Raw genomic sequence first — 56580 nt, forward strand, 5'->3', positions numbered from 1 at the left:
GCATAAGCCAGCTCGAAGGCTGGCTTATGGTGTGTGCTTCTAACGCAAAAACAATCAGTCGGCTTTTGGAGCTTCTACCGGCTTGACCGCTTCTTCGTAAGAGACCGCTTTGTCGGTCACGCTAGCTTTCTGCAGAACAGTATCCACAACTTGTTCTTCCAGCACAACCGAACGGACTTCGTTCAGTTGCTGCTCGTTCTTGTAGTACCAGGACACGACCTGCTCAGGCTCCTGGTAAGCCGAAGCCATTTCCTGAATCATTTCGCGAACGCGGGCTTCGTCTGGCTTCAGCTCGAACTGCTTGACCACTTCAGCCACGATCAGACCCAGTACAACGCGACGCTTGGCTTGTTCTTCGAACAGCTCGGCAGGCAGTTGGTCAGGCTTGATGTTGCCACCGAACTGCTGAACAGCCTGCACGCGCAGACGGTCAACTTCGTTGGACAACAGAGCCTTGGGCACCTCGATCGGGTTGGTGGCCAGCAGACCGTCCATTACCTGATTCTTGACCTTGGATTTGATCGCCTGACGCAGTTCACGCTCCATGTTCTTGCGAACTTCGGAGCGGAAACCGTCGATGCCGCTTTCCTTGATACCGAATTGAGCGAAGAACTCTTCGTTCAGCTCTGGCAGTTTTGGCTCGGAAACGGTGTTGACAGTCACGGTGAACTCGGCGGTTTTGCCAGCCAGGTCCAGGTTCTGATAGTCCTCTGGGAAGGTCAGGTTCAGAACGCGCTCTTCACCGGCCTTGGCGCCAACGAGGCCTTCCTCGAAGCCAGGGATCATGCGACCGGAACCCAGCACCAGCTGAGTGCCCTTGGCGGAACCGCCAGCGAACACTTCGCCGTCGACCTTGCCAACGAAATCGATGTTCAGTTGGTCTTCGTTCTGGGCAGCACGCTCAGCCACTTCGAAACGGGTGTTCTGCTTGCGCAGGATGTCCAGCATCTTGTCCAGATCGGCGTCAGCCACTTCAGCGCTCAGACGCTCAACGTTGATGCTTTCGAAACCGGCAACGGTGAACTCAGGGAAAACTTCGAATACGGCTACGTATTCCAGGTCCTTGCCAGCTTCGAGCGACTTTGGCTCGATCGACGGCGAACCGGCCGGATTCAGCTTCTGCTCGACCACAGCTTCGTAGAAGGAGGACTGGATCACGTCACCGATCGCTTCCTGGCGCGCATCAGCACCGAAGCGGCGCTTGATTTCGCTCATTGGCACTTTGCCTGGACGGAAGCCAGCAATCTTGGCCTTCTGGGCAGTCTGCTGCAGACGCTTGTTGACCTGAGTCTCGATGCGCTCAGCCGGCACGGTGATGCTCATGCGGCGCTCAAGAGCAGTAGTATTTTCAACAGAAACTTGCATGGATATTCCTCGTTGCACAGACGTTAGCCGGCCGTTTCCGACCCAAGAATCAAGGGCAAGCATTCTAGTAGGTCAAACTCAAGAAGTCACCCTACTGAAAACGGGTAAAAAACAGCAGGCCATTTGAAGGCGGGGACAAACGGTTGCACCTCGCCCTGTTAGCAAATACAGCCAATTCAAGCCAGGGCTCTGCACCAACCTCTTCTATATATAGAGGCGGTTGAATCATCTCCCTGACAGCCGACCGCGCAAGCATGGTCGGCAGGCAGCGCGCATCATCGAGCAACATTAATACGACGAAGCACCCTGCCCTGCGACCCGAAACCTGCAGCCGCGAAAATCCGAAACCGTAAAACAAAAAAGGCGCCAGACTGTTAAATCTGGCGCCTTTCGGAATATGGGGTGGACGATGGGGATCGAACCCACGACAACGGGAGTCACAATCCCGTGCTCTACCAACTGAGCTACGCCCACCATATTGCGTGCCAAAGAAGCCAAACAACTTCTTTGTAAAACTTCATCCGGCCAACGGCATGAATGAAGCTTTGATTGGTGCGGATGAAGAGACTCGAACTCTTACGCCTCGCGGCGCTGGAACCTAAATCCAGTGTGTCTACCAATTCCACCACATCCGCGGATGAAGCTTTTTAAAGCAAAGGCGCCAGACTGTTACATCTGGCGCCTTTCGAAATATGGGGTGGACGATGGGGATCGAACCCACGACAACGGGAGTCACAATCCCGTGCTCTACCAACTGAGCTACGCCCACCATATCGCGCTACTTGTGCCAATGCTGCCTAATGGCGCACCCGGCAGGACTCGAACCTGCGACCATCCGCTTAGAAGGCGGATGCTCTATCCAGCTGAGCTACGGGCGCCTTGTTAGCTGTACCCTTGGAGGACTACAAACTAAGTGCTTTCCAGTCATTCGAAACCGTAATTTCGTTCGACCTTCTTAACCAGTGCTAGGCTGTGCCCGACAAGTGCGACGAATAGTATAGAGCGACCCGAAGGTCGTCAAATCCTTTTTAAAAAAATTCATTTAATTAAAGGGCTTAGGGGAATTTGCTGACCAAGCGCCTTTGCCCTCACCGTTTGACATGCGAGAATGCGTTCTCTTTTTTCCCCTCTCGATGGTTAATCACGCGCAATGACTGCACAACTAATCGACGGCAAATCGATCGCCGCCAGCCTGCGCCAGCAGATCGCCCAACGGGTTGCCGAACGTCGCCAGCAAGGTCTGCGCACGCCAGGCCTCGCGGTGATCCTGGTTGGCAGCGATCCTGCCTCTCAGGTTTATGTCTCGCACAAGCGTAAAGACTGTGAAGAGGTCGGCTTCCTCTCTCAAGCCTACGACCTGCCTTCCGAAACCACTCAAGAAGCGCTGACCGATCTGATCGATCGACTGAACGATGACCCGGCAATCGACGGCGTTCTGCTTCAACTCCCTCTGCCAGAGCACCTGGACGCTTCCAAACTGCTGGAGCGCATCCGCCCGGACAAGGATGTCGACGGTTTCCATCCTTATAACGTCGGCCGCCTGGCCCAGCGCATTCCGCTCCTGCGCCCGTGCACCCCGAAGGGCATCATGACCCTGCTGGAAAGCACCGGCGCCGATCTGTACGGGATGGACGCCGTTGTTGTTGGCGCGTCCAACATCGTCGGTCGCCCGATGGCGATGGAACTGTTGCTGGCCGGTTGCACCGTGACCGTCACCCACCGCTTCACCAAGGATCTGGCCGGCCACGTCGGCCGCGCCGATCTGGTGGTCGTGGCCGCCGGCAAGCCGGGTCTGGTCAAGGGCGAGTGGATCAAGGAAGGCGCGATCGTCATCGACGTCGGCATCAACCGTCAGGAAGACGGCAAACTGGTCGGTGATGTCGTGTACGAAACCGCCCTGCCGCGCGCAGGCTGGATCACCCCGGTACCGGGCGGCGTCGGTCCGATGACCCGCGCCTGCCTGCTGGAAAATACCCTCTACGCAGCAGAAACCCTGCACGCCTGAGTCGTGTTTTCAGCTTGCCTGTAACCCCGCCTCGTGCGGGGTTTTTCATGCCCTCGAAAAAACCTTTACCGTTCGCCGGAAACCCCTATTTTTACAGGGCTTTTCACGACTTTTTCATGCGCCTCAAACAACCATCGACAGTTCTTCAGCCATACTCCTAAAATGCGTCGTTTTTACGACACAGGCCGTTACAAATTACGGCATTTCCAACCTTCATGAGTTCGCCCGCGTGAATATTCGCCTGTCCATCCTGAGCCTGGTTTTTGCATTTTCAGGCACGCTCCTCACGCCAACGGTCAACGCCGCCGAAACCACCGCTGCCCCTCGAGACGCTTCGCAGTTGAAAATTGCCTCCGGCAGCGCCCTGCTGATGGATCTGCAGACCAACAAAGTCATTTATTCCAGCAACCCGGACGTGGTGGTGCCCATCGCTTCCGTGAGCAAGTTGATGACTGGCCTGGTAGTGGTCGAAGCGCACCAGAACATGGACGAATGGATTGACGTTGACATCAGCCATACACCTGAAATGAAAGGTGTGTTTTCTCGCGTCAAACTGCGAAGCGAACTGCCCCGCCGAGAGATGTTACTGATTGCCCTGATGTCCTCGGAAAACCGCGCCGCCGCTAGCCTGGCTCACCACTATCCGGGCGGTTACGCGGCATTCATCGCAGCGATGAACGCCAAGGCCAAGGCGCTGGGCATGACCAGCACGCACTTTGTGGAACCCACCGGTCTCTCGGAGCGCAACGTCTCCACCGCCCGCGACCTGAGCAAGTTGCTGGTAGCCGCGCACAAACAGCCGCTTCTGATCGAGCTGACCACCACCAAGGAAAAGACCGTCTCGTTCCGCAAACCCAATTACACCCTGGGTTTCCGTAACACCGATCACTTGGTCAACAAGGCCGACTGGGATATCCGCATCACCAAGACCGGTTTCACCAACCCCGCCGGTCATTGCCTGGTGCTGGTGACCCGCATGGCCAACCGTCCCGTCGCGCTGGTGATTCTCGACGCGTTCGGCAAATACACTCACTTCGCCGATGCCAGCCGCATCCGCAGCTGGGTGGAAACCGGCAAGAGCGCCAACGTCCCGGCCGTGGCCCAGCAATACAAGGCTGACAAGAACCTCAAGAGTCGCCAGAGCGGCGTGATCGAAGCCTCAAAGTAATCCGCCCCCATGAAAAAGCCCCGAATCGTCGGGGCTTTTTCATTCATGCACTCAGTCGTTGGGCAACGGCATCTTGTCGTCATCGGGAATGCCGTCACCGGCGCTCGGGTCGCGCGAATGCTCTGGCGTGACCACTGCCGGACGCGCCAACGGATCGCGTAGAGGGCTGTCCGGATCCAGCACCGGATCAACCTCCGGCTCAGGTGTGGCAGGCACACTGTCAGGTTTGTGGTCGTCGAAACTCGAATCGGTACTCATACGCACCTCGCTTCAAGGCTTGAGATCAGCCAAGGGATCGTAAGGCTTGGCCGGACGCTTGGGATCATCGCCCGGCTGCACATCCTTCGGCGCCTTTGCAGGGCCGATGGGATCGACTTGCGGATCGTCCAGATCCGGCGAGTCCGGATCGAAGCCCAGATCGTCGCCATTGCCATGCTCGGAAGAATGCGGACCGCTGGGTGAATTTGGAATTGCCATGCTCGCCTCCTGATACTGGCCCGTAAAACACGGGACGCTACAGTTCAGAAGCACATGCTCCGCCAGGGTGCCCGACAGGCGACGAACGGAGCCTCAATGCGCTGCCAGTGCCTTCCTTGCCTGCGCCGCTTCCCGTTCCTGCCCGGCCTGAGCCAGCGCGTCGGCGGCCTTGAGCCAGCGCTGCTGATCGACCGCTGCCGGAATCTGCGTCGGTTTCTGGATCAACACTGCCCAGCCGCCGGATTTTTCGAGAGCCGACTCGAACGAACTGAAGCTCATCAATTCACGGCGATTCATCCCCGCGCGCAGCAGCACCTTCTGCTTCAGACGGTCGTAGCCCGACAGGATCGCGTAACGCGGCTCGGCCCAAAACGCCGAACCCTCGCTGAAACGCACCATCACCGGATACCCGGCCGCCACCTGAGTCAGCAGCGCCGGCAGATTGCTGTCCAGCGGATACACGACCATGCCGTATTCACGCGCCAGGCTCTGCAGATTCTGTTGCAACTTGTCCTCAGCGCCCGGTAAGTGCAGCGGCTTTTCCAGCAGACCCGGCGTGATCACGATGCCCTGCTGCGACAGCAGACTGGCCAGCACCTGCGGCCCGCTTTGATAGGCCTCGCCACGATAGAAGGTGCCGCTGAGTTCGACCCGCTCCGGCAGGCGCTTGACCTCCGGCGCCACACTGCCCGCACACCCCACCAAAGCTGTCACGCAACCGGCCACCAGCAGCGCCGCGCGAATCCGGGAAAATAGCTGCACCATCGTCACTCTCTTGATCAGTTACCGGTCATCGTGTTCCGGCTTGGTCGAGGATCATAGGACGGCGCCACGCTGCGGTATAGCCCAAAGCGACAGATCCATCGGCTGTATAGAGCGAACTGATTGGTCACCACCGACCTTTGGTCAATAGCTTGAAACACACCAGCGACTAGACTGTCACTCAGATAAGAGCCAAAGAGCGAGCGCCCGACGCAGGGCAAGAGGAGGCACAGATGAGCCTGACCATGACCATCGTAATGCTGATTGCCGGCTGGCTGGCCGTTGCGGCCGCCATGCTGTGGGGCGTGTTGCGGATTTCCCGCCGCCATCACCACCCGGTACAACCTGCACCGACCAGGAAGATCGAGAAACACAACGCCCGTCACGCCACCGCGCACTGATTTTCTGTAGCCGACACAAACAAAAAGGCCGCCTGGACTCTCGCGAGTTCAGGCGGCCTTTGGTTTTCCAGCAATTACGCTTCGGCAGTCAATTTCTTCTGCTTGGCGCGGCGCGACATCATGTTCAGCACTTCAATCGCAGCCGAGAACGCCATGGCGGCATACACATAACCTTTCGGTACGTGGGCGCCGAAGCCTTCGGCGATCAGCGTCATGCCGATCATGATCAGGAAGCCCAGAGCCAGCATCACCACCGTCGGGTTGTCGTTGATGAACTTGGCCAGCGGATCAGCTGCAAACAGCATCACCAGCACTGAAACCACCACCGCAATCACCATGATCGGCAAGTGTTCGGTCATGCCGACAGCGGTAATGATGCTGTCGATCGAGAACACCATGTCCAGCATCAGGATCTGCCCGATCGCGGCGGCGAAGCCCAGAGTCACCGTCGAGGTGGCGCTCTTCGGATCTTCCGGCGCAGGATCCATGCTGTGATGGATCTCGGTCGTCGCTTTCCACACCAGGAACAGACCACCGGCGATCAGGATCATGTCCTTCCAGGAGAACGCCTGGCCCAGGATCTCGATGACCGGCTCGGTCAACTGGACGATGAAGGCGATGGTGCTCAACAGCGCCAGTCGCATGATCAGCGCCATGCCGATGCCCAGGCGACGAGCCTTCTGCCGGTACTGCTCGGGCAGCTTGTTGGTCAGGATCGAGATAAAGATCAGGTTATCGATGCCGAGCACGATTTCCATCACCACCAGTGTGGCCAAGGCAATCCAGGCCGTCGGGCTGGAAGCGAGTTCTAACAGGTATTCCATGGGTCAGTCCTGACTCTGTGTAAGACGGTTTAGATTTCCTGGGAGGACGATTCGGATTTTTCTTCGTCGTCTTTCGGTTCTTTCTTGCTGATCAGATTGCCGGTGGCATCGCTGAGTGCCTCTTCGGCGGCTTTATGCGTGTCGTCGATGGCTTGTTTCGCCGCCTCGGCCGCCTGCCCCATCAGTTGCTGGGCGCTCTTTTCGGCCTGGTCGCAACCGGCCAGTACCAGTAAAGACGCGAACAGTAACGCTGTAGTTTTTAGTTTCATGATGCCTCCCTCGATAGAACAGACAGCGCCATACAGACCGGCCGTCGATGGCTGGGCATTCTAGGGAGACAAACACTTCAGGAAAATTCGTATTTTTAGCGGCTATACTTCGATTTATACGAACTGTATTTGACGGACCGAATCCCATGCTCAATTACCGACAACTGCATTACTTCTGGGTGGTGGCCAAGACCGGCAGCATCGTGCGCGCCTGCGAGCAACTGAACCTGACGCCGCAAACCATCAGCGGGCAGATATCCCTGCTTGAACAGACCTACGGCATCGAGTTGTTTCAACGGGTCGGCCGGCAGCTCGAGCTGACCGAAGCCGGGCGTCAGGCCCTGCCTTACGCCGAACAGATGTTCCAGCTCGGTGGCGAACTGGAACTGATGCTGCGCGCCCAGCCCAACGAACAGCAGATTCTGTTCCGGGTCGGCGTGGCGGACGTGGTGCCCAAATCCATCGTCTATCGCCTGATCGCGCCGACCATGGAATTGAGCGAACCGCTGCGCATCACCTGCCGCGAAGACAAACTCGAGCGCCTGCTGGCGGATCTGGCGATCCAGCGCCTGGACCTGGTGATCTCCGACAGCCCCATGCCCTCGCACCTGGACATCAAGGGCTACAGTCAGAAACTCGGGAATGCGGGATCAGTTTTTTCGCCACCGCCGAACTGGCAGCGCAATACGGTCAGGATTTCCCGCGCAGTCTGCACGGCGCGCCGCTGTTGATCCCCGGCGCGGAAACAGTAGTGCGCAGCCGTTTGCAGCGCTGGTTCGCCGAGCAGCAGATTCAGCCAAGGATTGTCGGGGAATTCGATGACAGCGCCTTGATGCAGGCGTTTGGTCAGTCCGGCAGCGGGATTTTCATCGGCCCGAGCGTGATTGCCGATGAGGTGAAGCGCCAGTACGGCGTCGAGTTGATCGGCCAGACCGATGCGGTGAGCGAGTCGTTCTACGCGATCTCGGTGGAGCGCAAGGTCAAGCACCCCGGCATCAAAGCGATTACCGAAGGTGCCCGACGCGAACTGTTTACAGCGTTTTAAGCCGGCGCGCAGACGTCGCGCGGCTTGAGCACCATCAGCACCATGGCGAGGAAAATCGACAGCAGAATGAATCCGGCAGCGGCAAAGCCCACAAAACCCAGACCAGCGCTGTCGATCACTCGACCGCCAATGATCGCGCCCAGACCGATCCCGAGGTTGGCCCCGGCAATGTTCAGCGACGCGGCGAAGGCCGGCGCTTCCGGTGCCGCTTTCATCAAACGCACGTGGCTGACCAGAAACAGGGCCGCCTGGGTCACGCCCCAGATGCCCATCGCCGCCGCCAGACCCAGCGACGAATTGATGTTCGGCACCAGCGCCACCATCCCCGGGATCATGAACGCACAGAACATCACCGAAGCCATCAGCGGATGGCGATCCACCGCACGACCGCCCAGCGAGTTACCGATCAAGCCAACCGCACCAAAGCCCATCAGGCACCAGCCGACCACGGTGCCATTGAAGCCGGCCAGACGCTCAAGGATATCCGCCAGATAGGTGTAGGCGGTGAACATGCCGCTGAACACCAGAATCGACAACAGCACATGGCCCAGCATCAGTGGGCTGCGCAGTATCTTGAACTGGGAAGCGAAGCTGACCTGATGCTGGTGCAGGCTGGTTTTCGGCAGATAGACAAACAGCAGCAACGCCTTGGCGAACGCGATCACCGCCAGAATGGCGAACGCACTGCGCCAGCCGAACGCATCGGAAATCAGCGTGCCGACCGGAATCCCGAACACGGTGGCGCAGACGATGCCGAAGCCGATCTTGGCGATCGCGCGACCGGCGAAGTCCGGGCCGACGATATCCACCGCCGTTTCACTGGCCAACGCCCAGAACACCGGCAGCCCCAGCGCCGGGATCAGCCGGGCAATGGCCATGACCCAGATGTTCGGCGCCAGCGCCGCAACGGTATTGGCCAGCCCAAACATGATCAGAATGGTGATGAACAGTTTGCGGCGCTCGAAGCGGGCGAAATATGCCGTCAAGAAAGGACCGAACATGGCCACGGTGAAAGCGAATAGAGTCACCAGCAACCCGGCCTGCGGGATGGTGACGGCCAGGTCGCGGGCAATCGCCGGCAGCAGGCCGACAATGACGAACTCCGTCGTCAGCACCGTGAATCCGGCGGCGGACAACAGAAGGATGGGCAACAGCATGAGGAACTCCAGCAAAACGACGACACCAGCGCTGACCCGAAGGCCCGCTGGCAGAATTTGAAAATAAGGATGCGCAATCTTAACAGAGTGTTTCCCGAGTGACTTGCACAAACCTGTCTAAGTTGCAGAGGGTTCCGGTGGCAGATCGTCACATGCCTGAAGGAATCGGACGACGCTGTGATAAAGTCCGCGCCCTGCGAAACGTACACCCTGTTCAACCACCCGTTTAACGGCGTGGCTGGCGCGTCAGTCCTTTTGGTTCGTGTCTGTGGCCTGCCCCGATTCAACGCCCGGATTGCGCAACCTTGCACCCTATAAAAAACAGAGATGCCGTTCATGACCGCTTCATCCCCTTCTCTATTGCAACGTCTTAAAAGCCTCAGCCTGGTGACCCAGATCCTGATCGGCCTGATTGCCGGCATCGCGCTCGCGCTGTTCGCGCCGGAAGCGGCCAAAGCCACGGCCTTCATCGGCAAGGTGTTCGTCTCGGCGTTGAAGGCCGTGGCACCGATCCTGGTGTTCGTGCTGGTCATGGCCTCGATCGCCAACCACAAGCACGGCCAGGAAACCCACATCCGGCCGATTCTGTTCCTGTATCTACTGGGCACCTTTGCGGCCGCCGTGGTCGCGGTGATTGCCAGCATGATGTTCCCGTCGCATCTGGTGCTGTCCACCGACAACATCGCGGTGAGCGCGCCGGGCGGCATCAGTGAAGTGCTGCAAAGCCTTTTGCTGAGCGTGGTCGATAACCCGGTGAGCGCACTGATGAACGCCAACTTCATCGGCATTCTGGCCTGGGCCATCGGCATGGGCGTGGCGATTCGGCACGCCGGTGACACCACCCGCGAAGTGCTGGGGGATCTGTCCAACGGCGTGACGGTGATTGTTCGGGTGGTCATCCGTTTCGCACCGCTGGGTATTTTTGGCCTGGTGGCATCGACCCTGGCCACCTCCGGGTTTGGAGCATTGATCGGTTATGCGCATCTGCTGGCAGTGCTGCTCGGCTGCATGCTGTTCGTGGCGCTGGTGATGAATCCGATGATCGTGTTCTGGAAGCTGCGTCGCAACCCTTACCCACTGACACTCCAGTGCCTGCGCGAAAGCGGCATCACCGCATTCTTCACCCGCAGCTCGGCGGCGAACATTCCGGTCAACCTGGAACTGAGCAAGCGCCTGGGTCTGCATGAAGACACCTACTCGGTATCGATCCCGCTCGGCGCCACCATCAACATGGCCGGCGCGGCGATCACCATCACCGTGCTGTCCCTCGCTGCCGTGCACACCCTGGGCATCGCCGTGGACATCCCGACCGCGATCCTGCTCAGCGTCGTCGCCGCAATCTGCGCCTGTGGCGCCTCGGGCGTGGCCGGGGGCTCGCTGCTGCTGATTCCGCTGGCGTGCAGCCTGTTTGGCATCCCGAGCGAAATCGCCATGCAGGTGGTGGCAGTCGGCTTCATCATCGGCGTGCTGCAGGATTCCGCCGAGACAGCACTGAACTCCTCCACCGACGTACTGTTCACCGCTGCCGCTTGCTTGGGCGAAGAACAGAAAGCCCAGCGCCCGGCGTAAAAACCCGGCGCAACAAAAAGCCCGCCAAGGCGTAAACCTTGGCGGGCTTTTTGTTGCAGAGCGTTTTAGAACGCGCCCATGTAATCGCGCTTGCCCACTTCCACACCGTTGTGACGCAGCAGCGCGTAGGTGGTGGTGACGTGGAAGAAGAACTGCGGCAGACCGTAGCTCAGCAGGTAAGCCTGGCCACTGAAGCGCTTCTCTTTCGGGGTGCCCGGACGGGTCACGATCTCGATGCCTTCCTTGCCATTGATCTGCTCTGGCTTGATCTCGCCGATGAAGGCCAGAACCTTGGCGATCAGCGCTTGCAGCTCGGCGAAGGTGGTTTCGGTGTCGTCATATTTCGGGATTTCGATTTCGGCCAGACGCGAGGACACGCCTTTGGCGAAGTCCACGGCGATCTGCACCTGACGTACCAGCGGAAACATGTCCGGGTACAGACGCGCTTGCAGGAAGGCGTTCGGATCGATGTTTTTCTCGGTGGCGTGGGCTTCAGCCTTTTTCAGCACATCGCTCACGGCGTTGAGCATTTGTTGGAAAACCGGAACGGATGCGGCGTACAGGGAAATGGTCATGGCAGTCTCACGTGGTGGCTGGGTGAATCGTGGGGGCGATTATAGCCATGCTCGCATGGCGGCGCGGCTTGTCTTTTATCCAGCAAGGATTAGGCTAGGCGCCTTCGACTGCAGAGGGAACGCGCGATGACCACAGAATTTGAAACCCGCTCCGACGAACCACGGCTCAACGCCACGGAAATCCGCATTCTGGGCTCGTTGATCGAGAAACAGGCCACCAGCCCGGAAACCTACCCGTTGACCCTCAACGCGCTGGTACTGGCCTGCAACCAGAAAACCAGCCGGGAACCGGTGATGAACCTGACCCAGGGCCAGGTCGGCCAAAGCCTGCGCGCCCTCGAAAGCCGCGGTTTCGCCAAACTGGTGATGGGCAGCCGCGCCGACCGCTGGGAGCACAAGGTCGACAAGGCGCTGGAACTGGTGCCGGCGCAATTGATCCTGACCGGCTTGATGTTCCTGCGCGGCCCGCAGACGGTCAACGAACTGCTGACCCGCAGCGGTCGCATGCATGAATTCGAAGACACCGAACAAGTGGTGCATCAGCTGGAACGCCTGATCGCCCGGGAGCTGGCGGTGCTGATTCCGCGCCAGGCCGGCCAACGAGAAGATCGCTACACCCACGCACTGGGCGATCCGGCGGACATCGAGGCGATTATCGCGGCCCGGCAGAATCCGAGCGAACGTGGGGCTGCCAGCGGTGTGTCAGTGGAGCGAATCGAAGAACTGGAAGCGCGGATTGCGGCGCTGGAAGAACGTCTGGCCCGCCTCGAAGAATAAGCACACCGGGGCGGCGTTATTCGCCGTCCCAGTAATCCACCCCGTCCGCTTGCCGCGCCACCGCGACAAATCCCGAGGCATTGCCTTCGGCATCGACGTTGAAGTTATCCATTACCGCGTATTTGTTCGAATCCGGGTACTCGCAGATTTCCGGTTGCTGCTGGGTACTGACCGCGAGATAGCGCAGTTCCGCAGCACTGGTATTAATGATCTGATGCGCGGCTTCCGGGCCGCCCGGCGGGCAGGCGATCACGTCCCCGGCGCGAATCGGGAAACGTTCGGCGCCCAGGCGCACTTCCCCCTCCCCGGCCACCACGTAAAACATTTCCTCATTCACACGATGACTGTGAAACGGGCTGCCGCGCATGCCCGGCGGCAGCGCATACAGTCGATAACCGAGTTTCTGCGCGCCCAGTTGCTGGCCGATCCGGGCCAGACGCTGCTGATAACGCCCGGCGGTTTCGCCTTCGGGAGACAGGGCTTCGGGCAGCGGTTCGAGTTCGACATCATTCAGGTTGAGAATCGGCGGATGCATGCAAACCTCGGCTTTTTGTGATGGGCAAGTCTGCGCCTGCTGATCCGGCAGTATAGGCAACGGCAAATCCGGGCGGATTTACCGTTGAACAGGCTTCATCAACTGCGCGCGAACGCCACCGCTGCATCGAACTGCTCGACCGTCGGCCGCACGCCGGTGTACAGCACGAACTGCTCCAGCGCCTGGATCGCGATCACTTCCAGCCCGGTGATCACCTTTTTACCTTCGGCACGGCCACGCACGATCAGCGGGGTTTCCGAGGGAATCGCCACTACATCGAACACAGTGTCTGCAGACTTGATCACATCCACGTCAAAAGAAAGCTGACCCGCCTCCGGGCCGCCGTCCATGCCCAACGGGGTGACGTTGACCAGCATCTGCGGATGCTCGTCGCCCAGTTCTGCCTGCCAGCGATAGCCCAGGGAATCCGCCAGCGCCCGACCGGCGCGCTCGTTGCGGGCCACGATCAAACCGTTTTTGTAACCGCCATCGCGCAAGGCACTGGCCACAGCCTTGGCCATGCCGCCGCTACCGCGAAGGGCGAACGTCGTGTCCATCGGCACCGCGTGGGTTTCCAGCAATTGAGCAATGGCGATGTAATCGGTGTTGTAGGCCTTCAGATGGCCGTTGGTGTTGACGATGGTATTGATCGACTGGATCGCTGCCGCCGAGGCATCCAGTTCATCGACCAACGCAATGCTCGCTTCCTTGAACGGCATCGACACGCCGCAACCGCGAATCCCCAGCGCTCGAATTCCGCCGACCGCACCCGGCAGGTCCTGACTGCTGAACGCCTTGTAGTAGAAATTCAGCCCCAGTTGTTCATACAAATGGTTATGAAACCGCAGACCGAAATTCCCGGGACGCCCAGACAGGGACATGCACAGTTGGGTGTCTTTGTTGGGGTTCATCTGCATGGGAGGCTCCTTCGAATGCACTTTCGGATGGACGGGATTAGCCAGACCATCGGGTTCTGAACGATCATAAGGCGGTCTGTTCCGGGCATCACAGCCGATGCCGGAAATCCGGTAAACAAACCGGTACAGACCTTACACAAAATTTACCTAGCGGCCGTGCTGTTTTTCAAAATGTTGCTGTCTTAGAAGTATCCCCGCGCCATCCCGAGCCTGTTGCAGACTCGGACGCCGGGTCGAAGAACCGAGGAATTATCATGATTCGTAAACTCCCCATCGTGGCCTTGTTGATTGGTGCATTCGCGATCACGGGTCAGGCAGAAGCCCACGGCGGTGGCTGGCAGGGCCCGGCGGTATTTGGTGCGATCGTCGGCTCGGCCATCATCGGCTCGGCGCTCATCAACCAGGATCGGCCGGTGTACGTCCAACAGCCTGTTTACGCTCAACCGGCACCGGTCTACGTGCAGCAACCGCCGCCACCGGTCTACTATCAGCCGGCCCCGGTTTATGTGCAGCAACCGGTCTACGTCCAACCGGCCCCGGTGTATTACGGTCCGCCGCGTGGTTACTACGGTCGGCCACACTACTACGGTGGTCCGCGTTGGTAACCGGTACACAAGGCCCCGCTTGATAGCGGGGCTTTTTATTGCCTCCGGGAAAGCTGACCGTCCGTCGGCCAAGGTCTGAAAAAATTTCGCCAAGGTCGTTGTGGGGACAGTTTGAACCGCTAAAGTCGGCATGATGGACTCGACCGTAAGGGGCAAAACACAACGGTCATCTATTTGTCATGACGGAACTGCACTCTGAATCCGTCCGCATACAACAGGTTGATAACAACAAGGACGACTTGAATGCCTACACAGAATCCTCACCGTATCGTCGGCTTATGCACTTCGAGCAAGGTCTACAACACCCTGACCGAACTCAAGCACCTGGAAGGCCACCGCACGGCGAAATTTCTCTCGCTGCTGGCGGAAAACCTGGTCCGCAAGGGCTTTATCAACGAACACGAGATCATGCACATGCTCGATCAAGTGGTGGATTGAGCAAGCCCTCACTGGCATCAATGACCACTATCGAAAGCGTTGATTGTCCCTGAAACGGCCAATTCCCTAAGGTAGCTCCACAGATTGATGGAGGTACTTTTCATGGCTCAGGTTCAAATCATGTCCGTTATCGGTAGCGCCGTTCCCGCATCGCTCAGAGAGTTGGGCCTGCTCGCCTGCTGGTATCTGGTGCGCGACGGCGAGCCCGTCAGCGGCCCGCTCACGTCCTTGCCAGCGGCGCAGGCGCTGTCGCAACAACTGCTCAACGACCCGTTCAAGGCTTAAGGCAACTGCACTTTTGGTCTGGTTTCGATGAACAGCGCCCAACTCGACATGAACAATGCAGCGATCAGCGGCCCGATCACGAAACCATTGAGGCCAAAGACCGCCATTCCGCCCAACGTCGAAATCAGGATCATGTAGTCCGGCATCCGGGTATCCTTGCCCACCAGGATCGGGCGCAGCAGGTTATCCACCAGACCGATCACGAACACCCCGAACAATCCCAGCACCACGCCCTGCCAGATCATCCCGCTGAGCAGGAAGTAAACGGCCACCGGCGCCCAGACGATCCCCGCACCCACTGCCGGCAACAGCGACAGAAATGCCATCAGCACCGCCCAGAGCAACGCACTGGGAATGTCGAGAAACCAGAATATCGCCCCGCCCAAAGCCCCTTGAGTAATCGCGACCACGAGGTTGCCCTTTACCGTCGCGCGCACCACACGGTTGAACTTCAGCTGCAAACGACGCTTGTGATGTTCTTCCAGCGGTATCGCCGTGCGCACCTTGCGCGCCAGATCGGCACCATCGCGCAGAAAGAAAAACAACAGGTACAGCATGATGAAGAAACTCACCACGAACTCGAAAGTGCCCTGGCCGAAACTGAATGCCTGAGTTGCCAGTACCTGGCTGCCCTGCATCGAAGCCTTGACGATCTTCTCGCGCAAGGCATTGAGTTCGCCCAATCCGAAGCGGTCGAGAAGGTGCTGAAAGTACGGCGGCAGACTGTGCTTGAACTGCGCCAGATACGCGCCGATATCGAGCTTGCCGCTTTCGATGTTGTCGTAGAGCGTCGCCCCTTCCTGCACCAGCAGTACGCCGATGACGATCACCGGCAGGATCGCGATCACCAGGCAGATGCTCAAAGTACACAGCGACGTCAGGTTGCGTTGCCAGCCGAATTTCAATTGCAACCGGCGTTGCATCGGCGCAAACAGGATGCCAAGTATCACCGCCCAGAACACCGCGCCGTAGAACGGCAACAGGATCCAGATAAAGGCGACCGTCACCAGCAATAGCAGCACGGTGAGGGATTTGAATTGCAGACTCTTTTGGTTCATGTCCGGTCCAGGTCAGTCAGGCGCCACCCGCGCCCGTCCCGTTTAGTCAACCAGCGTCGGCGCGAGTGCCCTGTTTCTTCATGGAGCATAGATCCAGATCAATAAACCCTCGGTGCAACTGCTCTACCCTGCCGCGCTTTTGCGACCGACGCCGCCATGACGACCTCTTTCACCCCCGAACTGCTCGCCCCCGCCGGCACCCTGAAAACCATGCGTTACGCCTTCGCCTATGGGGCTGATGCGGTGTATGCCGGCCAGCCGCGCTACAGCCTGCGGGTGCGCAACAACGAGTTCGATCACGCCAATCTGGCGCTCGGCATTCGCGAAGCCCAGACCCAGGGCAAACGCTTCTACGTGGTGGTCAATATCGCGCCTCACAACGCCAAACTGAAGACCTTCCTCAAGGATCTGGCGCCAGTGATCGAGATGGCGCCGGACGCGCTGATCATGTCCGACCCCGGCCTGATCATGCTGGTGCGCCGACACTTTCCGCAGATGCCGATCCACCTGTCGGTGCAGGCCAACACGGTGAACTGGGCGAGCGTCGAGTTCTGGCAGCAACAGGGGCTGAGCCGGATCATCCTGTCCCGTGAACTGTCGCTGGAAGAGATCGGCGAAATCCGCGAACAGGTGCCGGGCATGGAGCTGGAAGTGTTCGTGCACGGCGCACTGTGCATGGCCTATTCCGGCCGCTGCCTGCTCTCGGGCTACATGAACAAGCGTGACGCCAATCAGGGCACCTGCACCAACGCCTGCCGCTGGAAATATTCGGCGCAGGAAGCCACGGAAAACCAGCTCGGCGAAATCGTGCAGACCTTCGAACCGCAACCGACCCTCGGCCTCGGCGCCCCCACCGATCAGGTGTTCCTGTTGCAGGAAGCCAACCGCCCCGGCGAGCTGATGCCGACATTCGAAGACGAGCACGGCACCTACATCATGAACGCCAAGGACCTGCGCGCGGTGCAGCACGTCGAGCGCCTGACCCGCATGGGCGTGCACTCACTGAAGATCGAAGGCCGGACCAAATCGCACTTCTATTGCGCACGCACCACCCAGGTCTATCGCCGGGCCATCGACGACGCGGTGGCCGGCCGCGAGTTCGACCGCAGCCTGATGACCGATCTTGAATCCCTCGCCCAGCGCGGCTACACCGAAGGTTTCCTGCGCCGCCATGTGCATGACGAATACCAGAACTACCAGAACGGCAGCTCAGTGTCGGAGCGTCAGCAGTTTGTCGGCGAACTGACCGGCGAGCGCCGGGATCGTCTGGCCGAGGTCAAAGTGAAGAACCGCTTTGCACTGGGTGATCACCTGGAACTGATGACACCCAAGGGCAATTTCCATTTTGATCTGCATGAGTTGCAGAACCTCAAAGGCGAAACCATCGACGTAGCCCCGGGGGATGGGCACACCGTTTATCTGCCGATTCCGGATGCGGTGGATCTGCGCTTCGGCTTGTTGATGCGCGATCTCGGCGCTGTTTAGACGCAGCTATCGAACCGGCGACTTCAATTCGTGGCTGAAAACCGATCACGACTGTTGGTCAGGTGCAGCCACATCGCCGCGCGCGCCGCGTCGGGGTCCTGACGCTTGATCGCGTTGAGGATCGCTTCATGTTCGAGATTCGCCAGTTGCCCGAGCTTGCTCAAATCCACCGCCCCTCGCTCGGCCGCATTGACCCGAGTGCGCGGGATCATCGCGCTGCCCAGATGCTGCATGATTTCGGTGAAGCAGACATTGCCGGTGGCTTCGGCAATCAACAAGTGGAAGCGCCGATCGGCCTCGACGCAACTGTCGTTGTTGGCCAATAGACGCTGGTAGTCGTCCAGCGCCTGACGCATCTGCAACAGTTGCTGCTCGGAACGACGCTGCGCGGCCAGTGCTGCTGCTTGCGTCTCCAGCCCCATGCGCAATTCAAGAATACTGCGCACCCCCAGCGCGGTGTCGACGTTCAGCCGCAACCCCTGCTCCGGCACGCGTTCGATCACGAAGGTGCCGATGCCGTGCCGCGTCTCCACCAACCCCGACGCCTGCAATTTGGAAATCGCCTCACGCACCACGGTGCGGCTGACGCCGTACTCCTGAACGATCGAGTTTTCCGACGGCAACTTGTCACCGGGCAGCATCTGGCCGAGCAGGATGCTCTGGGTCAGTTTCTCCACCAGGTCATGGGCCAGGTTGTGGGCGCGCTTGCGGGCGGGGGCGTCGAGGTCTTCTTGCATGGTCGGATCCGGTGAACGGGGCATTCCGATCGTAGCACTGCAGACGATGACTTGTATGAGCTCCTATGACTTCAAGCGCTCAACTTGTATGACAACAACCATTTTTCGTTTAAGAACTTTCAATACCTTCACGCCATCACTCCACATTTACTGGGCTGGCACTCCACAGTTCAACCCCGCAACCACCCTTTAAAGCCCAATAAATACGGCACTTCGAATCCAGAAAAGCATAAAAAACCTTCGCCGTAGATAAATTTGATTGAGCGCCCCCACTTGTAGGACAAAAAAACGCAGTTGTATGATGTCTATCAACAACGCAACATCCAGCCAAACCCCGCATAAAAATAACGAGTGGGAGAAAACCAAGTGAAATCATCCATTGCCGGGATGAACGAGGGCGCCAATTCCGCGCTGTCCTCCGCCATTGCCAAAGTCAAACGCCACGTCCTGCCGCTGTTCGTCATCATGTTCATCGTCAATTACATTGACCGGGTGAACATCGGCTTCGTCCGCACCCACATGGAACACGACCTCGGCATCGGTGCCGCGGCCTATGGTTTCGGTGCCGGTCTGTTCTTCATCGGTTACGCGCTGTTCGAAGTCCCTTCCAACATGCTGCTGCAAAAGGTCGGCGCACGAATCTGGCTGACCCGCATCATGCTCACCTGGGGCCTGGTGGCCGCCGGCATGGCGTTCATCCAGAACGAAACCCACTTCTACATCCTGCGATTTCTGCTCGGCGTGGCCGAGGCCGGATTCTTTCCCGGAGTGATCTACTACTTCACTCGTTGGTTGCCGGGAGCCGAGCGCGGCAAGGCAATTGCGATTTTCTTGAGCGGTTCGGCGGTGGCCTCGCTGATTTCCGGCCCGTTGTCCGGCTTGCTGTTACAGATCGAAGGTCTGGGCATGCACGGCTGGCAGTGGATGTACTTCATTGAGGGGATGTTCTCGGTCTGCCTGTGCGTCTTCGTGTGGTTCTGGCTCGACGCCAAACCCCACGACGCCAAGTGGCTGACCCGCGCCGAACAGGACGCCCTGGTCAAGGCCATCGACGATGAACAGAAGGCCCGCGAAGCCGCGACGCCAATCCGGCCGTCGCTGGGCAAACTGCTCAAGGATCGCCAGATCATCCTGTTCTGCCTGATCTACTTCTTCATTCAATTGACCATCTACGCGGCGACCTTCTGGCTGCCGAGCATCATCAAGAAAATGGGCGAGATGAGTGACTTCCAGGTCGGCCTGTTCAACTCGATTCCGTGGTTGCTGTCGATCATCGGCATGTACGCGTTCGCCTCGTTCTCGGCGAAGTGGAAACACCAGCAGGCGTGGGTCGCCACGGCGTTGCTGATCGCCGCTGCGGGGATGTTCATGTCCACCACCGGCGGGCCGATTTTTGCCTTCGTCGCGATCTGCTTTGCCGCACTGGGTTTCAAATCCGCCTCGTCACTGTTCTGGCCGATTCCGCAGGCCTACCTCGATGCACGGATTGCCGCTGCCGTGATCGCGCTGATCAACTCGGTGGGCAACCTCGGCGGCTTCGTCGCCCCGACCACTTTCGGCCTGCTGGAACAACACACCGGTTCGATCCAGGGCGGCCTCTATGGTCTGGCCGCGACCTCGATCATCGCCGCGATCATCGTGTTCGCCGCCCGCATGACACCCAAATCCGCACCTGACGTCTCCGTGGCCGATACCGCGCCGAAACACGCTTGAAAGGACAACCCGACATGACCGCACACGACATCGCCAAAGCTCCGATCATCACCGAGATGCAAGTCATTCCGGTGGCTGGCCACGACGGCATGCTGCTCAATCTGAGCGGTGCCCACGGGCCGTTTTTCACCCGCAACATCGTCATCCTCAAGGACAACGCCGGCCACACCGGCGTCGGTGAAGTGCCCGGCGGCGAACGCATTCGCCAGACTCTCGAAGACGCCCGCAGCCTGGTGGTCGGCAACCCGATCGGCACGTATCAGAAGATCCTCAACCAGGTGCGCCAGACCTTCGCCGACCGCGATGCCGGCGGCCGTGGCCTGCAAACCTTCGACCTGCGCATCACCATTCACGCGGTCACCGGGCTCGAAGCCGCCCTGCTCGACCTGCTCGGCCAGCACCTCGATGTGCCGGTCGCCGCACTGCTTGGCGAAGGCCAGCAGCGTGATGAAGTGAAGATGCTCGGCTATCTGTTCTACGTGGGCGATCGCCGGGCAACCGACCTCGCTTACCGCAGCGAACCGGATGCCGACAACGACTGGTTCCGCGTGCGTCACGAGCAAGCCATGACCGCTGACGCCGTGGTGCGCCTGGCCGAAGCTGCTCATGCGCGCTATGGCTTCAAAGACTTCAAGCTCAAGGGCGGTGTGCTCAGCGGCGATGCCGAAATTGAAGCGGTGACAGCACTGGCCGAGCGCTTCCCCGATGCGCGAATTACGCTTGATCCAAACGGCGCGTGGTCACTGAAAGAAGCGATCCGTCTGTGTCGCGACCAGCATCATGTGCTGGCGTATGCCGAGGATCCGTGTGGTGCGGAAAACGGCTATTCGGGCCGTGAAGTGATGGCCGAATTTCGCCGCGCCACCGGCCTGAAAACCGCCACCAACATGATCGCCACCGACTGGCGCGAGATGGGCCATGCGATTCAGTTGCAGTCGGTGGACATCCCGCTGGCCGACCCACACTTCTGGACCATGCAGGGTTCGGTGCGCGTGGCGCAGATGTGCCACGAGTGGGGCCTGACCTGGGGCTCGCACTCCAACAACCACTTCGACATTTCCCTGGCGATGTTCACCCACGTCGCGGCCGCCGCACCGGGTGACATCACCGCCATCGACACCCACTGGATCTGGCAGGACGGCCAGCGCCTGACCAAGGCGCCGCTGCAAATCGTTGACGGCTGCGTACAGGTGCCGAAGAAACCGGGGCTGGGCGTGGAACTGGACATGGATCAGGTGGCCAAGGCCCACGAGCTCTATAAAGGCATGGGGCTGGGTGCGCGGGATGACAGTGTGGCGATGCAGTTTCTGATTCCGGGCTGGACGTTCGATAACAAGAAGCCGTGTCTGGTGCGCTAAGCCGGATTCACCGCAATACCCTGTGGGGTCGAGCTTGCTCCGGGCGGCGATCCGACGATGGCGGAGCGTCAGTCGATAAATTTTTCGAATTTGAGGCCGTCTTCGCGAGCAAGCTCGCTCCCACAAGGACGTTCACTAGTCTGAAATTTCCAGCAACCAATGCTTGAACGCTGCCATCGCCGAAGTCTCCGGCCGTGACTGCAAGCGCGTCAGCCAATAGCTGCCGGTGGTGATTTCGATGGCAAAGGGTTGGCGGATCAAATCCGCCGCCAGTTGCCGGGCAAACATCAACGGCGGCGCCAACGCTACCCCGCCGCCCTGCAGCGCCGCTTCCATCATCGCCAGCGACGAGTCGAACACAATGCTCTGGGGCGGCGCGGCATGCGTCGCCAGACCCGCCGCTTGAAACCATTCCGGCCACTCATCGGTGCGATAAGAACGCAACAAACGTTGCTGCAAAAGGTCCCCCGGCGTGTGCAACTGTCGGGCAATTTCCGGCACGCAGAGCACCGACAATGGCGCCTCAAGCAAACGGGTCGCCTCGATGCCGTGCCACGCCCCGGCGCCGAACCGGATCGCGTAATCCAGGCCTTCGGCGGCGACGTCCACCCGATTGTTGTTGGTCGACAGCCGCAAATCTATGAGCGGATGTTTCGCCTGAAAGTCCGCCAGCCTCGGCAACAACCAGCCCACCGCGAAGGTGCCCACCGCACCGACCGTAAGCATTTCCCGATATTGCCCGCCCGCCAGACGCTCGAGCATTTGCGCAATATGATCGAACGATGTGGTCAGCACCGGCAGCAGGGTTTCGCCCTCACCGGTCAGCATCAGCCCACGGGGCAGGCGTTTGAACAGGATCACGCCGAGTTGCGCCTCCAGGCTTTTGACCTGATGGCTGACGGCCGCCTGAGTCACACACAACTCCACGGCGGCACGGGTGAAACTGAGGTGGCGCGCGGAAGCTTCAAAAGCGCGTAATGCATTTAATGGCAATTGAGGTCGAATCATGCCAAATCCCAAATTTTTCTAATGGCTCGTCCGAGATTTCATCGTTTGTCGAAAGACGCGGGACTGCCTAGATTTGCGGCGCTGATCAGCAACCCGATGAAAAAACGCTCGCAGTGTAGCGGGATAACACCATCAACACTCATGGAGAGTGGTTCAAGCATGTCTTCGATCAACCTGAACAAACTCAAGTCCTTCAGCGCTTTTGGACTCCTCTTCGGCGCAGCCACTTGCCTGGCCGCCCCGCAAACCGACGACCAGTTGCAAGCGCTGGTCAAGGCCACTGTGACGCCAGTCATGCAGCAACAGGACATCGCGGGGCTGGCCGTGGCCGTGACCGTCGATGGCAAGGCGCATTACTTTAACTACGGGGTCGCCGACAAGAGCACCGGGCAAGCGGTGAATGAAAACACCCTGTTCGAAATCGGCTCGGTGAGCAAAACCTTCACCGCAACCCTCGCCGCCTACGCCCAGGCCAGCGGCAAACTGCAATTCTCCGACAAGGCCAGCCAGCACTGGCCCGAGCTGAAAGGCAGCGCCTTCGACCACATCAGCCTGCTGCAACTGGGCACCTACAGCGCCGGTGGCCTGCCACTGCAATTTCCGGATGCCGCGGATTCTGCCGACAAGATGCTCGGCTATTACCAACACTGGAAATCGATGTTTCCGGCCGGTAGCCAGCGTCTGTATTCCAACCCGAGCATCGGCTTGTTCGGTTACCTGGCGGCGAAAAGCCTGGGCCAGCCGTTCAATCAAGTCATGACTGAAACCCTGCTGCCGAAACTCGGGCTCAAGCACACCTACCTGTCGGTGCCGGCGTCTGAACAGAAGCTCTACGCCCAGGGCTATGACAAGACCAACAAACCGGTTCGCGTCAGCCCCGGCGCACTGGATTCCGAAGCCTACGGCGTAAAAACCAGTGCCGCCGACCTGCTGCAATACGTCGAGGCCAACCTCGACACCACCAGACTCGAAACACCGCTGCAAAAAGCCATCGCCCTCACCCACTCCGGCTACTACACCGTTGGTGACATGACCCAGGGCCTGGGCTGGGAACGCTACGCCTACCCGATCAGCCTCGAACGCCTGCTGGACGGCAACTCGACGCCAATGGCCATGGAACCGCACAAGGTCAAATGGCTGAATCCGCCACAGCCTGAACCGGCGAACGTGCTGCTGAACAAGACGGGTTCCACCGCTGGCTACGGCGCGTATGTCGCGTTCGTGCCATCGAAAAAAGTCGGGATCGTGATTCTGGCGAACCGCAATTACCCGAATGGAGAGCGGGTGAAGATTGCGCACAGGATTCTGGGTGAGTTGACCCTGTGATCACGCCATAAAAAACGGGCGACCTGAGAAGGTCGCCCGTTTTTGTTTGGGAGGTTGAAAACTACGCCTGTAGCTTCCAGCCCAGTACATCCATCAGATCGCAGCTATCGCGCAGAGGGATTGCCAGCACCCGGGCGAAGTCCTGCAACAGTAATGAGTCATGACCGATGCCGTCGCTCAATGAAAGTGTTTCCAACAACTGCGTCACGCTGCGCAATCGGTACGCGGCAGTGCCGTGGAGTACGTCTACCGGGGCTTCGCGATCAATCAGGAGACAGGGAATCTGGCAGTCGATGCCGGTGATGGGGATGTAGCGGGGCTTGGTTGATTCGGTGCAAATTTCAGGTGATTCGAAATTCGTTTTCTTCATGGGTGTAACTCCAATGGGATTGTAAAAAAAGCTACCCATCTCACTTCCACATGAGGGTGGCAGCTGTACGCAGGTGTGGAAGACCGAGCCAATCACCCTAACCCGGCGCACCCGAAAGCGCTCCCGCGTACAGCCACCATAAGTCCGCGATGTTGACATAAAAGATGTCGCCATGCGCTTTACGGTGCTTGGTGAATGAGTCTGAAAACCGGACTTCCACATCCGACCGCTGATTTTGCAGCGGCCCGGAAAGGTTATCGGCACCGCTGCCAGAGCACCAGTTCACCAATACCGCCGCGCGTTGCAGGAAATATCCGACGAATCTGAAGGGTGTTGCCTAGCCATTTTGGTGGGAATATGCGGCAACTATTTTGATGGGTGACCGGGTGAATTCGAGTATCTACACTCCACCGAATCAATCCGTGGCCGGTGATGACATAATGCGCGCCAAAGCCTTTAAATCGACTGCGCCGAAAGGGTGATGTATGGAAATTTTCAGTTTTAGCCTTAAGGATGTCGGCCGGTTCCACGACTTGACGGTGTTTCTGGCGCCGACTGCTGTTCACTCATCAAATGTAACAGTACTAGTAGGTAACAACGGCGCCGGCAAAACCACTCTCCTAAAGTCACTGGCCACATCACTGAGTTGGCTAGTTGCCAGAATCCGGACTGAAAAAGGTAGTGGTAACTATCTTAACGATGTCGACATTCGAAATGGTGCTTCAACCTCGCTAGTTTTAGTAGCTGCGGCCGACTTGTCACAGGCTCAATCAGATCCTCCGATGGGAAAAGATGTACTTTTCACGTGGGGTATCGCACGGGGTAAACAAGGACGGAAATCGGCAGTTCATAGCGAGCTGGTAAACGTCAGTCGACTTGCAGATCACTATCGCAACAAACTGACCACCGATGATAAGGCCTCTCTTCCTCTGATCGCCTATTACCCAGTTGAGCGGTCGGTTCTTGAAATCCCGCTAAAAATCAAAACCAAACACACCTTCGACCAACTCGACGGCTACGACAACTCGCTCAACCGAGGCGTCGACTTCCGCCGTTTCTTCGAGTGGTTCCGCGAACGCGAAGACAGCGAAAACGAAACCGGTATTTCCGACACTGCACTGGCTGAAATCTCCGAAAAATTCGGCTCGGACAGCGAGGTCTGGCAAACCCTGTCCAAACTGAAAGCCTCCTCCCGCGACCGCCAACTGACTGCCGTGCGCTCCGCCATCGCCGCGTTCATGCCCGGCTTCACCAACCTGCGCGTGCAACGCAAACCGCGCCTGCACATGGCCATCGACAAGGATGGCGTCACCCTCAACGTCGCCCAGCTCTCTCAAGGCGAGAAGTCGATGATGGCGCTGGTCGGTGATATCGCCCGCCGTTTGGCGATGATGAACCAGTCCCTGGACAACCCACTCCATGGCGACGGCATCGTGCTGATCGACGAAGTGGATCTGCACCTGCACCCAAAATGGCAACGCAGCTTGATCCGCCAACTGAGCGAAACCTTCCCCAACTGCCAGTTCGTGCTGACCACCCATTCGCCACTGGTCATTAGTGACGCCAAGGATGTTCTGGTTTACGTGCTCAATGACGGTGAACTCCACGAACACAACGGCCTATACGGACTCGATGCCAATCAGGTGCTGCTGGAAGTCATGGACACCGATATCCGCAACAGCGACGTTCAAAAACGCTTGAACGCGTTGCTCGAACGCTTGCAGGACGGTGATCTGGAAACCGCACAGAAGCTATTCGCCGAACTGGCAGAAGAACTTCCAGACGGTCATATCGAACTGGCGAAAGCAGCGCTGTTGCTGCGCAAGCTGGAGCTGCGTCGTGCGTAAGATCACCAAGGGAGCCGAGCCGGAACAACTCATCAGATGGAAACGCGCCAACACAACATTACGTTACCGGGACCTGCCCAGCGAAGAACGTGTGAGCGTGCGCACGGCCTGTATAGCGGAACAGTTCAGCCTTTGCGCCTATTGCTGCCAGACCATTGCAGGCGACAACTCACATAACGAGCACGTTGAAGCCCAGGATAAGGCCCCCAATCGCACATTGGAGTTCACCAACATCGTCGCCAGTTGCCAGCGCCAGAATCAATGTGGACATCATCGAGGCACCCGCCCACTGGATCTGACGCCCTTGATGGAGGAGTGCGAGTCGGAATTGAAGTTTTACCTGTCCGGTAGAGTGACCGGCAAAACCGAACGCGCAAATTCAGCCTTGGAAATCTTGAATCTCGGTCATACCGAAGAAAGCAATCGCGGACTCATAGGGGCGCGGAAACAGCTGGTTGATCAGCTGATATTTACAGGAGGCATGCAACCCGATGACCTTGAAGATGAAGAGCTACTGGGCATTCTCCTTGATGACATGTTGACTCCCAAGAATGGCCAGCTCGCGGCTTTTTCTCCGGTTCTGGTCAATGTCATCCGTCAGCTCATGACCTGATATTCAAAGCATCGGGGTCATTCCGGCGGGCAAAAAAAATGGCGAACGCTTTATAACGTTCGCCATTTTCATTCAGAGCCTGCCTCAATCAATCATCCGGCATTTCCGGTGGCTTGGCCGGTTTGGTCGGCTTCGTCGGTTTTGTCCCTTTCGCGCCTTTGGCCGGGGCCGGTTCTGCAGCAGTCGGCGCCGTCACCACGGTGGAAGTGGTTTCTTTCTCGGCGGCAGGCAGCGCATCGATGGTGTCGAAAATTTTCTTCAGGTCGACCGTTGCGGCTTCCTCCCCCGAAGCCGACAGTTTGGTCTCACCATCCTTGCCCACCAGAAACACTTTCGGATACGCCCCGGCGCCCAGCTTCAGCGAGCGCAGCAACGCCATGGTCTGCTGCTGCTCCATGCTTTTGCCATCGACCTGACCGCTCATGCTCAGGATGGTGTAGACCTTGATCTTGCGGTCGGCGATGCCTTGTTTGTTGGCCGGGTCGTCCAGCGCTTTTTTCAGGCTGACCCAATAAGAATCGACCGTACTGGAAGCGATCACGATCACCGGGCGGTTGATGCCCTTGTCGACGTCCAGAGGGGAATCGCCGTCGGCGGCGAACAGGGGGCCGGCAATCGCCAGCAAGAGTGTCAGGGTCAGTGACCTGATGAGCATGCGCATCTCCTTTTGATATCCACGCTCTAATGATTGCGCATCGCAGCGATTGTTCCGGGTGGTGCCCGGCAAAAGTGTTTCGCCTTGCCCAAAGCTTAGGTCAGCACCGGTTTTGCGCAACCGGACGTGCGCGATCCTGCCGCCCGTTTGTTTACCTTTTACGACCGCGTCAGCCGGATGCTTGAGCCTTCGGGGTCATAGATGCTCGCCGATCAGAACGCCAGTTTGTAACCGATCAACACCAGCATCGTCGCCAGGCACGGGCGCAGCAGCTCATCGGAGACGCGGCCGGTCAGGTGGCTGCCGAGCCAGATGCCCGGCAACGAGCCCACCAGCAGGAAACCCAGCACGCCCCAGTCCATGTTGCCCATGCTCGCGTGGCCGAGGCCGGCGACCAGGGTCAGCGGTACGGCGTGGGCGATTTCGGTGCCGACCAGGCGGCGGGTCGGCAGCAGAGGATAAAGGATGAACAGCGCGACGGTGCCGAGGGCGCCGGCGCCGATGGAGGTCAGGGCGACCATGGTGCCGAGGATCAGACCGGTGATCACGGTCATGACATTCAGGCGCGCGCCGCTGGGGTTGTAGTTACCGCCGGCACGTTTGTGGGCGAATTCCAGCAGGCGCTTCTTGAACAGAATCGCCAGCGCGGTGGCGAACAGCACGAAGCCGAGTGCCTGCTTGATGATGGCGTTCATCGCGTCCGGCGCGGTGTGCAGGGTGCTGAGGAACCACAAGGTCATCGCCACCGCCGGGACACTGCCCAGGGTCAGCCAGCCGGTAATGGCCCAGTCGATATTCTTGTTTTTCCTGTGCACCAGCACGCCGCTGGATTTGGTGATGGCCGCGTACAGCAGATCGGTGCCCACCGCCGTGGCCGGATTGATGCCGAACCAGAGCAGGATCGGCGTCATCAACGAACCGCCGCCAACACCGGTCATGCCAACGATGAACCCCACCACCAGCCCGGCAATCACCAGGCCGAAATTTGCCAATTCCATGAAGACATCCAGAAGACAACAGGAAAAATCTGGCCCGCAGCATAGCGATTTTTCTTATAACCACCTATATCGATCCGATCTATCGTTATGCCATTTCTTGAGTGTCAGTGCTGCCGCCGGCCCGGTTTGAAACTGTGGGTGCTGTTGAGCCAGACGGTAGCCAGTGCGATCAGCGACAGGATCAGCAACGCCCACGGAAACGAAATCGCCCCTGCCCGGTCCAGCAGCAAGCCGCCAAACAAGCCGCCGCCGGCGATCGCCACGTTCCACGAGGTGGTGAGCATTGCCTGCACCACATCCACATGTTCCCCGGCAGAGTCCGCTGCGGCCGTCAGCAGCAACGTCGCCGAGCCGCCGAACGACAGGCCCCATACCGCCATGCACGCATACATCAGCCAGGGCGATGGGGCGACCAGTGCCAGCACCAGCGCGGTCACGGCAAACACCGCGAGACTGATCAGCGCCAGTCCGCGCAACCAGCGATCCACCAGCAGGCCGATGATCCAGATCCCCAGCAACGAACACAGGCCGAAGACCAGCAGTACCAGGTCAACCCGCTCGCCAAGACCGGCCTGCGTCAGAAACGGCGCGATGTAGGTGTAGAGAATGTTGTGGCCGAGCATCCAGGTCAGCACCACGAACAACACCGGGCGTACACCGGGCAAACGCAGCGACTGCATCAACGGCAACCGTTCGGCACGGGCCTGGCCGGGACGATCCGGCACGGCAATGACGATCCAGGCCGCCAGTACCAGCGCCAGTGCCGACATGATCCCGAACGAGGCGCGCCAGCCGATGACATTGCCCAGCCAGGTGCCGGCCGGCGTGCCCAGCGACAGGGCCACCGGGGTGCCGAGCATGGCAATCGCCAGCGCCCGACCTTGCTGATGCACCGGCACGATCCCGCGCGCGTAACCGGCCATGATCCCCCACGACAGCCCCGCCGCCATCCCGGCCAGAAACCGCGAGGCCAGGGTCAAACCGTAATGGCTGGAAAAGGTGGTGATGGTGTTGAACAGCAGGAACCCGCCGACTGTCATCAGCAGCACCCGCTTGCGCCCCCAGCCGCGGGTGGCGACCGTCAGCGGAATCGCCGCGACAATCGAGCCCAGCGCATACAGCGTCACCAGTTGCCCGGCCAGCACTTCGCTGACGCCCAGGCCGGCACCGATCTGCGGCAACAGGCCGGCGGGCAGGGTTTCGGTGAGGATGGCGATGAAGCCGGTCATGGCAAACGCCAGCAGCGCGGCGTAAGGCAGTTTGTCCGTGCGGGCGGCACGTTCCAGGCTCGAGTATTCGGCGCTTGCGGGGTCGGTCATGACGGGTGCAGCTCCCTTTGAGTCAAATCGGACAGAAAATTGTATACAAACACAATCGTCCGCCACTCTACCCGACCAGGCTCACTGCACGGGCAAGAAATTCAAAAACAGCAGGCTCTGGGCGTAATTCAGGCCGATGCGCCGGTAGCGCTCGTCGAGCATCTGGGTCAGCAAATCAAGGCGCGCCACGATTTTTCCGAACTCCGTGGCGAAGCTCAGATTGCTGCCCTCCTCGGAAATCTCGTTGGAGAACAGCAGCGGCTGGCCTTCCTTGTTCTGCCGCTGGGCGAGGATCCACGTGGCTTTCTCGATGTTGCGCGCGGCGTTGTTGACGAACGTCGGGTTGATCGCATCGGTCATGTAGAACTCGGTGCGGTTGCCGTGGGCGGTGACCAGCATGCTGCCGATCGCATAGATGAACGCGCCGACCCGGTCGCCGAGAAATTCAGGGCTCATGGCATAGCTCAGCGCGGCCAGGTCTTTTTTGCCGCCGAGGGTCGGCAACGGTTGTTGCTGTTCGACGGCCAGCCGCACTTGTTTGACCGCGGTACGAATGTCGAGAAAACCGGATTTGCGCAACTCGTCCGGGTTGCGCAGGTACAACTTGCCCATCAAGCGATAGAGGCTGTCGAGGTTGTCGCGCATCGCCAGCGTGGCCATGCGATCGACGCTGGTCTGAAGAAACTCCTGCGGCCTGCCCTCGCGCATCTGGGTGATGAAGTTGTTGCCGTCCTGATGGCTGCAACCGCCGAGCAACAGCGTCGACAGGCAGGCCAGCAGCAGGCACGGGCGATGAATGAATGCAGCGATGGGGTGCAAAACTCTCGGCATGAATTCTTTGACAGACACGTTCCTGTGCGGCGGAAGTCACCGCACCCTGGCCATGGATAGAGCCGGGGATTTCGCAAAAGTGCAGTGCCGGCGTGGATTCCCGATCTTCGGTTCACACTGCCCAAGGAATTTAGTCCGACTTTATTTTTGCATTAACCGTTTAATCCGCTATAAATCTTCACTTGAACATCAATTAGCATGACTATTTAGAGATTTTTAAAACAACAACAAAAAGGAAGGTCAACCATGCTTCAATCCCGACACTCACTTTGCGGCCTCGGACTGTCCCTGATGATCGCCACTCTCTCCGCCCAGGCCGCCGGCCTGTCCAGCGAACACAAAGCCTTCGGCAAGACCAATGACGGCACGCCCGTCGAGCAATACATCCTGCGCAACAGCCACGGCATGCAGGCCACGGTCATCACCTACGGCGCCACCTTGCAGTCGCTGCAAGTGCCGGACAAACACGGCAAGCTCGACGACATCGTCCTCGGCTTCGACGATGTGCAGGGTTACCAGAAAGGCACCGCGTACTTCGGCGCCACCATCGGCCGCTTCGGCAATCGTCTTGCCGATGGTGCCTTCGAACTCGACGGCAAACGCTATCAAGTGCCACAGAACGACAAGACCAACGCCTTGCACGGCGGCACTCAGGGTTTCGACAAAAAGGTCTGGAAGGCAACGCAAACCAAAGACAAGGATTCGGTGGGCGTGACCCTGACCTACCTGTCGGCGGATGGTGAAATGGGGTTCCCCGGCAATCTCACCACCGAAGTGACCTACCGCCTCACCGACTCCAACGAGCTGCGCATCGACTACAAGGCCAGCACCGACAAACCCACGGTGCTCAACCTGACCAACCACAGCTACTTCAACCTCGCCGGCGCCGGCAATGGCGACATCCTCAAGCAAGTCGCCACCCTGCACGCCAGCCATTACACCCCGGTCACCGCCAAACTGATCCCGACCGGCGAACTGGCCCCCGTGGCCGGCACGCCGATGGACTTCACCAAACCCACCGCCATCGGCCAGCACATCAAGGCCGATCATCCGCAACTGAAATTCGCCGAAGAGAAACAGGGTGGCTTCGATTTCAACTGGGCGCTGGACACCAAGGGTGACGTCAGCAAACTCGCCGCCGAAGTCAGCGACCCGCAATCGGGCCGCCACTTGCAACTGTTCACCACCGAACCTGGCGTGCAGTTCTACACCAGCAACTTCCTCGACGGCACGGTCAAGGGCAAGGGTGGCAAGGTCTATCCGCACTGGGGTGCGTTCACCCTGGAAACCCAGCACTACCCGGATTCGCCGAACCAGCCGAACTTCCCGAGTACCCGCCTCGATCCCGGCCAGACCTATACCCAAAGCGTTGTGTTGAAGTTCTCCGCCAGGTAACCACTCCCGCCTCCTTTCTGGAACCGGACGGAACCCGTGGGCTATCCTGCTGCCCACTCAAGGTATCGACCGTTTCAGAAAGGAGGTTTGAATGCGTACCCTCGAATTGGCTGGCGTGCAGGTTCCGGTGATTGGCCAGGGCACCTGGCGCATGGGCGAAGACCGCTCGGCGCACAAGCGTGAAGTGGCCGCCCTGCGCAGCGGTATCGAACTGGGCATGACCCTGATCGACACCGCCGAAATGTACGCCGAGGGCGGTGCCGAAAGCCTGGTCGGCGAAGCCATTGCCGGCCTGCGCGATCAAGTGTTCCTGGTGAGCAAGGTCTACCCGCACAACGCCAGCTGCAAAGGCATTCCCCAGGCCTGCGAGCGCAGTCTGCGCCGGCTCGACACCGATTACATCGATCTCTATCTGCTGCATTGGCGCGGCCAGTATCCGCTGGACGAAACCGTCGAGGCCTTCGAGCGTTTGCGCGAAGACGGCAAGATCGGCCGTTGGGGCGTCTCGAACTTCGATGTCGACGATCTTGAGGAGCTGTCGAGTTCGGTCTGTGCCACCAATCAGGTGCTGTACAACCTGGAGGAACGCGGCATCGAATTCGACCTGCTGCCGTGGTGCCAGCAAGCGCGCATGCCGTTGATGGCGTACTGCCCGATCGGCCAGGGCGGTGCGATGCTGGCCGAGCCGGTGCTGAAACAGATTGCCACTCGTCACGGCGTGACCCCGGCACAGGTTTCGCTGGCGTGGATTCTGCGTCAGGATGGCGTGATTGCGATTCCCAAGGCCGTGCGCCCGGAACACGTGCAGCTCAATGCACAGGCGGCGCAGCTGCAACTTGATGCCGGGGATCTGGCGGCGCTGGACCAGGCGTTTCACGCGCCACAACGCAAGCAGCGGCTGGCCATGGTCTGAGCCACCGCCGACTGACAGAGGGCTTCGCCATGAGAAGCACTGATCAGGACGATCCATTCAACCTGCAACGCTTCGTGCTCGCCCAGGACCCGGTGTTCGAACGGGTCCAGCGCGAGCTCGACGAGGGCCGCAAACGCAGCCACTGGATGTGGTTCGTGTTCCCGCAGTTCGCCGGGCTCGGGGGCAGCGAGATGTCGCGGCGGTTCGCCATCAGCTCCGCCGGGGAAGCTCGAGCCTATCTGGCCCATGAACTGCTCGGCGCCCGGCTGCGGACCTGCACGCAGCTTGTACTGAATGTGCAGCAACGCTCGATTGCCGACATCTTCGGCCACCCGGACGATCTGAAATTCCACTCATCGATGACGTTGTTCGCCCAGTTCGCGGACGACGACAGTCTCTGGCATCAGGCGCTCGAGCGTTATTTCCACGGCATCCAGGACGAATGGACCCTGCAACTGCTGGACTCAAAACAGGCCCAGTTGCCCCCCGATCAGGGTTGAGAAATCGTCGTCGACAAACGGCAGGATCGCATCCGCCACCGGTTGCAGCTGGCGGGTGATGTAGTGGTCGTAGTCGATGGCCGCGCGGCGCACTTCCAGCGGCTCGGGGCCGGCCAGGGTGATGACGTAGCTGATCCAGCCACCGTTCTGGTATTGCCGTGGGCGACCGTGTTGCGCGTTGTAATCGTCGGCCAGCCGCGCGGCACGAACATGCGGCGGTACGTTGCGTTCGTAGTCGTCGAGGGTGCGGCGCAGGCGCTTGCGGTAAACCAGTCGCTCGTCGAACTCACCGGCCAGGGTCTTGCGCACGTACTCGCGCACGTAATCCTGATACGGCCTGCGCTGGAAAATCCGCTCGTAAAGCTCCTGCTGAAACTGCCGGGCCAGCAGCGACCAGTCGGTGCGCACGGTCTCCAGGCCTTTGTAGACCATTTCCTCACTGCCGTCGGCGCGGGTCACCAGGCCGGCATAACGCTTTTTGCTGCCCTCTTCCGCGCCACGAATGGTCGGCATCAGGAACCGTTTGTAATGGGTTTCGAACTGCAATTCGAGGGCGCTTTCCAGCCCGTACTGCTCACGCACATGCTCGCGCCACCAGTCGTTGACGTGCTGCACCAGCGCCCGGCCAATGTTCGCCGCCTCTTCCTGACCGTGGGGGCGACGCAGCCAGACGAAGGTCGAATCGGTATCGCCATAAATCACCGCGTGGCCCTGAGCCTCGATCAACTGCCGGGTACGCAGCATGATTTCGTGGCCGCGCAGGGTGATCGAGGACGCCAGTCGCGTATCGAAAAACCGGCAACCGCTGGAGCCGAGCACGCCGTAGAAGGCGTTCATGATGATCTTCAGCGCCTGGGACAACGGCGCGTTGTGCTCGCGTTTGGCTGTCTCGCGGCCCTCGGCGACCCGGGCGACGATGGACGGCAGGCAATGCCGGGTGCGAGAGAACCGCGCACCGCGAAAACCCGGCACCGAATCGGCGTCATCCGGATGCTGCAAGCCTTCGATCAAGCCCACCGGGTCAATCAGAAAGGTGCGGATGATCGACGGATAAAGGCTCTTGTAGTCGAGCACCAGCACCGATTCGTACAGCCCCGGTTGCGAGTCCATGACAAATCCGCCGGGGCTGGCCTGCGGCGGATTGGTACCAAGGTTCGGCGCCACAAAACCCTGACGGTGCATCAACGGCATGTACAAGTGCGTGAACGCTGCCACCGAGCCGCCGCTACGATCCGCCGGCAAACCGGTGACGCTCGCGCGCTCGAGCAAAAACTTCAGCAGCTCGGTCCTGGCGAAAATCCGCGTGACCAGTTCGCAGTCCTTGAGGTTGTACTTGGCCAGCGCCGGTTTGTCCTCGGCGAACATGCGGTTGATCTCGTCCATGCGCTGGTACGGGTTGTCGATCGACTTGCCCTCGCCGAGCAGGGTCTGGGCGACGTTTTCCAGGCTGAACGAGGGGAAACTCCAGGTCGCCGAACGCAGGGATTCGATACCGTCGATGATCAACCGCCCCGCCGCCGCTGCGAAGTAATGATTGCGGCTGCCGTGTTCGCGCCACTGCATTTCCTCACCGTCGCGCCCGAGCTTGAGCGGCACACCGAGGCGTCGGGCGTGTTCATGGAGAATGCGCAAGTCGAACTGCACGAGGTTCCAGCCGATGATCGCGTCGGGGTCGTGACGGGCGAACCAGTCGTTGAGTTTCTTGAGGATCAGGGTGCGCGATTCGCAATACTCAAGGTCGAAATCGACGATGCTGTCATCGCCGTTCGGTGCGCCGAGCATGTACACCTGGCGTTCACCGCAGCCCTCCAGCGCGATGGAATACAACTCGCCCTGTTCGGTGGTTTCGATGTCCAGCGAGACCAGGCGCAATTGCGGACGATAGTCGGGCGCAGGCTTGAGGTGGGCGTCGAGCAACATACCGTCGGCATCGGGCGTGCCGCCGAACCACACCGGCGCGGTGATGAAACGCTCCATCAGGTAACGCTCGGGCGGTCGCACATCGGCTTCGTAGACGTCGATACCGTGGCGGTTGAGCGCGGTCTCCAGGCGCATCAACTGACCGTGCTGCTGGCAATACAGCCCAAGCACCGGGCGATGCTCGAAATCCTGCAAAGCGAGGGGGCGCAGTTCGACGTTCTTTTCGTCCGCCAGCACCCGCTCGGCCTGCTCACGCTGCTCCGCCGGGATGAACGCCACCGACGGCTGATGCGCAAGACGCACACGGCGCGGGCCGGCGTCAGTCGCCAGCCAGAACTCGACTTCAGTGCCGGCCGGGGTGTCGCGCCAATGCCGGGTCAGGACAAAACCCTGCTGTAAATCCACCACTGCGACCTCAAGAATTGATTCAGACGGGCATTCTACGCGGCATTGCCGTAACCGGTGACAAAGGCCTCGCCATGAAAAACCCGGTCGAATGACGTTTTTTGCGTGTTATCTGCCGTTTTGCGACCTTGCTCTGTGCGCCACGGTCTACGATGCTTGAAGAACAACGACAACACCTGAGTAACCGCCATGAAAACCGTCGCCCAACTGCTCAAGCTCAAAGATCAGAAAAATCAGGAAGTGCACCAGATCAAGCCCGATCACATGGTGCTCGAAGCGCTGATGAAAATGGCCGAGAAGAACGTCGGCGCCTTGCTCGTGGTGGAAGACGAAAAAGTGGTGGGTATCATCAGCGAGCGCGACTACGCGCGCAAACTGGTGCTGCACGGGCGCTCGTCGGTGGGCACGCCGGTGCGCGACATCATGGTGGCGAACGTGATCACGGTGGACACTCACCAGACCGTCGACACCTGCCTGGGCATCATGTCCGACAAACGCCTGCGTCACTTGCCCGTGGTGGAGGACGGCAAACTGATCGGACTGCTGTCGATCGGCGACCTGGTCAAGGAAGCGATCGCCGAACAGGCCGAGCTGATCAAACAGCTGGAGCAGTACATTCGCGGCGAGTGATGCCGCCACCCTGATCGTTCCCACGCTCCTGATGTTCGTTCCCACACTCTGCGTGGGAATGCCTCCTGTGACGCTCTGCGTCACGCTTTGGGACGCGGAGCGTCCCGGGCTGCATTCCCACGCAGAGCGTGGGAACGATCACCATCAGATTCGATTTCTTAACCGGGCCAATGCCGCGCAAAGACCGGCGCCAATACCGGGTGCCGGTCGATGCGCTGCAGCCACGCATGGAAACCGGGTCGAGCCTGGCGCAGGTGTTCGCGGGCACCGGCCCAGCGCGTGACCACCGCTGCCAGCACATCCAGCGCCCCTGGCGTTTCATCGTCCAGGTACAGCTCGGCGGAGAACTGGTCGGCAAACACCTCCCAGGTCCAGTGCAGTCGCTCCCGCGCACCCGCCATCAGATTCTGCCGCGAGGCCTCGTCCGGCATCACCAGCCAGCGCTCGGGGTAATCAATGACGCCGATGGCCGCATAACAATTGCTGACGATGTACACCAAACCGCGAATCGCCTGATCCCGATCAGCGCCTGTGGCGGGCAGCAGACCGGATTGCGGGAAGCTCAACCCCAGATGAATCAGGATTGCCGCACTTTCAGTGATGACACTGCCGTCCGGCAGTTGCAGGGTCGGGATCTGTTTGAGCGGGTTGAGCCGCGCCAGCTCCTGCGCCGCTTCCGCGCTGGCCTCGATATCGATGAAGCGGTAAGCCACCTGGCACAGCTCGAGCGCCGCCTCGATGGCCGCCGCCCCTGAATTGCGATGTCCGTAGAGCTGATACATAACCCCTCCTCCACTGCGAAAGGCATCCTGCCTGGGCCTATTTATAGCTGTTGTATCGAATTTGGCACGGATTGCGCATTGATCGGCAGCTTGCGAATCCCTGATCTCGCAAAACAGCGCTGGCGGTGCCCATCCCGCACCAAGAGCAATCAGCGAACGCTATCCGCGTTCTTGTAAGGTGCGATACCGGACCAAAAGTTCGCGTATCCGAGCTGGCAACAAGGAGTTCACCGCGTGAATCTTCATCTGCTGCGCCACACTCTTCTCTGCGTCCCCGTGTACCTGCGCCGTGTTCGCCCTGCGAACAGTCCGTGCATTCCTTTTATTACCTGAACGCCTGCACTATTTATTTTTTAAATAGTACGCAAGAAGTCATTGCGTGCGCGCTGCATTAATGAATGCAACAACACATTGTTCGACAATAACTTCAAGACAGCACATCGATACAACTTTCGCCGTTCGGCGTTAATGTTCAAAGCGCACCAAAACTGCACTTTCAATCATTACCCCGAGCCTTACTTTATTTAGACAAGAACAAGGAATACCGCCTGTGACCCGCTAAAACACTGACCCGCACCAAATCAGTCCGCCACGCACCATCAAGCGTCCTGGCCGACACGAGAACAGCCGCTCTATCTCGCTGAACAGCGCGATACCGCGCCAAGCCTGTCTCGCCCCGAAAAAAGCTCTGCAAACAGGGCCGTCGGGAGGTTATGCGCCCATGAAAACCGGCGTGTTCAATGAAACTTATATAAATGCGACACAGGCATCATCCGTGAAATAACCGCTACACAATTGGTCACGCTTTGGCACAGCGGTTGCTATTGCATCAACCATGAGGGCAAGAATGATGTTCGCCACTCAATTGCACACTCACTTATAAAAGAACAGCCACGGACCGGATCAATGAACCATCGAAGTCGGCATTACTGAAGCAACAAGCTGCACAAGCCCTGTTCAATAGATAGTTCAACTATCGGCTTCTGCACACCTGTATGAAAGTTGCGACCACTCACTCGAACAACCCTGTGTTGTTCGAACGGCACCTTATTGCCCTTCATCCACCCGAGGGAGCTTTAATGAACGATGCGGTAAAGCACAGAACGCCGCCGGGGCCATTACCGAACACAGCGCTTGCGTCGGTGGCGGATCGGCCCGTCTATAAGGCCAACACTTCACAGCCCGGCGGCCTGAACAAACAGCAGATGCTGTTGCTGGTAGCGGTGTCGGCGTTGATACACGGCGGCGCCTGGTGGTTTTTCCAGCAGGCCAGGGCCGAGCCGCTGCCCACGCCACCGGAAATTCCGGAAATGACCGTCGAGCTGACCAGCCCGACACCTCCGGCCCCGCCGACACCGGAGCCGCCGCCCCCACCACCGCCCCCGCCCGAGCCGGAACAACCGGTGGAAGACGAGGACGCGGTCAAGCCGCCGCCCAAACCGGTGGAGAAACCCAAGCCGATCGAAAAACCGAAACCGGTCGAGAAACCCAAACCGGTGAAAAAGGTCGAGCCGCCGAAAGCGCCGCCCGCCCCTGCGCAACCGGCTGCGCCTGCCGCCCCGGCCACTCCGAGCGCGCCACCGGCACCTGCGGCGGCACCGGGCCCGGTGAAAGAGACGGCGGCGATATCCGGCCTCGCCAGCCTCGGCAACCCGCCGCCGGAATACCCGTCGCTGGCCCTGCGGCGCAACTGGGAAGGCAGCGTGGTGCTGCGGATTCAGGTGCTGGCCAACGGTCGCGCAGGCTCGGTGACGGTGACCAAGTCCAGCGGCAAGCCGCAACTGGATGACGCGGCGGTCGCGGCGGTGAAGGCCTGGAAGTTCATTCCGGCCAAACGCGGTGACACACCGATCGACGGCTTCGCCACCCAGACCATCGATTTCAAATTGCCGCAATGACGGCGCGACAACCGAACTCACAACCGATTAACGCAAGCGAGGTGTAGCCATGAACGATTCTCTGTCTTCGATGATTGTCCCCGGCGTGCTCTGGGGGCTGGTGCTGTTTTCCGTGGTCAGCTGGGCGATCCTGCTGGTCAAGTCGGCGCAATACCTGCGCCAGAAAACCCAGAACCGGCAGTTCAGCAAAGCCTTCTGGGGCGCGCCGGATTTGCTCACCGCCGCCGAACACGCCAGCCAATATCCGGGCTCGCTTGCGCGGATCGCCAGCAGCGGTTTCGAAGCCCTGCTGGTAGAAGAATCCCCGCGCACCACCCAGCAACTGGCGCACACCATCAACCGTTCCGACCGACTGGAACGCAATCTGCGCCAACAGATCCAGAAGGAACGCCGCTCGCTGGAAAACGGCCAGGCGATCCTCGCCAGTATCGGCAGCACCGCGCCGTTCATTGGCCTGTTCGGCACCGTGTGGGGAATCATGGAAGCCCTGCAAAGCATCGGCGCCAGCGGTTCGGCCAGTCTGGAAACCGTGGCCGGGCCGATCGGCCACGCGCTGATCGCCACCGGTGTGGGGATTGCTGTCGCGGTGCCGGCGGTGCTGATTTACAACTTCTTCCTGCGACGCCTGAAGCTGGCCTCGGCAGACATGGATGACTTCGCCCACGACTTCGACGCCCTCGCCTCGCGCAGCGCGTTTTCCATCAGCCGCCAGGCTATCGCCAAATCCACGGCCGCCGTGCGGGAGGCCAGCTGATGTCCTTTTCCACTCAAGACAGCGATGAAGTGCTCAGCGAAATGAACGTCACGCCGCTGGTGGACGTGATGCTCGTGCTGCTGGTGGTGTTCATCGTCACCGCGCCGCTGATGACTAACGCGATCAAGGTCAACCTGCCGAAAACCGACGCCGTCGCCCCCGCCGAAAAGAAAGATCCGGTGGTGGTCAGCGTGGATCAGGATGGCAAGTTCTTCCTGGCCAAGACCGAGCTGGCGCCGGAATCACTGGAGGCCAGCCTCAAGGAGGTCAAGGCCAGGGACGCCGAAGTGCGCGTGCAGCTGCAGGCCGACTCCGCCGTGAATTACGGCCAGGTGGCCAAAGCCATGGCGTCCATCGAGCGCTCGGGCATCACCAAGATATCGGTGATGACCACCCGCTGACGGCGGTGCCGGGCGCGCAGTGAGGGACGCGCCCGGCACCGCTCGTTGAATCCCGTCGCAATCGGCCGACCGAAAAACGCAGCGCGTCTTCGGAGGGGATCGGCTTGCTTGAAGAAAGTGGTTTTCGCGGCGCGGCACCACCGTGCTCCGTGCAAAGAGGGCTCACAAGGCCATTTCGATAAACGTCTAACAAAGTCGGAAACAACCATGCTGATGAACACTCCACGCTTCACGCTCAAACCTCTGGTGGCGACGATTTCCCGCCACCGTTTCGTTCCGTTGTACCTGGTGGCCATGGGGATGGGCGCCGGGGTTCAGGCGGCCGAGGACGACAACAACGTCCCGGCCGCCGCTGCGGTGGTCGCACCGACCACGCAACTGCAACGGGTCGAAGTCACCGGTTCGGCGATCCGTCGGGTCGACGCGGAAACGGCGGTGCCGATCACCGTGCTCAAGGCCGATGAGCTGCGCAAACAGGGCGTGACCACCACCGCCGAACTGGTGCAGCGCATCACCGGCAGCCAGTCGATCAACAACAGCGCTGGCTCGGTCGGCTCGGCCACCGGCGGCGCCTCGTTCGCCGACATGCGCGGCATCGGCGCGAACAAGACACTGGTGCTGCTCAATGGTCGCCGGCTGGCCAACAACGCCCTGTCGGGCACCAACTCGGCCGGCGGCGCGGTGGATCTGAACATGATCCCGTTTGCTGCGATCGAGCGCGTGGAAGTGCTGCGCGACGGCGCCTCGGCCCTGTACGGCACCGACGCCATCGGCGGCGTGATCAACTTCATCACCAAAAAATCCATGACCGACGGCCAGCTCACCCTCGGCGGCGAAACCCCGACCCACAGCGGCGGCGGTGCGACCAAGGACATGAGCGCCAGCTGGGGCTACGGCGACCTGGAGCAGGACCGCTTCAACGTGCTCGGCGTGTTCAACTACAACAAGCAGCAGAACCTCGACGCCAACGACCGTTCGTTCGCCCGCGACTACGTGCCCGGCCGTGGCCTGGATCAGACCTCCGGCACCGCGTTCCCCGGCAACTACAGCCAGAACGGCAACGCCACCAACCCGCTGGCCAACAGCAATTGCAACGGCCCCAACCTGGTGGCCCGCGATGGCCTCTGCCGCTTCAGCACCCGCGAGTACATCGACCTGGTGCCAGAGACCGAGAAGACTTCGTTCTTCGGCAAGACCACCGGCAAACTGGCCGACGACCACAACGTCAACCTCGAATACTTCTGGTCGCGCAACAACAACGCCACCGCCGTGGGACCTGCGCCATTGACCGGCCTGAGCCTGGATTCGTCCTCGCCCTACTACCCTGGCAACGGCATCACCCCGGCACCCACCGGTTTCGCCCTCGACCCGACGCAACCGGTGGACGTGAACTGGCGCGAAACCGCCGCCGGCCCGCGCGAATCGAAAGACCAGAACACCAGCCAGCGCTTTTTGCTGAGCTTCGACGGCCTGGTCGGCGGCTGGGACTACAACGTCGGCGCCTCGTACAACCAGAACAAGATCGTCTCCAGCGTCACCAGCGGCTACGTCAGCGATCAGGCGATGATCGACGGTCTGGCCAGCGGCCTGCTCAACCCGTTCGGCCCGCAGACCAGCGCCGGTCAGCAATACATCGATCAGGCCGCTTACCACGGCGCCTATTCCACGGCGGTCGGCCGGGTCGCCGGTTTCGACGGGCGGATCAGCCGCGAGATCGGTGACTGGTTCGGTGCCGGCCCGTCGGGTCTGGCGCTGGGCGGGGAGTACCGCAAAGAGAAATTCCACCAGGACTTCGAAGCCTTTGCCGGCGACATCCAGAGCCTGGGCATTGACCCGGCCGGCAGTGTCGAGGGCGACCGCAGCGTAAAAGCCGCCTACGCGGAAATCAACGTGCCGGTGCTCGACAGCCTGGAATTGTCCGCCGCGGTGCGTCACGACAAATACAGCGACTTCGGCAGCACCACCAACCCGAAATATTCGTTCCGTTATCAGCCGCTCAAGGAACTGGTGGTGCGCGGCGCCTACAGCGAAGGCTTCCGCGCGCCGTCGCTGTATGAGTTGTATTCGCCGCGCAGCATCACCTACACCCAGGGCTACTACAACGACCCGGTGCTGTGTACCGGCGGCGTGGTGCAACCGGGCGGCAACGGCGGGCGCGATTGCGGTCAGCAGTTCCTCAACCAGATCGGCGGCAACGAAGACCTGGCACCGGAGAAAGCTCGCAACGTGACCTTGGGCTTCGTTTATCAGCCGGTCAACAATCTGTCCGTAGGCCTGGATTTCTGGTGGATTCACATCTCCAACCAGATCCAGCCGTTCCCGGAATCCACCGTGTTCGATCAGGCCGGCAGCTACCCTGACCGCTTCGTGCGCAACGCCGACGGCACGCTCAACTACATCGTCACCGGCAACGCCAACCTCGGCATCGTCGAAACCAATGGCGTCGATGTGTCGCTGGACTATCGCTTCCCGAACACGCCGTACGGTCAGTTCGGTCTGGGCCTGCAAGGCACTTACGTCGACGAGTACGACTTCCAGAGCACCATCAAGGGCCCGTTCACCGACAAGGTCGGCGACTTCAGGGGTGACGGGGTGATTGCCCGCTGGAAACACAACCTGACCGGCTCCTGGACCTTCGGCGCCGCCCGCGCGGCGCTGACCAACCGCTTCACCACCGGCTACAACGACTACGACCGCGAGACCAACGCGCGGGTCGCGTCGTACTCGGTGTGGGACCTGTCGGCCGGCTACACCTTCGACAAGGTGCTGGACGTGGATGCGGGAGTGAAGAACCTGTTCGACCGCGACCCGCCGTTCACCAACCAGGCCTACAACTTCCAGAGCGGCTATGACCCGCGCTACACCGATCCGCTGGGCCGCACGCTGTTTGCGCGCATGACGTACCACTTCTAAGGATCGAGCACTGCATAACCCTGTGGGAGCCGACTTGCCAGCTCCCACAGGGGTTCCTTGTTCTTTCAGAGGTTTGAGGAGTGATCTCATGGACTTTTTGCGCAACATGGCCGGCCTGCTGCTCGGCAGTGCGCTGCTGTGCAACGCGGCATCTGCGCTGGCCGGCGGCAGCTACGCGATGACGGTGTACGGCGAGGCGCCGAAATACCCCGCCGGTTTCCAGCACTTCGACTTCGTCAATCCCGACGCACCGAAGGGCGGCTCGCTCAGCCGCGCTTCAATGGAGATCGGTCAGTACAACTACATCACCCCGTATGCCGATCAGGGCATTTCCGTGGTGCAGGTCAACGACTGGGTGTACTCGCCGCTGGCGTTCCGCTCGCTGGACGAGCCCTACACCGTCTACGGCCTGGTGGCGCAATCCATGGAGCGCGATCCCGGCGGTCTGTGGGTGCGCTTCAACCTGAATCCCGAGGCGCGTTTCGCCGACGGCACGCCGATCACCGCCGAGGACGTGCGTTACACCTTCGAGCTTCTGATGACCAAGGGCAGCCTGAGTTATCGCCAGCAATACGCCGATGTGCAGGACGTACTGGTCGAAGGCCCGCGACAGATTCGCTTCACCTTCAAGAACAACCTCAACCGCACCCTGGCGCTGGATCTGGCCTCGCTGCGACCGGTGCCCGAGCACTGGTGGAAAACCCGCGACTTCGCCAACGGCGGCGGCTTCGAACCACCACTGGGCAGTGGCCCGTACCGGGTGAGCAAGGTCGATGCGGGGCGCAGCATCGGTTTCCAGCGCGATCCGGATTGGTGGGGCAAGGACTTGCCGGTCAGTCGCGGGATGTACAACTTCGACAGCCTGACCGTGAACTTCTACGGCGACACCGACGTCGCCCGGCAACTGCTGCAGGCCGGGGCGTTCGACTACAACCGCGAGTTTTCTTCATCCGGCTACGTGGTCGGCTACGACAGCCCGGCCCTGCGTGACGGACGCCTGCAACAGGCGATTCTCGCCCCGGACAAACCGACCAGCGCCCAAGGGTTTGTGTTCAACCTGCAGAACCCGTTGTTCAAGGATCACCGGGTGCGCAAGGCGCTGAGCCTGCTGTGGGATTTCGAGTGGACCAACAAGCAAATGATGCGCGGCTTCTACGTGCGCCAGAACAGCTACTGGCCGAAGAGTGAAATGGCCGCCACCGCCCTGCCCGACGCTGGCGAACTGGCGATCCTCGAACCGCTGCGCGGACAGATTCCGGACGAGGTTTTCAACCGGGTCTATCAGGCGCCGAAAACCGATGGCAGCGGCTACATCCGCGACAAGCAGTTGCAGGCCCTGAAACTGCTGGCGGAGGCCGGATGGACGCCGAAAAACAACCGCCTGGTAAACGCCGCCGGCGAGCCCTTCGAATTCACCTTCCTCGACGGCCAGGGCGGCTTCGACCGCATGCTGCTGCCCTACAAACGCAACCTGGCGCAGATCGGCATCACCCTGAATCTGCGGCGCATCGATTCGGCGCAGTACATCAACCGGCTTAACGCCCGGGATTACGACATGATCGTCACCAGTTTCCCCCGCAGCGGCGATCCGATCGTCTCGCCGGGCCGCGAGCTGTACAGCCTGTATGCCTCGCAGAGCGCCACACAAGTCGGCAGCTCCAATTCGATGGTGCTGGCGGACCCGGCGGTAGACCGGCTGATCGACGGCCTGGTCCAGGCCAATACCCGCGACGCCATGGTGCGTTACGCCCGCGCCCTCGACCGAGTGCTGCAATGGGGTGACTACATGATTCCCAACTACTACTCCAAAGGCACGCCGACGGTGTATCAGAACCGCTTCGGCAGGCCGTCGGTGCAACCGATTTACAGCGAAGGCCTCGACACCTGGTGGGAGGTCTCGGCCAAGCCGCTGACCAACCAGCAGATGAGTGCCCTGCACCACCTCGCGGGGGGCCAGTGACATGTGGCGTTATCTGAGTCGACGTCTGTTGCTGATCATCCCGACGCTGCTGTGCATTCTGGTGGTCAACTTCGTCATCGTGCAGGCGGCGCCCGGCGGCCCGGTGGAGCAGGCCATCGCTCGCCTGCAAGGCTTCGGCGGACACAGCATGGGCGGCGCCAGCGAAGTGACCGCGATCGGCGGGGCCGGACGCAGCAGCCGCGGCCTGGACCCGGCGCTGATCGAAGAGATCAAGCAGCACTACGGTTTCGACAAACCGATGCACGAACGCCTGTGGCTGATGCTCAAGAACTACGCGCAACTGGAGCTGGGCAGCAGCTTCTTTCGCGGTGCGAAGGTGACCGATCTGATCGTGCAGAAGCTGCCGGTGTCGCTGTCCCTCGGCCTGTGGGCAACCTTGATCACCTACCTGATTTCGATCCCGCTGGGGATCCGTAAAGCGATCAAAAACGGCAGCGCGTTCGATGTCTGGAGCAGCACGGCGATCATCGTCGGTTACGCGATGCCGGCGTTTCTGTTCGCGATCCTGTTGATCGTGGTGTTCGCCGGGGGCAGCTACGTCAACTGGTTTCCGGTGCAGGGGCTGGTCTCGGACAATTTCGACAGCCTGAGCCTGTGGGGCAAGGTCGGCGACTACCTGTGGCACCTGGTATTACCGGTGACGGCGCTGGTGATCGGCGGTTTTGCGACGCTGACGATCCTGACCAAAAACAGCTTCCTCAACGAGATCAGCCGTCAGTACGTGATCACCGCACGCGCCAAGGGCCTGACCGAACGACGCGTGCTCTACGGCCATGTGTTTCGCAACGCGATGCTGCTGGTGGTGGCCGGTGTGCCGTCGGCATTGATCGAGGTGTTTTTCGCCGGCTCGCTGCTGATCGAAACCATCTTCAACCTCGATGGCCTCGGGCGCATGAGCTACGAAGCGGCGGTGTCACGGGACTACCCGGTGGTGTTCGGCACGCTGTTCCTGTTCACCCTGTTCGGCCTGTTGATCAAGCTGATCGGCGACCTCTGCTACACCCTGCTCGACCCGCGCATCGACTTCTCGGCGAGGACTGCCTGATGTTCACACTCTCCCCTCTGGGCCGGCGGCGCCTCGCGCAATTCAAGGCCAACCGTCGCGGGCGCTGGTCGCTGTGGCTGTTCGTCGGGCTGTGCCTGATCTGCCTCGGCGGCGAACTGATCGCCAATGACAAACCGCTGGTGATCCGCTACCACGACGCTTTTTACTTCCCGATCCTCAGCGATTATCAGGAAACCGATTTCGGCGGCGAATTGCCCTTCCAGCCGGATTACGCCAGCAATTACGTGCACCAACTGATCGAGGATCAAGGCGGCTGGATGCTGTTCCCGCCGATTCCGTTCAGCTACGACACGGTCAATTACGACCTCACGGAACCGGCGCCGAGCCCGCCGTCCTCCAGCAACTGGCTGGGCACCGACGATCAGGCGCGGGACGTGTTGGCGCGGGTGATTTTCGGCACGCGGATTTCGATTCTGTTTGCACTGATCCTCACCGCCGTCAGTGCGCTGGTCGGCATCGTGGCCGGGGCGTTGCAGGGTTACTACGGCGGCTGGGTCGACTTGCTCGGGCAGCGGGTGCTGGAGATCTGGTCGGGGCTGCCGGTGCTGTACCTGCTGATTATTTTGTCGGGGTTCGTTTCGCCCGGTTTCTGGTGGCTGCTGGGGATCATGGCGCTGTTTTCCTGGCTGGCACTGGTGGACGTGGTGCGCGCCGAGTTCCTGCGCGGGCGCAGCCTGGAATACGTCAAGGCCGCGCGGGCCCTGGGCCTGACGGACAGCGAGTTGATGCGCCGGCACATTCTGCCCAACGCCATGACCTCAACCCTCACGTACCTGCCGTTCATTCTGACCGGCGCCATCGCCACCCTCACCGCGCTGGACTTTCTCGGTTTCGGCATGCCCGCCGGCACCGCGTCGCTGGGTGAACTGATCGGCCAGGCCAAGCGCAATCTGCAAGCGCCGTGGCTGGGGCTGACGGCGTTTTTTGCCCTGGCGCTGATTCTGTCCCTGCTGGTGTTCATCGGCGAAGCCTGCCGTGACGCGTTCGATCCGCGATCCTGATCCCCGGAGCTGAAATGACCGACAACCTGATTGAAATCCGCGACCTGCGCGTCGCCTTCGCCGGGCACGAAGTGGTGCACGGTGTGAATCTCGACATCCGCCGTGGCGAGTGCCTGGCACTGGTCGGCGAATCCGGCTCGGGCAAGTCGGTGACGGCGCACTCGATCCTGCGTTTGCTGCCAGGCAAAACCGTCAGCAGCACGGGCAGCATCCGCTACAACGGCGTGGACTTGCTGCACGCCAGCGAACAGCAACTGCGCGGCTTGCGCGGCAACCGCATCGCGATGATTTTCCAGGAGCCGATGACTTCGCTGAACCCGTTGCACACGGTGGAAAAACAGATCAGCGAAGTGCTGGAGATCCACAAGGGGCTCAAGGGCCGCGCCGCGCGCCAGCGCACGCTGGAGCTGCTGGAACTGGTCGGCATTCGCCAGCCGTTGCAGCGCTTGAAGGCCTATCCGCACCAGCTCTCCGGCGGCCAGCGGCAACGGGTGATGATCGCCATGGCGCTGGCCAACGAGCCGCAATTGCTGATCGCCGATGAGCCGACCACCGCGCTGGACGTAACCGTGCAACAGAAGATTCTCGAACTGCTGATCGAGTTGCAGCAACGCCTCGGCATGTCGCTGCTGCTGATCAGTCACGACCTCAATCTGGTGCGGCGCATCGCCCAGCGGGTGTGCGTAATGCGCCACGGGGAAATCGTCGAACAGGCCGACTGCGCAACACTGTTCCGCACCCCGCAGCATCCCTACAGCCGCCTGCTGATCGAGGCGGAACCGTCGGGGGCACCGGTGCCGAGTCGCTACGATCACAACCTGCTGGAAGTGGACGATCTGAAAGTCTGGTTCCCGCTGCCCAAGACGTTGTTCAGCCGCACCCAGGAATACATCAAGGCCGTGGACGGCGTGAGTTTCCGGCTGCAACGGGGCAAGACCCTGGGCATTGTCGGCGAGTCCGGCTCGGGCAAGTCGACGCTGGGCCAGGCGATTCTGCGGCTGGTGGAATCCGAGGGCGACATTCGGTTCGGCAACAAGCAATTGAGCCTGTTCAATCAGCGCTTGATGCGCCCGTTGCGGCGACAGATCCAGGTGGTGTTCCAAGACCCGTTCGGCAGCCTCAGCCCACGGATGTCGGTGCAGCAGATCATCGCCGAAGGCCTGCTGACCCACGGCATCGGCACGGCGGAGGAACGTGAGGCGGCGGTGATCCGCGTGCTGGAGGAAGTCGGCCTCGACCCGCAGAGCCGCCATCGCTATCCCCACGAATTCTCCGGCGGCCAGCGCCAGCGCATTTCCATCGCCCGGGCACTGGTGCTGGAACCGGCGCTGATTCTGCTCGACGAACCGACCTCGGCGCTGGATCGCACGGTGCAGAAACAGGTGGTGGAATTGTTGCGGCAATTGCAGATCCGTCACGGCTTGACGTACCTGTTCATCAGCCATGACCTGGCGGTGGTGCATGCGCTGGCGCACGACTTGATGGTGATCAAGGACGGCAAGGTGGTGGAACAGGGAGCGTCGCGCCAGATTTTTGCGGCGCCGCAGCATGCGTATACCCAGGCGTTGCTGAAAGCCTCCGGCCTGAAGCCTGACAAAGATCCCTGTGGGAGCGAGCTTGCTCGCGAAGGCGTCGGATCAGTCAGCATTTATGTGGCTGACACACCGTATTCGCGAGCAAGCTCGCCCACAGGTGTAATCGATGGGGTTTGAAGTTTATTTTCCGGCCACTGCATCCAAACCGCTCCGTCACGGGTAGTCCCTGTAACAGCCCATTTTCGGCTGTCAGCGGTCTACCCTTTTCGGAGAAACACTGATGAACATCACCCAACTGATTGGCCTCACCGGTTTGCTCGCCGTTGCCTCGACAAGCTTTGCCCAAAGCAGTTATCCCGATGCGATCAAGGTGCCGGACGGCCACAGGATCGCGATGGAAACCACCGGGGTCGGCGAGATCACCTACGAATGCCGGGACAAGGCCAATGTCGCCGGCCAGACCGAGTGGGTGTTCGTCGGCCCGAAAGCGGTGCTCAATGATCGCAGCGGCAAACAGGTCGGCACCTACTTCGGCCCGCCCGCCACCTGGCAGGCGCAGGACGGCTCGAAAGTCACCGGCACGCAACTGGCCGTTGCGCCATCGAGCCCGGGTAACCTGCCCTATCAACTGGTCAAGGCCAACCCCGCCGAAGGCAAAGGCGCCATGAGCGGCGTGAGCTACATCCAGCGCGTCGCGCTCAAGGGCGGCGTGGCGCCGGGCAGTGAATGCACGGCGGCGAACAAGGGCCAGAAGGAAGTGGTGAAGTACCAGGCCGATTACATTTTCTGGGCGGCGAACTGAGCCTGACTGGACGTTTGCTCGATGCTTGCTAGATTGCAGGACATGTCATTGCCCGAAACCGCGTTCGATTACGAAGCCCGCCTCGCCGCCTGTGCCCGCGGCGAGCGCGGGGCCCTGCGCGAATTGTATGTGCAGGAAAGTCCGCGCCTGCTCGGTGTGGCCCGCCGTCTGGTGCGTGACGCGGCGCTGGCCGAAGACATCGTTCACGACGCCTTCATCAAGATCTGGGCCGGCGCGGCGGGTTTCGACCCGGCGCGCGGTTCGGCCCGGGGCTGGATGTTCAGCGTGACCCGCCATCTGGCGCTGAATGTGTTGCGCAATCACGACCGGGAAACACCGCTGAACGACAACAACGAATCTCCGGCGATTGATGACGGCTTCGATGCGCTGGCGCAATCGACCCGCGTCCATCGCTGCCTGCATCAACTGGAACCGCAACGTCGCCGCTGCATCCTTCACGCCTACGTCGACGGTTACAGCCACGCGCAGATCGCCCAGCGCCTCGACACGCCGCTGGGCACCGTCAAAGCCTGGATCAAACGCAGCCTCAATGCGTTGCGGGAGTGCATGGGATGACCACCGAATCGGCGCAGGAACGCGATGAACTGGCCAGCGAATACGTGCTCGGCACCCTCTCGGCCGAAGCGCGCGCCGAAGTGCAACGACGCTTGCCCAACGAGCCCGAGCTGCAAGCGGCCGTGGACGCCTGGGAGCGGCGTCTGCTGGAACTGACCGACCTCGTCCCGGCGCATCAGCCCTCGTCGCAACTGTGGCAACGCATTGAACGCACTGTCGGGCAACTCACCCATAAACCGGCACCAGAGATTTCCTGGTGGAACCGCCTGTCACTGTGGCGCGGCTTGAGCGCTGCGGGGCTGGCCGCGAGCTTGCTGCTGGGGTCGATCCTGTTGACCCAGACCACGCCGAAACCGAGCTTTCTGGTGGTGCTGGTCGCCCCGCAGGACAAGGCACCGGGCTGGGTGATCCAGGCCAGCAGTCCACGGGAGATTCAGTTGATTCCGCTGGGCGTGGTCGAGGTGCCGACCGACAAGGCCCTGGAGTTCTGGACCAAGGCCGACGGCTGGCAGGGGCCGGTGTCGCTGGGGCTGGTCAAGCCGGGGCAGGCGCTGTCGATCCCGCTGGACAAGCTGCCGCCGCTGCAACCGAACCAGTTGTTCGAGCTGACGCTGGAAGGCGCCAACGGCTCGCCGATCGGCAAACCCACCGGGCCGATCCAGGCGATTGGCCGTGCCGTGAAGGTGTTGTGACGAACCATCATCGGCGTCGATGTTCACCATCACGTCAATGAAGTTCTCTTAAAAAATCCCGGGCGTAACATCCGCTCCATACCAAACAAACAACACCCCCGGAGCACACCATCATGAAACGCCAAGTCATCCTCAGCATTGCCCTTTCGGTTCTGGCCTTCAACGCATTTGCCGCCAAGCCGGCCCACACCATGATCGCCGAAGGCGGTTCCGATCGTCTGATCGAACGCCGCGTTGCCGAAGGTGGTTCGGATCGTCTGATCGAACGCCGCGTCGCTGAAGGTGGTTCGGATCGTCTGATCGAACGCCGCGTCGCTGAAGGTGGTTCGGATCGCCTGATCGAACGCCGCGTCGCTGAAGGTGGTTCGGATCGTCTGATCGAACGCCGTGTCGCTGAAGGTGGCTCGGATCGTCTGATCGAACGCCGCGTCGCTGAAGGTGGTTCGGATCGTCTGATCGAACGCCGTGTCGCTGAAGGTGGTTCGGATCGTCTGATCGAACGCCGCGTCGCTGAAGGTGGCTCGGATCGTCTGATTGAACGTCGCGTCGCCTGAATGAATAGCTTGACCGCAACAACCCAGAAAAACCCGGCTCCCGTCAGCCGGGTTTTTTTATACCTTTTTGATCGTCCTCAGCCCTTGGCCATGCAGCGCCGATAGCGCTCGTCGACCCGTTTGGCAAACCACGCCGTGGTCAGTTTGCGGGTGATCTTCGGGCTTTGCAGCACGATGCCCGGCAGCACCGCACGAGGCAATGTCTTGCCTTCCGCACGCTCGGCCAGCTCGAACACCCGCTGATACAGTCTGGTTTCCTCGAAGGCCAGGCTATCGCCCTTCTCCAGTTGATCGCGGATCACCGGATTACGCATGCCCAGCGATTTGCCGAGGGTGCGCACCGCCAGTTCCGTGCTGCCCGGCATGATCGCGCCCGGGCGGATCAGGTCGCCATCCAGCGCCAGCGCAATGCCCGAAGCGCGGCTGACCGCGTTTTGAAACGCCGCGTTGCGACTGGCGTACCAGCCGGCGTTGAAGTCGGCAAAGCGGTACAGCGGCTCGCGGTAACTCACCGGATACCCCAGCAAATGCGCGATACCGAAATACATCCCGCCACGACGGGTGAACACCTCGTGACGAATCGTCCCGTCCACCGGGTACGGATAGTCCTTGGCGTGCTGCTCGGCGAATTCAATGCTGACCTGCATCGGCCCGCCGGTGTGCACCGGGTTGAAACCGCTGAACAGCGTACGGCCCATCGGCACCGAGCCGATGAAGTCATCGAAAATCGCGCTCAATTCCTTTTCATTGCGGGCGGCGCTCAGGCGTTCGCTGTAGGTTTTGCCGTTGGGCGAGCGCACCTGCAAGGCACCACTGACCAACAGGCTCGGGATATGCACCTTGGCGGCGCGGCGGTCGATTTCGTCACGGGCGATCTTGCCCAGGCCGGGCACCGGCGGATCGACCTGAAAGGTCGATTCCTGCTCGGCAACGGCCAGCACCGAACACAGGTTTTGCGTGGTCGAGCTGATGCCCTGGGCGGCGAACGCGGCGTAGATGTCGGTGGCCCAGCCCTGGCGGTCGACGGTTTTTGCCGGCAGCAGGCGCACGATCTGCGCCTTGACCTCGGCGGGCGGGCGCGGCGCCGGTTCGATGCTGCGTTGACCGGCGCAACCGGCCAGCACCAGCAGCGCGGCGAGGCTGACGAATAATCGAGGGGTGTGCATAACGCTTCATCCAGTCCGTTGAGCCGGGTTAACCCTACGCGCAATCGCAGGGTGCAGGATAGGACTGCGGGCCGGCGACGCTGTTCCATCGTCCCGTTTGGCAGGCCGACTGGCCGCCCTCGCCGACTGATCCATACTTGCTGCTGCACACGTAGCGGCATGCCGCAGGTCAGGACACGCGAGGAGGACAGACCATGAACCGCAGTGATGTTCTGATCATCGGCGCAGGTCCCACCGGACTGGTGCTGGCCTTGTGGCTGAGCAAACTGGGCGTGCGCGTGCGCATCATCGACAAGACCTCCGCGCCTGGCACCACATCGCGGGCGCTGGCGGTGCAGGCGCGCACCCTTGAGCTGTACCGGCAACTGGATCTGGCCGACACAGTGGTGCGCAACGGCCATCGGGTGGCCGCGGCGAATTTCTGGGTCAAGGGCAAACCCGTGGCGCAACTGCCGCTGAACCGGATCGGCGATGGCCTGACACCCTATGCCTTTCTGGAAATGTACCCGCAGGACGAACACGAACGGCTGTTGATCGACCGCCTCGAAGACTACGACGTAACCATCGAGCGCAACACGACGCTGGAAAGCTTCACGGAAAACGGCGACGGCCTCACCGCGCATTTGCGCCTGCCGGATGGCGAGCAGGAAATCTGTCAGGCCTGCTATCTCGCCGGCTGTGACGGCGCCCGCTCGGTCGTGCGCAAAACCCTCGACACCGGTTTTCCCGGCGGCACTTATCAGCAGATTTTCTATGTCGCGGATGTGCGGGCCAGCGGCCCGGCGCTCAACGGCGAGTTGCATCTGGATCTGGACGAAGCGGATTTTCTGGCGGTGTTCCCGCTGGCCGGCGAAGGCCGTGCGCGGCTGATCGGCACCGTGCGCGACGAACGTGCTGATCGCGCCGAAACCCTGGAGTTTTCTGATGTCAGCAATCGCGCCATCGAACACCTGAACGTGCACATCGAGGACGTCAACTGGTTCTCCACCTACCGCGTGCATCACCGCGTGGCGGATCACTTTCGCCAGGGCCGGGCGTTTCTGCTCGGCGACGCGGCCCACGTACACAGCCCCGCCGGCGGTCAGGGCATGAACACCGGCATCGGCGATGCGATCAATCTGGCATGGAAACTCGCGGCAGTGCTCGGCGGCGCTGCCACACCCCAACTGCTCGACAGCTACGAGACCGAACGCATCGCCTTCGCCCGACGGCTGGTGTCGACCACCGACAAGGTCTTCAGCTTCGTCACCGCCGAAGGGCGCATGGCCGACCTGCTGCGCACGCGGCTGGCGCCGTTCCTGATTCCGAAAATGGCCTCATTCGAGTCCAGCCGCGAATTCCTGTTTCGTACGGTGTCGCAAATCACCGTCAACTATCGGGGCATGGCGCTGAGCGAAGGCGTGGCCGGGCACGTCCACGGCGGCGACCGCTTGCCGTGGGCCCATGATGGCGAGGGGGATAATTACGAGCCGTTGCGCCATCCGTGCTGGCAGGTGCATGTGTACGGTGACACCAGCGACGAGATGATCGCCTGGTGCAATGAACATCACTTGCCGCTGCACGTGTTCGACTGGCGTCCGGCGTTTGAAACGGCAGGACTGGGGCGCAATGGCTTTTACCTGTTGCGCCCGGATACCTACGTGGCGATTGCCGACAACAGCGCGGATCCGAAGGTGATCGAGCGGTACTTCCGTGATCACGGGATCCGTCCGTTTTTTACCTGATTCAGAACACCACAAACCACTGTGGGAGCGAGCTTGCTCGCGATAGCGGTCTGTCAGTCAATGCAGGGTTGTCTGATACGCCGATATCGCGAGCAAGCTCGCTCCCACATTGGATTTTGTGGTGTTGCTTAAATCCCGGCCAATGCCAGGTCCATCGCAAAGTAGGTGAAGATCAGGTCCGCACCCGCGCGCTTGATCGCGCCGAGGCTTTCGCGCACCACGCGGTCTTCGTCGATGGCCCCGGCCTGGGCGCCGAACTTGATCATCGCGTACTCGCCGCTGACCTGATACGCCGCCAACGGCAGGTTCGAGGCTTCACGGATGTCGCGGATGATGTCCAGGTACGCGCCGGCCGGTTTGACCATCAGTGCGTCGGCGCCTTCCTGCTCATCGAGCAACGATTCGCGCAGGGCCTCGCGGCGGTTCATCGGGTTCATCTGATAGCTTTTGCGATCGCCCTTCAGCGCGCTGCCGCCAGCCTCGCGGAACGGGCCGTAGAGCGCCGAGGCGAATTTGGTCGAGTAGGCCATGATCGGAATCTGCGTGAACCCGGCATCGTCCAGTGCCCGGCGAATCGCCCGCACCTGGCCGTCCATCGCTGCCGACGGCGCGATCACGTCGGCACCGGCACGCGCCGCCGCCACCGCTTGTTTGCCGAGGTTGATCAGGGTCTGGTCGTTGTCGACTTCATGGTTGTGCATCACGCCGCAATGGCCGTGGTCGGTGTATTCGCAAAAGCAGGTGTCGGACATCACGATCATCTCCGGCACGGCGTCCTTGGCGATCCGCGACATGCGCGACACCAGCCCGTTTTCGCGCCAGGTGTCGCTGCCGTTGGCGTCCAGATGGTGGGACACGCCGAAGGTCATCACCGACTTGATCCCGGCCCGGGCGTAACGCTCGATTTCACCGGCCAGTTTGCGCTCCGGAATGCGCATCACGCCGGGCATGCTCTTGATCGGCACGAAGTCGTCGATCTCTTCTTCGACGAAGATCGGCAGCACCAGATCGTTGAGGGAAAACTCGGTTTCCTGGAACAGGCTGCGCAGGCTCGCATTGCGGCGCAGACGGCGTGGACGTGCTTCGGGGAACTGACTGGACATGGGGCCTTTCCTGAAAACAGCGGATGAGACGAAAGTCGTAGGGGGCGAAGCTTATGCCTTGCGAGGATCGAGGTACAAACCTGGATCAATCAACAGTGCATTACCCAGGACGCAATAATCATCAGAACAACCCACAGGATCAGATGTACAACCCTGAAATCAGGAAGGGATGGTCAGGCCGCGCACGACGGCCGGCCGCGCCAGGAAGCGCTCCAGCACCCGGGTGACGTTCGGGAAGTTATTGATGCCGACCAGATCGCCCGCCTCGTAGAAACCGATCAGGTTGCGCACCCACGGAAACGTGGCGATGTCGGCGATGGTGTAGCGCTCGCCCATGATCCAGTCGCGCCCTTCCAGACGGGTGTTCAGTACGCTGAGCAGGCGCCGGCTTTCTTCGACGTAACGGTCACGGGGACGTTTGTCTTCGTAGTCCTTGCCGGCAAATTTGTTGAAGAAACCGAGCTGGCCGAACATCGGGCCGATGCCGCCCATCTGGAACATCAGCCACTGAATGGTTTCGTAGCGCAGCGCGCCTTCCTGGGCGAGCAACTGGCCGCTCTTGTCGGCGAGATAGATCAGGATCGCACCGGACTCGAACAACGGCAGCGGTTTGTCCTCGGGCCGTGGGGGTCGAGGATCGCCGGGATCTTGTTGTTCGGGTTCAGCGACAGGAATTCCGGGGACATCTGGTCATGGGTGTCGAAGCCCACGCGGTGCGGCTCGTAGGGCAGGCCGATCTCTTCGAGCATGATCGAAACCTTGACGCCGTTAGGTGTCGGCAACGAATAGAGCTGAATCCAGTCAGGGTACTGCGCCGGCCATTTCTGGGTGATCGGGAACGCGGACAGATCGGTCATGTGTAGCATCCAGTCACAAAATGAAAGGCCTGAGCATAATCCACGATCAGCCCTATGGCTCGGGTTCTTTACACCCTCGCCCGCCCGCTTACTTAAATCCGCAACATCCTGTGATTAACCTTCCCTTCAATCGCAGGGGCCGAAAGGTAAAGTGCGGCGCACGCAGCCGGATCGAACCAAACAGGCCTCAGAGGGCTCCAAGCAAGCCATTGATGACAGGGAAAACTTCCGGCGTGCGAGCCCGGTGCAGAGGTTTGTCAGCCTTAACCGAACAGACTGAAGAACCCTATATCCCATGACGAACTTGATGAAATTCGCCAAACGCTTCAAACACCGCGCCTATGTGGCCCTGCCCACTCTGCTGGCGGTCAGCGCGCTGTTCCTGTCGCTGGAATCCAGCGAAAGCCGCGCGCAAACGGTGGACGGCACCCAGACCCTGGTGTTCCTGCGCCACGCGGAGAAACCCGCCGGTGGTCTCGGCCAGCTCAACTGCCAGGGCCTGAACCGGGCCATCGACCTG

The 56580-nt window shown here is 60.6% G+C and carries 54 protein-coding genes, 4 tRNA genes and 2 pseudogenes (1 of these 60 only partly in view); 33 read left to right on the forward strand and 27 right to left on the reverse strand.

Annotated elements, in window-relative coordinates; translation table 11 throughout:
* Positions 1–54 precede the first annotated feature (54 nt).
* From tig to I5961_RS17975, 5 genes are all read right to left on the reverse strand, one after another.
* Complete coding sequence (gene tig / locus I5961_RS17955; RefSeq protein ID WP_085703277.1) at positions 55–1365, reverse strand: trigger factor; 1311 nt, start codon at positions 1363–1365, stop codon at positions 55–57.
* A 398-nt stretch (positions 1366–1763) separates the two neighbouring features.
* Positions 1764–1839 (reverse strand) — tRNA-His (locus I5961_RS17960).
* Positions 1840–1915: 76 nt separating this feature from the next.
* Positions 1916–2000: transfer RNA gene (locus I5961_RS17965), tRNA-Leu, on the reverse strand.
* 58 nt (positions 2001–2058) lie between these two features.
* Positions 2059–2134, reverse strand: a tRNA-His gene (locus I5961_RS17970).
* 32 nt (positions 2135–2166) lie between these two features.
* Positions 2167–2243: transfer RNA gene (locus tag I5961_RS17975), tRNA-Arg, on the reverse strand.
* Between the two features lie 272 nt (positions 2244–2515).
* On the opposite strand from I5961_RS17975, the gene folD reads away from it, so the two are divergent.
* Together folD and pbpG are read left to right on the forward strand one after the other, a co-directional pair.
* Entirely contained in the window at positions 2516–3370 is an 855-nt protein-coding gene (gene folD / locus I5961_RS17980) for a bifunctional methylenetetrahydrofolate dehydrogenase/methenyltetrahydrofolate cyclohydrolase FolD (protein ID WP_011335038.1), read from the forward strand.
* 229 nt (positions 3371–3599) lie between these two features.
* Positions 3600–4538: a D-alanyl-D-alanine endopeptidase gene (gene pbpG, locus I5961_RS17985; protein WP_011335039.1), complete on the forward strand. Its 939-nt coding sequence runs from the start codon at positions 3600–3602 to the stop codon at positions 4536–4538.
* 51 nt (positions 4539–4589) lie between these two features.
* Here the strand turns inward: pbpG and I5961_RS17990 are convergent, their stop codons facing one another.
* The 3 genes from I5961_RS17990 to I5961_RS18000 form a co-directional block, all read right to left on the reverse strand.
* Positions 4590–4796: a hypothetical protein gene (locus I5961_RS17990; protein ID WP_085698995.1), complete on the reverse strand. Its 207-nt coding sequence runs from the start codon at positions 4794–4796 to the stop codon at positions 4590–4592.
* Between the two features lie 12 nt (positions 4797–4808).
* Positions 4809–5015, reverse strand: coding sequence for a DUF6021 family protein (locus tag I5961_RS17995; protein ID WP_085703278.1), 207 nt, complete (start codon positions 5013–5015; stop codon positions 4809–4811).
* Between the two features lie 93 nt (positions 5016–5108).
* Positions 5109–5780, reverse strand: a complete 672-nt coding sequence (locus I5961_RS18000) for a peptidase C39 family protein (protein ID WP_039767624.1) — start codon at positions 5778–5780, stop codon at positions 5109–5111.
* Between the two features lie 230 nt (positions 5781–6010).
* Between I5961_RS18000 and I5961_RS18005 the strand changes: the two genes are divergently transcribed.
* The gene (locus tag I5961_RS18005) at positions 6011–6178 is read left to right on the forward strand and encodes a hypothetical protein (RefSeq protein ID WP_169431021.1); all 168 of its coding nucleotides are present in this window, start codon (positions 6011–6013) and stop codon (positions 6176–6178) included.
* 74 nt (positions 6179–6252) lie between these two features.
* Here I5961_RS18005 and I5961_RS18010 read toward each other — a convergent pair whose 3' ends face one another.
* Positions 6253–7002, reverse strand: a complete 750-nt coding sequence (locus I5961_RS18010) for a TerC family protein (RefSeq protein WP_085686574.1) — start codon at positions 7000–7002, stop codon at positions 6253–6255.
* 29 nt (positions 7003–7031) lie between these two features.
* On the reverse strand, positions 7032–7271 hold the full coding sequence (locus tag I5961_RS18015; protein ID WP_085698988.1) for a hypothetical protein: 240 nt from the start codon (positions 7269–7271) through the stop codon (positions 7032–7034).
* Between the two features lie 146 nt (positions 7272–7417).
* On the opposite strand from I5961_RS18015, the pseudogene nhaR reads away from it, so the two are divergent.
* Positions 7418–8316: pseudogene (gene nhaR / locus I5961_RS18020) on the forward strand (transcriptional activator NhaR).
* Here nhaR and I5961_RS18025 read toward each other — a convergent pair.
* On the reverse strand, positions 8313–9473 hold the full coding sequence (locus I5961_RS18025; RefSeq protein WP_007951570.1) for an MFS transporter: 1161 nt from the start codon (positions 9471–9473) through the stop codon (positions 8313–8315). The pseudogene nhaR and the gene I5961_RS18025 overlap by 4 nt on opposite strands.
* A gap of 336 nt (positions 9474–9809) precedes the next feature.
* On the opposite strand from I5961_RS18025, the gene sstT reads away from it, so the two are divergent.
* Positions 9810–11042 carry a serine/threonine transporter SstT gene (gene sstT / locus I5961_RS18030; protein WP_085703313.1) on the forward strand — a complete coding sequence of 411 codons (1233 nt, stop codon included), beginning with the start codon at positions 9810–9812 and terminating at the stop codon, positions 11040–11042.
* 65 nt (positions 11043–11107) lie between these two features.
* Here sstT and I5961_RS18035 read toward each other — a convergent pair whose 3' ends face one another.
* Entirely contained in the window at positions 11108–11617 is a 510-nt protein-coding gene (locus I5961_RS18035) for a DUF1993 family protein (protein ID WP_007951572.1), read from the reverse strand.
* Between the two features lie 126 nt (positions 11618–11743).
* Between I5961_RS18035 and I5961_RS18040 the strand changes: the two genes are divergently transcribed.
* The gene (locus tag I5961_RS18040; RefSeq protein WP_085703279.1) at positions 11744–12394 is read left to right on the forward strand and encodes a YceH family protein; all 651 of its coding nucleotides are present in this window, start codon (positions 11744–11746) and stop codon (positions 12392–12394) included.
* A gap of 16 nt (positions 12395–12410) precedes the next feature.
* On the opposite strand, the gene I5961_RS18045 is transcribed toward I5961_RS18040, so the two are convergent.
* Positions 12411–12929 (reverse strand): cupin domain-containing protein, encoded by a 519-nt coding sequence (locus tag I5961_RS18045; RefSeq protein ID WP_085698984.1) that lies wholly within the window; start codon positions 12927–12929, stop codon positions 12411–12413.
* Between the two features lie 98 nt (positions 12930–13027).
* Complete coding sequence (locus I5961_RS18050) at positions 13028–13846, reverse strand: shikimate 5-dehydrogenase (RefSeq protein WP_227232949.1); 819 nt, start codon at positions 13844–13846, stop codon at positions 13028–13030.
* A gap of 254 nt (positions 13847–14100) precedes the next feature.
* On the opposite strand from I5961_RS18050, the gene I5961_RS18055 reads away from it, so the two are divergent.
* The 3 genes from I5961_RS18055 to I5961_RS18065 all read left to right on the forward strand — a co-directional run bounded on the left by I5961_RS18055 (position 14101) and on the right by I5961_RS18065 (position 15174).
* A complete protein-coding gene (locus I5961_RS18055; protein WP_007951578.1) occupies positions 14101–14451 on the forward strand; it encodes a hypothetical protein in 351 nt (116 codons plus the stop codon).
* Between the two features lie 243 nt (positions 14452–14694).
* Positions 14695–14889, forward strand: a complete 195-nt coding sequence (locus I5961_RS18060; RefSeq protein ID WP_227232950.1) for a hypothetical protein — start codon at positions 14695–14697, stop codon at positions 14887–14889.
* 102 nt (positions 14890–14991) lie between these two features.
* A complete protein-coding gene (locus tag I5961_RS18065; RefSeq protein ID WP_085686588.1) occupies positions 14992–15174 on the forward strand; it encodes a hypothetical protein in 183 nt (60 codons plus the stop codon).
* On the opposite strand, the gene I5961_RS18070 is transcribed toward I5961_RS18065, so the two are convergent.
* On the reverse strand, positions 15171–16232 hold the full coding sequence (locus tag I5961_RS18070; RefSeq protein ID WP_085698978.1) for an AI-2E family transporter: 1062 nt from the start codon (positions 16230–16232) through the stop codon (positions 15171–15173). The two genes, I5961_RS18065 and I5961_RS18070, sit on opposite strands and share 4 nt — an antisense overlap.
* Before the next feature lie 156 nt (positions 16233–16388).
* On the opposite strand from I5961_RS18070, the gene yegQ reads away from it, so the two are divergent.
* Positions 16389–17717, forward strand: a complete 1329-nt coding sequence (gene yegQ / locus I5961_RS18075) for a tRNA 5-hydroxyuridine modification protein YegQ (protein WP_227232951.1) — start codon at positions 16389–16391, stop codon at positions 17715–17717.
* Positions 17718–17740: 23 nt separating this feature from the next.
* Here yegQ and I5961_RS18080 read toward each other — a convergent pair whose 3' ends face one another.
* Entirely contained in the window at positions 17741–18454 is a 714-nt protein-coding gene (locus I5961_RS18080; protein WP_227232952.1) for a FadR/GntR family transcriptional regulator, read from the reverse strand.
* A gap of 366 nt (positions 18455–18820) precedes the next feature.
* Here I5961_RS18080 and I5961_RS18085 point away from each other — a divergent pair, with 366 nt between their 5' ends.
* Together I5961_RS18085 and gudD are read left to right on the forward strand one after the other, a co-directional pair.
* Positions 18821–20167 (forward strand): MFS transporter, encoded by a 1347-nt coding sequence (locus I5961_RS18085; RefSeq protein ID WP_227232953.1) that lies wholly within the window; start codon positions 18821–18823, stop codon positions 20165–20167.
* A gap of 14 nt (positions 20168–20181) precedes the next feature.
* Positions 20182–21525, forward strand: a complete 1344-nt coding sequence (gene gudD, locus I5961_RS18090) for a glucarate dehydratase (protein WP_085698970.1) — start codon at positions 20182–20184, stop codon at positions 21523–21525.
* Between the two features lie 135 nt (positions 21526–21660).
* Here the strand turns inward: gudD and I5961_RS18095 are convergent, their stop codons facing one another.
* Positions 21661–22533 (reverse strand): LysR family transcriptional regulator, encoded by an 873-nt coding sequence (locus tag I5961_RS18095; RefSeq protein ID WP_227232954.1) that lies wholly within the window; start codon positions 22531–22533, stop codon positions 21661–21663.
* Positions 22534–22692: 159 nt separating this feature from the next.
* Between I5961_RS18095 and ampC the strand changes: the two genes are divergently transcribed.
* The gene (gene ampC, locus I5961_RS18100) at positions 22693–23859 is read left to right on the forward strand and encodes a class C beta-lactamase (RefSeq protein WP_227232955.1); all 1167 of its coding nucleotides are present in this window, start codon (positions 22693–22695) and stop codon (positions 23857–23859) included.
* A gap of 61 nt (positions 23860–23920) precedes the next feature.
* Here the strand turns inward: ampC and I5961_RS18105 are convergent, their stop codons facing one another.
* The gene (locus I5961_RS18105; protein ID WP_227232956.1) at positions 23921–24229 is read right to left on the reverse strand and encodes a hypothetical protein; all 309 of its coding nucleotides are present in this window, start codon (positions 24227–24229) and stop codon (positions 23921–23923) included.
* Between the two features lie 485 nt (positions 24230–24714).
* Here I5961_RS18105 and I5961_RS18110 point away from each other — a divergent pair, with 485 nt between their 5' ends.
* Together I5961_RS18110 and I5961_RS18115 are read left to right on the forward strand one after the other, a co-directional pair.
* Positions 24715–26076 (forward strand): AAA family ATPase, encoded by a 1362-nt coding sequence (locus I5961_RS18110; protein ID WP_227232957.1) that lies wholly within the window; start codon positions 24715–24717, stop codon positions 26074–26076.
* Positions 26069–26689 carry a retron system putative HNH endonuclease gene (locus tag I5961_RS18115; protein ID WP_085703288.1) on the forward strand — a complete coding sequence of 207 codons (621 nt, stop codon included), beginning with the start codon at positions 26069–26071 and terminating at the stop codon, positions 26687–26689. Before I5961_RS18110 ends, I5961_RS18115 begins: the two co-directional genes overlap by 8 nt.
* 88 nt (positions 26690–26777) lie before the next feature.
* Here the strand turns inward: I5961_RS18115 and I5961_RS18120 are convergent, their stop codons facing one another.
* The 4 genes from I5961_RS18120 to I5961_RS18135 all read right to left on the reverse strand — a co-directional run bounded on the left by I5961_RS18120 (position 26778) and on the right by I5961_RS18135 (position 30492).
* Positions 26778–27344 (reverse strand): DUF4174 domain-containing protein, encoded by a 567-nt coding sequence (locus tag I5961_RS18120; RefSeq protein WP_227232958.1) that lies wholly within the window; start codon positions 27342–27344, stop codon positions 26778–26780.
* A gap of 212 nt (positions 27345–27556) precedes the next feature.
* Positions 27557–28342 carry a sulfite exporter TauE/SafE family protein gene (locus tag I5961_RS18125; protein ID WP_011335062.1) on the reverse strand — a complete coding sequence of 262 codons (786 nt, stop codon included), beginning with the start codon at positions 28340–28342 and terminating at the stop codon, positions 27557–27559.
* Between the two features lie 104 nt (positions 28343–28446).
* Entirely contained in the window at positions 28447–29661 is a 1215-nt protein-coding gene (locus tag I5961_RS18130; protein WP_227232959.1) for an MFS transporter, read from the reverse strand.
* Between the two features lie 81 nt (positions 29662–29742).
* A complete protein-coding gene (locus I5961_RS18135; protein WP_085686885.1) occupies positions 29743–30492 on the reverse strand; it encodes a hypothetical protein in 750 nt (249 codons plus the stop codon).
* Between the two features lie 246 nt (positions 30493–30738).
* Here I5961_RS18135 and I5961_RS18140 point away from each other — a divergent pair, with 246 nt between their 5' ends.
* The 3 genes from I5961_RS18140 to I5961_RS18150 all read left to right on the forward strand — a co-directional run bounded on the left by I5961_RS18140 (position 30739) and on the right by I5961_RS18150 (position 33300).
* Positions 30739–31887, forward strand: a complete 1149-nt coding sequence (locus I5961_RS18140; RefSeq protein ID WP_227232960.1) for an aldose epimerase family protein — start codon at positions 30739–30741, stop codon at positions 31885–31887.
* Positions 31888–31978: 91 nt separating this feature from the next.
* The gene (locus I5961_RS18145) at positions 31979–32800 is read left to right on the forward strand and encodes an aldo/keto reductase (protein ID WP_227232961.1); all 822 of its coding nucleotides are present in this window, start codon (positions 31979–31981) and stop codon (positions 32798–32800) included.
* Positions 32801–32829: 29 nt separating this feature from the next.
* Positions 32830–33300, forward strand: coding sequence for a DUF1810 domain-containing protein (locus tag I5961_RS18150; protein ID WP_085698955.1), 471 nt, complete (start codon positions 32830–32832; stop codon positions 33298–33300).
* Here I5961_RS18150 and I5961_RS18155 read toward each other — a convergent pair.
* The gene (locus I5961_RS18155; protein WP_227235620.1) at positions 33265–35625 is read right to left on the reverse strand and encodes a DNA polymerase II; all 2361 of its coding nucleotides are present in this window, start codon (positions 35623–35625) and stop codon (positions 33265–33267) included. The two genes, I5961_RS18150 and I5961_RS18155, sit on opposite strands and share 36 nt — an antisense overlap.
* 189 nt (positions 35626–35814) lie before the next feature.
* On the opposite strand from I5961_RS18155, the gene I5961_RS18160 reads away from it, so the two are divergent.
* Entirely contained in the window at positions 35815–36255 is a 441-nt protein-coding gene (locus I5961_RS18160) for a CBS domain-containing protein (protein ID WP_085698951.1), read from the forward strand.
* Between the two features lie 158 nt (positions 36256–36413).
* Here the strand turns inward: I5961_RS18160 and I5961_RS18165 are convergent, their stop codons facing one another.
* Entirely contained in the window at positions 36414–37037 is a 624-nt protein-coding gene (locus I5961_RS18165; RefSeq protein WP_085698949.1) for a glutathione S-transferase, read from the reverse strand.
* 1079 nt (positions 37038–38116) lie between these two features.
* On the opposite strand from I5961_RS18165, the gene I5961_RS18170 reads away from it, so the two are divergent.
* The 12 genes from I5961_RS18170 to I5961_RS18225 all read left to right on the forward strand — a co-directional run bounded on the left by I5961_RS18170 (position 38117) and on the right by I5961_RS18225 (position 51210).
* Positions 38117–38935, forward strand: a complete 819-nt coding sequence (locus tag I5961_RS18170) for a TonB family protein (RefSeq protein WP_227232962.1) — start codon at positions 38117–38119, stop codon at positions 38933–38935.
* A gap of 49 nt (positions 38936–38984) precedes the next feature.
* A complete protein-coding gene (locus I5961_RS18175; protein ID WP_007959058.1) occupies positions 38985–39689 on the forward strand; it encodes a MotA/TolQ/ExbB proton channel family protein in 705 nt (234 codons plus the stop codon).
* Positions 39689–40090: an ExbD/TolR family protein gene (locus I5961_RS18180; RefSeq protein ID WP_085703293.1), complete on the forward strand. Its 402-nt coding sequence runs from the start codon at positions 39689–39691 to the stop codon at positions 40088–40090. The genes I5961_RS18175 and I5961_RS18180 overlap by 1 nt, the downstream gene beginning before the upstream one ends.
* Before the next feature lie 207 nt (positions 40091–40297).
* Positions 40298–43003 (forward strand): TonB-dependent receptor, encoded by a 2706-nt coding sequence (locus tag I5961_RS18185; RefSeq protein WP_227232963.1) that lies wholly within the window; start codon positions 40298–40300, stop codon positions 43001–43003.
* Positions 43004–43091: 88 nt separating this feature from the next.
* On the forward strand, positions 43092–44963 hold the full coding sequence (locus I5961_RS18190) for an extracellular solute-binding protein (protein WP_227232964.1): 1872 nt from the start codon (positions 43092–43094) through the stop codon (positions 44961–44963).
* A gap of 1 nt (position 44964) precedes the next feature.
* Entirely contained in the window at positions 44965–46029 is a 1065-nt protein-coding gene (locus tag I5961_RS18195) for a microcin C ABC transporter permease YejB (protein WP_085703296.1), read from the forward strand.
* Complete coding sequence (locus I5961_RS18200) at positions 46029–47051, forward strand: ABC transporter permease (protein WP_085703297.1); 1023 nt, start codon at positions 46029–46031, stop codon at positions 47049–47051. The genes I5961_RS18195 and I5961_RS18200 overlap by 1 nt, the downstream gene beginning before the upstream one ends.
* A 14-nt stretch (positions 47052–47065) precedes the next feature.
* A complete protein-coding gene (locus I5961_RS18205) occupies positions 47066–48763 on the forward strand; it encodes an ABC transporter ATP-binding protein (RefSeq protein WP_085703298.1) in 1698 nt (565 codons plus the stop codon).
* 103 nt (positions 48764–48866) lie between these two features.
* Positions 48867–49388, forward strand: a complete 522-nt coding sequence (locus I5961_RS18210) for a DUF3455 domain-containing protein (protein WP_085703299.1) — start codon at positions 48867–48869, stop codon at positions 49386–49388.
* 42 nt (positions 49389–49430) lie between these two features.
* Positions 49431–49964 (forward strand): sigma-70 family RNA polymerase sigma factor, encoded by a 534-nt coding sequence (locus I5961_RS18215; protein WP_176247742.1) that lies wholly within the window; start codon positions 49431–49433, stop codon positions 49962–49964.
* A complete protein-coding gene (locus I5961_RS18220) occupies positions 49961–50656 on the forward strand; it encodes an anti-sigma factor domain-containing protein (protein ID WP_085698931.1) in 696 nt (231 codons plus the stop codon). The genes I5961_RS18215 and I5961_RS18220 overlap by 4 nt, the downstream gene beginning before the upstream one ends.
* Positions 50657–50769: 113 nt before the next feature.
* A complete protein-coding gene (locus I5961_RS18225) occupies positions 50770–51210 on the forward strand; it encodes a hypothetical protein (RefSeq protein ID WP_011335081.1) in 441 nt (146 codons plus the stop codon).
* A gap of 77 nt (positions 51211–51287) precedes the next feature.
* Here I5961_RS18225 and I5961_RS18230 read toward each other — a convergent pair whose 3' ends face one another.
* Entirely contained in the window at positions 51288–52376 is a 1089-nt protein-coding gene (locus I5961_RS18230; protein WP_227232965.1) for a DUF1615 domain-containing protein, read from the reverse strand.
* A 194-nt stretch (positions 52377–52570) separates the two neighbouring features.
* Here I5961_RS18230 and I5961_RS18235 point away from each other — a divergent pair, with 194 nt between their 5' ends.
* Positions 52571–54100: an FAD-dependent oxidoreductase gene (locus I5961_RS18235; RefSeq protein WP_085703302.1), complete on the forward strand. Its 1530-nt coding sequence runs from the start codon at positions 52571–52573 to the stop codon at positions 54098–54100.
* 128 nt (positions 54101–54228) lie between these two features.
* Here the strand turns inward: I5961_RS18235 and hemB are convergent, their stop codons facing one another.
* Entirely contained in the window at positions 54229–55203 is a 975-nt protein-coding gene (gene hemB, locus I5961_RS18240) for a porphobilinogen synthase (RefSeq protein WP_085648205.1), read from the reverse strand.
* 159 nt (positions 55204–55362) lie between these two features.
* Positions 55363–56060 (reverse strand): annotated as a pseudogene (locus tag I5961_RS18245) (glutathione S-transferase family protein).
* A gap of 295 nt (positions 56061–56355) precedes the next feature.
* Here I5961_RS18245 and I5961_RS18250 point away from each other — a divergent pair.
* Positions 56356–56580 carry the start of a histidine phosphatase family protein gene (locus I5961_RS18250; protein WP_085698923.1) on the forward strand. It continues 450 nt past the right edge of the window, so 225 of the gene's 675 nt are visible here — the first part of the coding sequence; it begins with the start codon at positions 56356–56358; its stop codon lies off the right edge, out of view.

It is taken from the genome of Pseudomonas sp. IAC-BECa141, assembly GCF_020544405.1.
Lineage (GTDB): Bacteria > Pseudomonadota > Gammaproteobacteria > Pseudomonadales > Pseudomonadaceae > Aquipseudomonas.

Bases quoted from the DNA above. Each gene is read 5' to 3' on its own strand.
- I5961_RS18205 (WP_085703298.1), top strand. From the start codon at position 47,066: ATGACCGACAACCTGATTGAAATCCGCGACCTGCGCGTCGCCTTCGCC.
- sstT (WP_085703313.1), top strand. From the start codon at position 9,810: ATGACCGCTTCATCCCCTTCTCTATTGCAACGTCTTAAAAGCCTCAGC.
- I5961_RS18080 (WP_227232952.1), bottom strand. From the start codon at position 18,454: ATGCAAGAAGACCTCGACGCCCCCGCCCGCAAGCGCGCCCACAACCTG.
- I5961_RS18125 (WP_011335062.1), bottom strand. From the start codon at position 28,342: ATGGAATTGGCAAATTTCGGCCTGGTGATTGCCGGGCTGGTGGTGGGG.
- I5961_RS18025 (WP_007951570.1), bottom strand. From the start codon at position 9,473: ATGCTGTTGCCCATCCTTCTGTTGTCCGCCGCCGGATTCACGGTGCTG.
- I5961_RS18185 (WP_227232963.1), top strand. From the start codon at position 40,298: ATGCTGATGAACACTCCACGCTTCACGCTCAAACCTCTGGTGGCGACG.
- I5961_RS18045 (WP_085698984.1), bottom strand. From the start codon at position 12,929: ATGCATCCGCCGATTCTCAACCTGAATGATGTCGAACTCGAACCGCTG.
- I5961_RS18210 (WP_085703299.1), top strand. From the start codon at position 48,867: ATGAACATCACCCAACTGATTGGCCTCACCGGTTTGCTCGCCGTTGCC.
- I5961_RS18015 (WP_085698988.1), bottom strand. From the start codon at position 7,271: ATGAAACTAAAAACTACAGCGTTACTGTTCGCGTCTTTACTGGTACTG.
- I5961_RS18225 (WP_011335081.1), top strand. From the start codon at position 50,770: ATGAAACGCCAAGTCATCCTCAGCATTGCCCTTTCGGTTCTGGCCTTC.
- yegQ (WP_227232951.1), top strand. From the start codon at position 16,389: ATGACGACCTCTTTCACCCCCGAACTGCTCGCCCCCGCCGGCACCCTG.
- I5961_RS18195 (WP_085703296.1), top strand. From the start codon at position 44,965: ATGTGGCGTTATCTGAGTCGACGTCTGTTGCTGATCATCCCGACGCTG.
- I5961_RS18220 (WP_085698931.1), top strand. From the start codon at position 49,961: ATGACCACCGAATCGGCGCAGGAACGCGATGAACTGGCCAGCGAATAC.
- I5961_RS18065 (WP_085686588.1), top strand. From the start codon at position 14,992: ATGGCTCAGGTTCAAATCATGTCCGTTATCGGTAGCGCCGTTCCCGCA.
- I5961_RS18050 (WP_227232949.1), bottom strand. From the start codon at position 13,846: ATGCAGATGAACCCCAACAAAGACACCCAACTGTGCATGTCCCTGTCT.
- I5961_RS18180 (WP_085703293.1), top strand. From the start codon at position 39,689: ATGTCCTTTTCCACTCAAGACAGCGATGAAGTGCTCAGCGAAATGAAC.
- ampC (WP_227232955.1), top strand. From the start codon at position 22,693: ATGTCTTCGATCAACCTGAACAAACTCAAGTCCTTCAGCGCTTTTGGA.
- I5961_RS18160 (WP_085698951.1), top strand. From the start codon at position 35,815: ATGAAAACCGTCGCCCAACTGCTCAAGCTCAAAGATCAGAAAAATCAG.
- I5961_RS18145 (WP_227232961.1), top strand. From the start codon at position 31,979: ATGCGTACCCTCGAATTGGCTGGCGTGCAGGTTCCGGTGATTGGCCAG.
- I5961_RS18005 (WP_169431021.1), top strand. From the start codon at position 6,011: ATGAGCCTGACCATGACCATCGTAATGCTGATTGCCGGCTGGCTGGCC.
- I5961_RS18130 (WP_227232959.1), bottom strand. From the start codon at position 29,661: ATGACCGACCCCGCAAGCGCCGAATACTCGAGCCTGGAACGTGCCGCC.
- I5961_RS18200 (WP_085703297.1), top strand. From the start codon at position 46,029: ATGTTCACACTCTCCCCTCTGGGCCGGCGGCGCCTCGCGCAATTCAAG.
- I5961_RS18135 (WP_085686885.1), bottom strand. From the start codon at position 30,492: ATGCCGAGAGTTTTGCACCCCATCGCTGCATTCATTCATCGCCCGTGC.
- I5961_RS18040 (WP_085703279.1), top strand. From the start codon at position 11,744: ATGACCACAGAATTTGAAACCCGCTCCGACGAACCACGGCTCAACGCC.
- I5961_RS18000 (WP_039767624.1), bottom strand. From the start codon at position 5,780: ATGGTGCAGCTATTTTCCCGGATTCGCGCGGCGCTGCTGGTGGCCGGT.
- I5961_RS18110 (WP_227232957.1), top strand. From the start codon at position 24,715: ATGGAAATTTTCAGTTTTAGCCTTAAGGATGTCGGCCGGTTCCACGAC.
- I5961_RS18095 (WP_227232954.1), bottom strand. From the start codon at position 22,533: ATGATTCGACCTCAATTGCCATTAAATGCATTACGCGCTTTTGAAGCT.
- I5961_RS18010 (WP_085686574.1), bottom strand. From the start codon at position 7,002: ATGGAATACCTGTTAGAACTCGCTTCCAGCCCGACGGCCTGGATTGCC.
- I5961_RS18170 (WP_227232962.1), top strand. From the start codon at position 38,117: ATGAACGATGCGGTAAAGCACAGAACGCCGCCGGGGCCATTACCGAAC.
- I5961_RS18070 (WP_085698978.1), bottom strand. From the start codon at position 16,232: ATGAACCAAAAGAGTCTGCAATTCAAATCCCTCACCGTGCTGCTATTG.
- I5961_RS18035 (WP_007951572.1), bottom strand. From the start codon at position 11,617: ATGACCATTTCCCTGTACGCCGCATCCGTTCCGGTTTTCCAACAAATG.
- I5961_RS18190 (WP_227232964.1), top strand. From the start codon at position 43,092: ATGGACTTTTTGCGCAACATGGCCGGCCTGCTGCTCGGCAGTGCGCTG.
- I5961_RS17990 (WP_085698995.1), bottom strand. From the start codon at position 4,796: ATGAGTACCGATTCGAGTTTCGACGACCACAAACCTGACAGTGTGCCT.
- I5961_RS18120 (WP_227232958.1), bottom strand. From the start codon at position 27,344: ATGCTCATCAGGTCACTGACCCTGACACTCTTGCTGGCGATTGCCGGC.
- I5961_RS18165 (WP_085698949.1), bottom strand. From the start codon at position 37,037: ATGTATCAGCTCTACGGACATCGCAATTCAGGGGCGGCGGCCATCGAG.
- I5961_RS18150 (WP_085698955.1), top strand. From the start codon at position 32,830: ATGAGAAGCACTGATCAGGACGATCCATTCAACCTGCAACGCTTCGTG.
- hemB (WP_085648205.1), bottom strand. From the start codon at position 55,203: ATGTCCAGTCAGTTCCCCGAAGCACGTCCACGCCGTCTGCGCCGCAAT.
- I5961_RS18140 (WP_227232960.1), top strand. From the start codon at position 30,739: ATGCTTCAATCCCGACACTCACTTTGCGGCCTCGGACTGTCCCTGATG.
- I5961_RS18215 (WP_176247742.1), top strand. From the start codon at position 49,431: ATGTCATTGCCCGAAACCGCGTTCGATTACGAAGCCCGCCTCGCCGCC.
- tig (WP_085703277.1), bottom strand. From the start codon at position 1,365: ATGCAAGTTTCTGTTGAAAATACTACTGCTCTTGAGCGCCGCATGAGC.
- gudD (WP_085698970.1), top strand. From the start codon at position 20,182: ATGACCGCACACGACATCGCCAAAGCTCCGATCATCACCGAGATGCAA.
- I5961_RS18055 (WP_007951578.1), top strand. From the start codon at position 14,101: ATGATTCGTAAACTCCCCATCGTGGCCTTGTTGATTGGTGCATTCGCG.
- I5961_RS18175 (WP_007959058.1), top strand. From the start codon at position 38,985: ATGAACGATTCTCTGTCTTCGATGATTGTCCCCGGCGTGCTCTGGGGG.
- I5961_RS18105 (WP_227232956.1), bottom strand. From the start codon at position 24,229: ATGAAGAAAACGAATTTCGAATCACCTGAAATTTGCACCGAATCAACC.
- I5961_RS18060 (WP_227232950.1), top strand. From the start codon at position 14,695: ATGCCTACACAGAATCCTCACCGTATCGTCGGCTTATGCACTTCGAGC.
- I5961_RS17995 (WP_085703278.1), bottom strand. From the start codon at position 5,015: ATGGCAATTCCAAATTCACCCAGCGGTCCGCATTCTTCCGAGCATGGC.
- folD (WP_011335038.1), top strand. From the start codon at position 2,516: ATGACTGCACAACTAATCGACGGCAAATCGATCGCCGCCAGCCTGCGC.
- I5961_RS18235 (WP_085703302.1), top strand. From the start codon at position 52,571: ATGAACCGCAGTGATGTTCTGATCATCGGCGCAGGTCCCACCGGACTG.
- I5961_RS18230 (WP_227232965.1), bottom strand. From the start codon at position 52,376: ATGCACACCCCTCGATTATTCGTCAGCCTCGCCGCGCTGCTGGTGCTG.